Consider the following 57,106-nt stretch of genomic DNA (forward strand, 5'->3'; position numbering starts at 1 on the left):
CTCTTTCCGGCGGTCCCAACATTATCAGAAGTTTCGGGCCGGACTGACCGGCCATCTGTTTCCGATTTATCGGGAAGGCGCTCCTGCGAAATCGAGATTTCCAGAAGCAGGTAGATACTCACTGCTGCCGAGCGGGATGAACCCGGCTCCAGGCAACTGTTCGAATCTACCTCCCCGCATGGTCCGTGTCAACGGCTCCTGTGGGGCGAAGGAGACAGTAGCAGCTCACCAGGGTCGCCTGCACATCAGGCGGCTGTGGGCACCACGGCGCTGCGCTCGGCCGCCTCGACGTCTCCGGTGTCACCGGCACGCGCGGCTCGTCCGCCCAGGACGAAGACGTAGGCGAGGAAGGCCAGCTCGGCGACCACCCCTATGGTGATGCGGGCCCAAGTGGGCAGGCCAGAGGGGGTTACGAAGCCCTCGATGGCGCCCGAGACAAAGAGGACCAAGGCGAGGCCTATCGCCATGCCCACGGCGGCTCGGCCCTCCTCCGCCAGTGCGGTGCGTCTGGAACGCGGGCCCGGGTCTATCAGGGTCCAGCCCAGGCGCAGTCCTGTGCCGGCGGCGACGAAGACCGCGGTGAGCTCCAGGAGTCCGTGCGGGAGTACGAGGCCGAGGAAGGTGTCCAGGCGGCCGGCCGAGGACATCAGGCCGATGCCGACCCCGAGGTTGAGCATGTTCTGGAAGAGGATCCACAGGACCGGAAGGCCCAGGAAGACGCCGAGGACCAGGCACATGGCGGCGGCCTGCGCGTTGTTCGTCCACACCTGGGCGGCGAAGGAGGCCGCGGGGTGGCTGGAGTAGTAGGTCTCGTACTGGCCGCCGGGGCGGGTGAGCTCACGCAGTTCGCTGGGGGCCCCTATGGAGGACTGGACCTCGGGGTGGGTGCCGATCCACCAGCCCAGCAGGGCTGCGACGACCGTGGAGAGCAGGGCGGTGGGCACCCACCAGCGGCGGGAGCGGTAGACGGCGGCGGGGAAGCCGTAGGCGAGGAAGCGCGTGACGTCGCGCCAGGAGGCGCGGCGGGTTCCTGTGACGGCACTACGCGCGCGTGCCACGAGCTGGCTGAGTCGACCCGTGAGCTGGGGGTCAGGGGCACTGGACTGGATCAGGGAGAGGTGGGTGGCGGTGCGTTGGTAGAGGGCGACGAGTTCGTCCGCCTCAGCGCCGGTGAGGCGGCGTCGGCGCCCCAGCAGGGCGTCGAGGCGGTCCCACTCGGCTCGGTGGGCGGTGACGAAGACGTCGAGGTCCATCGGTCTGCCAGCTCCTCGGCTGATCGTCGGCTGCCGTCGTGAGAGTCAGCTTGTCGTACTGCGGCGCGATGCGCCCTCAGCTTGGCAGACTGGCCGTCCGAGAGGCAGTGCAGGGGAAGGGCGGCGGGCGTGAGTGAGCTGGTGACGGGCGAGGCGGTGGCGCTGGAACTGCGCCCTGCGAGGCTGCCCAGCAGGGCGTTGGCCGTGCTGATCGATCTGGCTCTGGCCATGGCTGTGTACCTCGCCGTGACCGTCGCTCTGGTGGCCGCTTCCGCCTCTCTGGACGACGCGGCTCAGGTCGCGATCTCGATCGCCGCGTTTCTGCTCGTGCTGGTGGGCGGGCCGATCGCGGTCGAGACGCTGAGCCACGGCCGGTCCTTGGGGAAGCTCGCCGTAGGGCTTCGTGTGGTGCGGGACGACGGTGGGCCGATCCGGTTCCGGCATGCCCTCGTGCGGGGTGCGATCGGGGTCGTCGAGATCGTGATGACGTTCGGGGTCGTCGCCTGTACCGCCTCGCTCGTCTCGGCGCGGGGGCGGCGGCTGGGTGACGTGTTCGCGGGGACGCTGGTCGTTCGGGAGCGGATTCCCGTCGCGCCCAGCGGTTTCGTACCGCCGCCTCCGCCCTGGCTGGCCGGGCGGTTCACGGAACTCGATCTGTCGGCGGTCCCCGACGGTCTGTGGCTTGCCATCCGTCAGTACCTGACGCGGATGCACCAGCTGGACCAACAGGTCGGCCTGGCCATGGCGGCCCGGCTGGCGTCCGAGCTGGCGGCGAGTACCGGGGCTCCGGCGCCGCAAGGGGTGCCGCCGGGCGCGTATCTCGCGGCGGTCGTGCAGGAGCGGCAGGCGCGGGAGGTCCGGAGGGCCTTCGGCGGCGGTACGCCGGGGCCAGCACAGGCGGCGCATGCATCGGCACCGTCACCTGTCGCGGGGTACGGACCTGTGGCCGGGGTGCCAGGGGGCTATCCGTATCCGGGCGGGCAACCCGCGGCCGCGCCTTCTCCCCAACCACCGGTCGCGTACGGCAGCGCAGCGACTCCCGGCGCGGGGGATCCCGGCGTTCCCCGGACAGCCGGTGACCCGTCCGAGGCCTCCCGGCCCGCCGTACCGCCGGAGGGCAGGCCGGCATCCGGGTTCGTACCGCCTGCGTGACTTCCTGCCATCCGTGGCCGACTAGGGCCGGAGTCGGTTCAGTCGAGCGGTGGATCGGGGAAGGCGGACGGCGGGGATTCAAGGTCCTCCAGCTCGATCCCGGGGGCCGCGAGGACCACGTCCCCCGCGATGTGCACGGTGTGCTGTTCACCGGTGTCCAGGGCTGTGACCTGGTATTCCTCCACGGTCAGGGGGCCGTTGTCAGTGGGGTGTGCTTCTCTTCTCAGCAAGGTCCAGGACTGGTCCACGGTGCGCGGGGCGAGGACGGGATCCGTGAAGGCCACGAGGCGTACGCGCGTTGCTGAGGAAGAGGGGGTGAGGCGCAGGAGACGGGTGGTGGCGACGACGAACGCGGGGGACGTGCCGGTGAAGGCGTGGGCGGCGACATTGCCTTCCGTGGCGTGGGTCCCGGTGGGGTCCGTGCGGACCCAGGTGACACCGTCGAGCGCGGCACCGCGCACCTGCCAGCTCGCGGCGTGGAGTTCGAGGCGGATGGGGCGGCCGAGGTCGTCGAGAGTGAGGTCGACCGAACCGCTGTGACCACCTTCGGGGTTGGTCAGTTGAGAGACGTAGCGCCAGCCGGACGGGCCGGGGGCGCACTGGAAGTGTTCTTCCGCGAGGGGGGTGTGATCGTGCGGATCCTGGAGCGAATAGCGGCCGCGAGGCATGGGGGTCCTGGGTTCTGACGGGCTGACCGAGGTACGAGGGCCACGAGACCAAAGGGGCAGGCCCCCGACACGGGGGTGCGGGGGCCTGCCTCTGAGGAACTACTGCTGGGCCGTGTACGGGAGCGCTGCCGTGATCAACGGCTGTGCCCTGCGGCTCAGTAGCGGTAGTGGTCCGACTTGTACGGGCCGTCGACCTCGACGCCGATGTAGGCGGCCTGCTCCGGGCGCAGCTGCGTCAGCTTCACGCCCAGGGAGTCCAGGTGGAGACGGGCGACCTTCTCGTCGAGGTGCTTGGGCAGCACGTAGACGTCGGTCGGGTACTCGGACGGCTTGGTGAACAGCTCGATCTGGGCCAGGGTCTGGTCCGCGAAGGAGTTGGACATCACGAACGACGGGTGGCCGGTGGCGTTGCCCAGGTTCAGCAGGCGGCCCTCGGACAGGACGATGATCACCTTGCCGTCGGGGAAAGTCCAGGTGTGGACCTGCGGCTTGACCTCGTCCTTGACGATGCCGGGGATCTTGGCGAGGCCGGCCATGTCGATCTCGTTGTCGAAGTGGCCGATGTTGCCGACGATCGCCTGGTGCTTCATCTTGGCCATGTCCGAGGCCATGATGATGTCCTTGTTGCCGGTCGTGGTGACGAAGATGTCGGCCTTGTCGATGACCTCGTCCAGCGTCGTGACCTGGTAGCCGTCCATCGCCGCCTGGAGCGCGCAGATCGGGTCGATCTCAGTGACGATGACCCGGGCGCCCTGGCCGCGCAGGGACTCCGCACAGCCCTTGCCCACGTCGCCGTAGCCGCAGACGACGGCGGTCTTGCCGCCGATGAGGACGTCGGTGGCGCGGTTGATGCCGTCGATCAGGGAGTGGCGGCAGCCGTACTTGTTGTCGAACTTCGACTTGGTGACGGCGTCGTTCACGTTGATCGCCGGGAACAGCAGGACGCCGTCGCGCTGCATCTCGTACAGGCGGTGGACGCCGGTCGTGGTCTCCTCGGTCACGCCGCGGATCTCCGAGGCGAGCTGGGTCCACTTCTGGGAGCCGTTGCTGATGGTGCGGTGGAGGAGCTCCAGGATGACCCGGTGCTCCTCGTTCTCGGCGGTGTCGACCGAGGGGACCTCGCCGGCCTTCTCGTACTCGACGCCCTTGTGGACGAGGAGGGTGGCGTCACCGCCGTCGTCCAGGATCATGTTCGGGCCGCCGGTGGGGGTGTTCGGCCAGGTCAGCGCCTGCTCCGTGCACCACCAGTACTCCTCCAGGGTCTCGCCCTTCCAGGCGAAGACCGGGACGCCCTGGGGGTTGTCCACGGTGCCGTTCGGGCCGACGGCGATGGCGGCGGCCGCGTGGTCCTGGGTGGAGAAGATGTTGCAGGATGCCCAGCGGACCTCGGCGCCGAGGGCGACCAGGGTCTCGATGAGGACGGCGGTCTGCACGGTCATGTGCAGGGAGCCGGTGACGCGGGCGCCGGCGAGCGGCTGCGCCTCGGCGTACTCCTTGCGGATCGCCATCAGGCCGGGCATCTCGTGCTCGGCGAGGGTGATCTCCTTGCGGCCGAAGGCGGCCAGGGAGAGGTCGGCGACCTTGAAGTCCTGTCGGTTTTCGACAGTCGTCATTCGAGCTGCTCCTCGGGGTTGGGGCGAGGTGGGTACGGCTGGTCTGCGCGGCGGCGGACACGGGGGTGCCCGAAGAGGACACAGGCATGCCCGGTGCGCGCAGCGCAGTCCGTCGGAGGCCCTCTCTCCCTCGGTCGGTCCGCGGTGGGACCGCCCGACCGCCATCAGCAGCGACGTCTGGCTCCGTCCCAAGCTACACCGGTCGGGCGGGGGACCCCAGTCCGCCTCCGAACACATCAGGCCGATCAGGGGCTGCGGCGAGGGAGGCCGTCGGTCGTTCAGGGCAGGGTGCCCCGGGGTGGTGGCAGCAGTCCTACGAGGAGGGGAACAGGCGGCAACGGCGCAGGCCATGCGGCACTTCTGCGCGTCGGGCGGTCCGGGCGGGCCTGGGGGGATGCGAGGAGATCAGCACACATCAGATCGATCTCGCGGGGCTGAAAATGTTCCGCTGACGACGCTGACGACGCTGACCACCGGGCACTCGGTGAGCCCCGTCACCGTACGGTCGCGGCCCCTCGGGCCCTCGGATCCTCAGTGGCCGGGGGTCGGGTGCTGGGCCGGGCCGCCGGGGGTCGCCTCGCGGTCGGCGCCCTTGGCGGCTTCCTTCTCGCTGTAGATGTCCGGTTCGAGGTAGATGACGCGGGCGATCGGGACGGCCTCGCGGATACGGGCCTCGGCGGCGTTGATCGCGGAGGCGACCTCGGCGGCCGTGTCGTCGTGCTGGACGGCGATCTTGGCGGCGATGAGCAGTTCCTCGGGGCCGAGGTGGAGCGTGCGCATGTGGATGATGCCGGTGACGGTGTCGCCGTCGACGATCGCGGTCTCGATCTTCTGGACCGCCTCGATGCCCGCGGACTCGCCGAGCAGCAGGGACTTGGTCTCGGCGGCGAGGACGAGGGCGATCAGGATGAGCAGGATGCCGATGCACAGGGTGCCGATGCCGTCCCAGACGCCGTCGCCGGTGAGCAGGGCGAGGCCTACGCCCCCGAGGGCCAGGACAAGACCGACGAGCGCGCCGAAGTCCTCCAGAAGAACGACCGGGAGTTCGGGAGCCTTGGCGCGGCGGACGAACTCCTTCCAGGAGAGGTCGCCGCGCAGCGGGTTGGACTCCTTGATGGCGGTGCGGAAGGAGAAGCCCTCGGCGATGATCGCGAAGACGAGGACGCCGACCGGCCAGTACCAGTGCTCGATCTCGTGCGGGTGCTTGATCTTCTCGTAGCCCTCGTAGATGGCGAACATGCCACCGACGGAGAAGAGCACGATGGAGACCAGGAAGGCGTAGATGTAGCGCTCGCGGCCGTAGCCGAAGGGGTGTTGCGGGGTGGCCTCGCGCTGGGCCTTCTTGCCGCCGAGGAGCAGCAGGAACTGGTTGCCGGAGTCGGCGAGCGAGTGCACGCCCTCGGCGAGCATCGAGGACGAGCCGCTGAACGCGAACGCCACGAACTTCGATGCCGCGATCGCGAGGTTGGCGCCGAGTGCCGCCACGATCGCCCTGGTTCCGCCTGACGCGCTCATCTGCTCGCGTTGTCCCTTCGCCTCAAGTACCGCTACGCCGTCCAGGCCTTTGCCCGTCCTTTGCCGGTGGGCCATTCTTGCAGCCTCGCCCGGCACGGACGTCTCAGGTGTCCACAGCCCCAGTCATACCGTCACACGATCACGGTGGCGCGGAAGACCGTGCCCGTGCCGGACACCTCGGCCTTCTCGCCCGCCGGGACGAAGACCGACCGACCAGGGCGCAGTTCGTGTTCCCCGGCTCGCACGGAACCTGCCGTGCAGAGCAGGATCTGCGGCGTCGAACGGGTGAGGTCGTGGGGGGCGGCGCCCTCGGGAAGGACGTACCGGGACAACCGGAACTCGTCGATGGGGGTCTCGTAGACCTCTTCGCCGTCGGGGGACGCCTCGGGGCGGAGCACACCCGGGTCGGCGGCCTCGAAGCGGACGATGCGCAGGAGTTCGGGGACGTCGACGTGCTTGGGCGTCAGGCCGCAGCGCAGGACGTTGTCGGAGTTGGCCATGATCTCGACGCCGAGGCCGTTCAGGTAGGCGTGCGGGATGCCCGCGCCGAGGAACAGGGCCTCGCCGGGCTGGAGCCGGACGTGGTTGAGGAGCATCGCGGCGATGACGCCCGGGTCGCCCGGGTAGTGGTGGGCGATGGCGGCGTAGGGGGCGTGGTCGCCGCCGAGGCGGGCGCAGGCGGCCGCGGCCTCGGTGACCGTGTGGGCCATCTCCTCGCGGTCCGCGGTGAGGATCGCGGTCAGAACCTCCCGCAGGGCCGCCTCCTCCGGGTGGGCGTGCAGGAGGTCGACGTACGGCTTGAGGGAGTCGACGCCCAGCGCCTCCAACAGCTCGGCCGCACGCGCGGGTTCGCGGAATCCGCACAGGCCGTCGAACTCGGTGAGGGCGCAGATCAGTTCGGGCTTGTGGTTGGCGTCCTTGTAGTTGCGGTGGCCCGCGTCCACGGGGATGCCCCGGCGCTCCTCGTCCTCGTAACCCTCTTTCGCCTGGGCCAGGTCGGGGTGCACCTGGAGGGAGAGCGGGGCGCCCGCGGCGAGGATCTTGAGGAGGAAGGGCAGGCGGGGGCCGAACTTGGCTACGGCCGCCTCGCCCAGCTCGCGCGCGGGGTCAGCGTCGATGACCTCGACGAGCGTGCCCCGGTCGGTGCGCGAGGGCGCGCCGGGGTGGGCGCCCATCCACATCTCCGCCTGGGGTTCACCGGTCGGCTCCAGGCCGAGGAGTTCAGGGATGGCGGTGGGGGAACCCCAGGCGTAGGGCCGGATGGTGTTGTCGAGGCGGTCCATCGAACTCTTTCTGTACGTACGGCGGTCAGGGCGTCCTGGGCAACATCAGGCCCCCGAGGCGAGCGCCAGGTAAACGGCGGCGAAATCCGTGACGGCGATCAGTTCCGCGAGGGTCTCGATCTCGCCGCCGGCCTCCGGCTCCAGCTCGCTGATGGGCGTGTCGTGGCTCAGGGCCAGGTCGCGGGCGGACGGCGCGGCGCTGAGGCCGCCGATCGGACGGTCCCGCAGCAGCACCACGCGCGCGTGGAGCGCGGGAGGTTCCTCGACGCGGTCGCGGAAGAAGTCGTCGGGGTCGGCGCTGGCGGCCAGCGGTCCGGCGAGCAGCGTGCTGTGCGCGGCGAGGGCCTCCGGCAGTTCGGAGACGAGGGCCGGGCGGCCGGCGAGTTCGGCGAGGGCGGCGGCGAAGCGTCGGCCCGCGGGGCCCGCGGAGGTGCCCTCGGTCCAGATGACCGGGAGGGAGTCGGCGAGTTCGGCGGCGAGGGTCTTGGCGGGGTTGCTGTAGGTCGCGATGGCGGGGCCGCAGCGCTCGGCGATGTGGTCGAGACGGTCGGCGATCTTCGCGAGGGCGTCGGGCGGGGCGGAGAGCAGGCCGGTGCGGTCGAGGATCGCGAGGAGCGGGGTGAGCAGGGCCCACAGGACGCCCGGGGCGGAGGCGGCGAGCGGGGTGTCCTGCTCGTACGGGGCGGTCGCCATGGGCACGAACAGACCGTGGGCGCCCTCGACCGCCTCGGTGAGGGGGGCGCGGGCGGGGGCCACGGCGACGACCGTGCAGCCGCGCCGGTAGGCCTGGTCGGCGAGGAGCGACAGGCCCGGCTCGGTGCCGTCGGGGGTGGCGATCAGGAGCAGGTCGACCGAGCCCGCCCAACCGGGGAGTTCCCAGCGCAGGGCGCCCGCGGCGGGGGCGACGCCGGTCGGGGCGAGGCGGGTGACCGGGCTGCCGGCGCCGGCGAGGGTGCCGAGGAGGTCGGCGACGTGGGTGGCGGCGGCGCCGGGGCCCGCGATGAGGACCGCGCGGGGGCGTCCGTCGGGCTTGAGGTCGTTCACCCCTGCCTCGGCGGCGTGCCGGGCGGCGGTGCGGACGCGGGCGCCTGCCTCGGCGGCACCGCGGAGCAGACCTCGGCGGTCGGCCTCCGAGAGGGCCTCGGGGGTGTCTAGCAGCGATTCGTCGAGCATGGGGCGGCAGCCTCCGATCGCCGGGTCTCCGGGACGCCGGGTGGTCGCTTCGCCGGGTCCTGGGGAGCCGGGGCCTGGGGTGCCCGGGCCTGGGGAGCCGGGGCGCTCGCGGGTCCGGGACGCCGGTGGTCGCTGTGTCGTTGTCGCTTACGGCGGTGGGTGCGCTGTGTGTCCTACGGCGGTGAGGGTGCCGTATCCCCTACGGCCGTGCGCGTGCCGTGTCTCCTGCGGTGACCCGCCCGCGCGGTGTGCTCACGCGGGGCGACGGGCCTCGTCGACGAGGAGGACGGGGATGCCGTCGCGGACCGGGTACGCGAGGCCGCAGTCCTGACCGGTGCAGATCAGCTCGGTGTCCTGCTCCTTGAGGGGGGCGTGGCAGGCCGGGCAGGCGAGGATCTCCAGGAGGCCGGCTTCGAGCGGCATGGGGGTTCCCTTCGGGGGCGGTACGGCTGCTTGTGCGGATGTGCCTGGTCAGGGTACCGCCGGGGGGAGGGGGGTGCCGGGGTTGGGGCGAGGTCGGTACGGGGAGGTGCCGGGGGGATTTTTTCGCCCCCGCCGCCCCTACCCGTCCCATCCCCAGGGGCTGCCGCCCCTTCGACCCCGCCTCCAGGGGCTCCGCCCCCGGACCCCCGCTCCTCAAACGCCGGAGGGGCTGGATTTCGCGAACGCCGGAAGGGCCAGATTGGCGCGAACGCCGGGAGGGCCGGATTTCGCGAGGGCCGGAGGGCCGGATTTCGCGAGCGCCGGAGGGGCTGGGATTCAGGCCCTGGCGATTTCAGGCTCTGATGATCGCCAGCACCTCGTCCCGCACCTTCGCCATGGTCGCCTCGTCCCTCGCCTCCGCGTTCAGGCGGAGCAGGGGTTCGGTGTTGGAGGGGCGGACGTTGAACCACCAGTCGGCGGTCGCGACGGTGAGGCCGTCGAGTTCGTCGAGCCGGACGCCCTCCTGGTTCTCGTAGGCCGCCCTGACGGCCGCGAGGCGGCCTGCCTGGTCGGCGACCGTGGAGTTGATCTCGCCCGAGCCGGTGTAGCGGTCGTACTGGGCCACCAGGGACGACAGGGGGCCCTCCTGGCCGCCGAGGGCCGCAAGGACGTGCAGGGCCGCCAGCATGCCGGTGTCGGCGTTCCAGAAGTCCTTGAAGTAGTAGTGGGCGGAGTGCTCGCCGCCGAAGATCGCGCCGGAGCGCGCCATCTCGGCCTTGATGAAGGAGTGGCCCACGCGGGTGCGTACCGGGGTGCCGCCGTGCTCCTCGACGACCTCGGGGACGGACCAGGACGTGATCAGGTTGTGGATGATCACGCCCTTGCCGCCGTTCCTGGCCAGTTCGCGCGCGGCGACCAGGGCGGTGATCGCGGACGGGGAGACGGGGTTTCCGCGCTCGTCGACGACGAAGCAGCGGTCGGCGTCGCCGTCGAAGGCGATGCCGAGGTCGGCGCCCTCCTCGCGGACCCGCCTCTGGAGGTCGACGATGTTGGCGGGGTCGAGGGGGTTGGCCTCGTGGTTGGGGAAGGTGCCGTCCAGCTCGAAGTACATCGGGACGACGTCCAGGGGCAGGCCCGCGAAGACGGTCGGGACGGTGTGGCCGCCCATGCCGTTGCCCGCGTCCACGGCGACCTTGAGCGGGCGGATGGCGGTCAGGTCGACGAGCGAGCGGAGGTGCGCCGCGTAGTCCTCCAGCGTGTCCCGCGCAGTGATGGTGCCCGTCGACGCGGTCACCTCGGGGGCGCCCTCCTCGCTCCAGCGCTCGACGAGTTCGCGGATCTCGGCGAGGCCGGTGTCCTGGCCGACCGGGGCCGCGCCCGCACGGCACATCTTGATGCCGTTGTACTGCGCCGGGTTGTGGGAGGCCGTGAACATGGCGCCCGGCAGGCCCAGCGCGCCGGAGGCGTAGTACAGCTGGTCGGTCGAGCACAGGCCGATCTCGGTGACGTCCACGCCGCGGGCGGCCGCTCCGCGCGCGAAGGCCCGCGACAGACCCGGGGAGGACGGCCGCATGTCGTGGCCGGTCACCAGGGCGGTCGCGCCGGTCACCTGGACGAAGGCGGCACCGAAGAGCTCGGCAAGCGTCTCGTCCCACTGGTCCGGGACGACACCGCGCACGTCGTACGCCTTAACGAGCTGTGACAGATCAGCGGCCACGGCCAACCTTCCTGGAAGTTGTGTCGGTCGGCACAAACTACCCGTAGCCACTGACAGCGGGCTGTGCGGGACCTCACTGGTACTCCCGACCGTGACCTCGGGCGACGCCTTCAGGACAGGGAGCGGATCAACGCGGCCACGATGTGGGTGAGTTGCGCGGCACGGTGATCCGGACGCGCGTGATCACGCGCGGAGCGAGGGTCAGTTGTCCGGCGAGCGCAGAATCCGCAGATGGCCGCGGCGCGCGACCTCCATCGGGTCGGCCCGGCGGGCCCCGCCGCCCGCCTCGGCGGCGCGCTCCTGCGGACGGGCCGCCTCACGCACGGCGTTGGCAAGCGCTTCCAGGTCGTCGCCACTGGGGCGAGCCGGGGCCGAGCCGTCGAGAAGCCGGACGACCTCCCAGCCGCGCGGGGCGGTGAGGCGCTCGGAGTGCTCGGCGCACAGGTCGTAGCAGTGGGGTTCGGCGTAGGTGGCGAGCGGGCCGAGGACCGCGGTCGAGTCGGCGTAGACGTACGTCAGCGTCGCGACGGCGGGACGGCCGCAAGCGGTGCGCGAACAGCGACGTACAGGGCTCACAGCGTTGGACGGTACCGCACTCTTGAGCGGGCCGCGACGACTCTCCCCCAGGTCACTCCACCGTGTCGTGCTGTGAAACGCCCCACAGGCCACTCCGCTCACACCGCCGTGACCTGCACGGACACCCGTTTTCGAGGAGCCGAACACACCTTGCTCCGGTCACAAGTTGGCACAAACCATGTCAATTGCCTTGAGATCGACGGTCTCGGAGAGATACGGAATCGAGCCCAACCTTGGCTTGAATGGTCAACTGCCGACAGGTCGTACGAGACGCCCGTACGTCGTTTCGGACCGTGCCCCGGAGTGGCCGGGTGCCGCGTGGGGGTCGGGCGCGGGAGTGCGGCGAGGATTACGCTTCACCAGTGATGGACAACCCCGTACCGCCCCGCGCCACCGGCCCCGGGCCCCGCCGCCGTGATCGCCACGGACGCGGCATGCGCGGTCCGATCGCCCCGCCTCAGGTGCCGCTCGCCGCCAGTCGTGCCGACGTGTTCGCGGACCTGGTGCAGGACTCCGTGGAGCGCCTGGAGCGGCGGTGGCCGCAGCTCGCCGAGATCGACTTCCTGGTCCTGGAGGTGCCCCGGCTGGACGGGCCCGGGCAGGCCTGGAACGACGAGGCGGTGCCGCTGGGCGGCACGATCCCCGCGCGCGAGGGACGCCCCGCGCGCGTGGTCGTCTACCGGCGGCCGGTGGAGATCCGCACCAAGGGGCGGGACGAGCGGGCGGCGCTGGTGCACGAGGTGGTCGTGGAGCAGGTGGCCGAGCTGCTGGGGCTCACTCCGGAGACGGTGGATCCGCGCTACGGCGAGGACTGAACCGCGCGCGGACCCCGCTACGGCGAGCACTGAACCGCGCGTGGATCCCCGCCACCGCGAGCACTGCACCGCGCGCGGGCCGCCACCGCCGCTCCTCCGCACCGCGCGCGGACCGCCTCCGCTACTTCTGGAGCACCGACAGGTCCTCGTCCGCCTCCGGTACGGCCACCATGCCCCGGTCGTCCGGGAGGGTCTGGATCGTGAAGCCGGGGACGCCGTCCTCCGTGGCCGCCAGGGTGCGGGCGCCGTAGACGGGGCCTCCCGAGACGTGCTCCACCGTGAGGGCGAAGGTGCCCTTGAGGCCGGTCGGGGTGGGCGCCTCGACGTTCTGCGTGGTGCCCGCCTTGATCGTGAACGTCTTCGAGACGGCCTCGCCGCCCTCGCTGCCCGCCGAGGCCGTGACCTTGACCGTGGCGGTCCGGGTGGGGGCGGTCAGGGAGAGGGTGCTGCCCTTGGCGCTGTTGTCGGCGACGGTCGCGCGCGTGCCGACCGGACGCGTGGCCGGGATGAACGCCGTCTCCTGGTTCGCGCCCTTGCCGCGGACGACCCGCAGCGCGGCGACCACCGGCACGGAGTCGTCGGTGGGGGTCAGGACCAGCGAACCGGCCTCCCCGCGCGTGACGTCACCGAGGTCGACGGCCGTCGTCATGCCGCCCTTCACGTGCAGCGTCTCGTTGCCCGCCGGGGTGATCAGGCCGGACGGCGAGGCGAGCCGCACCTTCAGGTCCGCGTCGGAGTCGCTGGGCGTGTAGGCGACCAGGCGCACGGCGGTGGCGTCCTTGGGGATGCCGGGCAGCACCAGGCTGCCGGACGGGTCCGTGGACGCGGCCAGCCAGTCGCCGCCGAGCTTGTCGTCCAGGGCCTGCACGGCCGCGCCGACGCGTCCGCTGCGGACGTTCACATGGACCGTGAGGTCCTCCTGCTTCTCCTCGGTGAGCGTGGACAGCAGGATCGGGTCGCTGGAGTGCGGCGCGACGGTGATGCCCTCGCCCAGGGAGGAGTCGAGGGCGCCGTCCTTGCCGTAGAGCTCGATGTCGACGACGGCGGCGGAGTCGTCGGGGTTGGTCAGGTGCACGTAGTCGGTGCGGTCGGCGGCCGTGCTGGCGCCCGGGAACCAGAACTCGGTGTCGGGAGCGGAGCAGTTGACGCCCTGGAGTCCGCGGCCGGCGCCCGCGGCGACCTCGGTGGTCTCCTGGACGGTCCAGCCGGGCGCGAACTTCCCCTCGGCGGTGCCGACCAGTGCGGGCGCGTCCCCGCCGGAGGTGTCTCCGGTGACGGGCGTGCCGGGCTCCTTGGGTGTGAGGACCGGCTTGGCGGCCTTCTTCTTGCCCTTGCTCTTGTCCTTGCCCTTGTTCTTGCTCTGACTCTGGTCCTGGCCGTCCGACTCCTCGGCGGCCGCCTTGAGTTCGGCCTTGCCGTCATCACCCGTGTTCTTGGTGACGGGCGTGAACGAGGTGTACGACGTCTCCGCTACCTCGGAGGTGCTGGGCTCCGGGCAGAGCAGGCTGGTGCGCTCCACGGGCAGCTCGGCGGCCGTCCCCGCGGTGGTGGCGGCCTGAGGTGAGCTGAGCGTGGCGAACCCGGTGACGGCGGCGAGCGCGGCGGTGCCGGCGAGGAGGGACAGGGTGGTGCGGTTCACTGCTGACTCCCGTCGGGGCGCTCACTGCCATGGGCACCCGGGTGCTGCTGTGCCGGGTCGTACGCCGGGTCGTAGCCCTGCTCGTACTGCTGCTGGTCGTACTGGCCGCCGTAGGTCTGGTCGTACGGCGCCTGCTGGGGCTGCCCGCCGTAGGCGTACGGGTCGTACTGGCCGCCCTGGTACGGGTCCGCCTGGTACGGCTGCTGGTCGTAGCCGCCCGCCGGGTACTGCTGGGCGGTGCCCTGGTACTGGTCGGCGGCGTACGGGTCGTACTCGGCGTTCGCGTAGCTCGGGGCGTCCCAGTCGCCGTAGGACTGCTGCTGCGGGACGGCGGCCGGGGCCTGCTGCGGGGGCGGCGGGAAGTCCTCGGTCCCGGGGCTCTCCTCGGCCTCGGCCTCGGCCTCGGCCTGGGCGCGCAGGCGGCGGGCGCGGCGGCCCTCGCCCGCGACGGCCTCGGCCGGGACCGGCGGCTCCTCGGGGAGGTCGTCGTCGACGTCACGGCGGCGGCCGGGGAGGGCCATCACCACGAGGACGACGGCGAGCGCGCCCTGGATCCACAGCCACAGGGTGTGGGTGAAGGGGGCGTCGTAGGTGACGTCCAGTCTGCCGCCGGAGGCGGGGAGTTCGAATCCCTGGGCCCAGCCGTCGACGGTGGTCGGGGTGAGCGGTTCGCCGTCCAGGGTGGCCGTCCAGCCCTCGGCGGCGGTGTCGGCGAGGCGCAGGATCCGGCCGTCGGCTCCGGACGGGATCGTGGTGTGGATGTCGACCGGGCCGGCCGCGACCGGCAGCGCGGTGCCCGATCCGGACTTGGCGGCGATGGTCGCGCGCGCGACCTCCTGGTCGACCCGCCACAGGCCGCTGCCGTCCTGCTGGCTGAGCCGGGTCAGACCCGGTGTGGCGTCCAGCACGCGTGTGACCTCGCGGGGGGCGCCCTTGTGGACGAGGACGTAGCGCACGGCGAAGCCGCCGAGCTGGTTCGCCTGGTCGGCGCCGGAGCCGGCGACGAGGTTGGCGACGACCTTGTCGAGGGTGCTGTTCTCGCCGTCGGCCGCGGCGAGTTCGCCGTCACCGAGACGGGCGCCGGAGCCACGCACCAGCATGTAGCCGACGTGGGCGGCGGAGTCGCTGTCGAGGACGAGGGTGCGGGCCTGGTCGCGAGTGCCGCTCTCCTCGGCGACGAACGCGGGCACCTGGGTGGGGTCGCGGCGCTCCAGGGGTCCGTCGGCGCCGCCGATCATCCAGCCGGCGGCGACCAGCAGGGGCCCCGCGGCGGAGGCGAAGGCGATGAGCGCGGCGACGGGCTGGCGCCAGCCGAAGCTCTGCTCGGCCACGCGCGAGCGTGCCCCGTCGGCGCCGAGCGCGGCGGCCGCCAGCAGGGCGAGGCCGTAGACGAGGGTGGCGGGTCCGGCCCAGGTCGAGTCGTTGGACAGGACGGCGAAGACGAGTCCGACCAGGGCCACCGCCCAGGCGGTCCAGATGCCGAACTGCCGCTCGGAGCGCAGCAGGGCGGCGAGCGCGGCCAGCACGATGCCGATGAGCATCAGCCCGTCGACGGTGCCCGGGCCGCCGGGGCTCGCGCCGAGCAGGTCGAGGGCGGAGGCGGCCGAGGAGCCGTACTCCAGGCCTGCCTGCTGGAAGAAGCCGAACGGGAGCAGCGTCAGCGACCAGGGCGCGAGGACCAGCAGGGGCACGCCGAACTGGGCGAGGAAGCGCAGTCCGTAGGCGGTGATGTCGGTGCGGCGCACGACCAGCAGGCCGAGGCCGAGGAGCAGGGCGATCGGCCAGATGATCGGGGTGAAGGCGGTGGTGACGGTGAGCAGCAGCGCGAACGCCCAGGTGGCGCGCCAACTGCCGCGCGTGCCCGCGCTCTTCGTGAGGCCGCCGGCGGCGACGCCCGCGCGCGCGAGGAGCGGCAGCAGGACGGCGAGGACGGAGGTGCCGACGCGGCCGCCGGCGAGGGCGCCGGTGGCGGCGGGCAGGAAGGCGTAGACGACGGCCGCCCACGCGCGCAGCAGGCGGGACTCGACGAGCGGGCGGGAGGCGAAGTACGCCGTGAAGCCGGCCAGCGGCACCGAGCAGACCAGCAGGACCGTCAGCGCGAGGCCGGTCGAGCCGAACAGCGCGGAGGACAGCGCTGCGATGATCGCCAGGTACGGCGGCGCGGACGGGGTGCCGCCGGCGCCGACCGCGTGCCAGGCGTCCGTGTAGCGCGACCAAAGCTCGCTCGCGTCGGCCGGGGCGGGCAGCAGGGCGCCGCCCGCGAGCGCGCCGCCGCCCAGGAGGTTGCGGCAGGCGACGAGGGCGACCAGCAGCAGTCCCAGGAAGAGCATCGGGCCGGGGTTGCGGGCGATGCGCTTGAGGCGGGCGAACTGCTCGATCTCCAGGAAGTCCGCGTCGTCGCCGCCGGGCCCGGATTCGATGCCGCCGCCGTGCCGGCCGGCGTTGGGGGCGTCGGCGTCGGAGCCGCCGAAGAAGTTGCCGGCGACCTGTTCCACGGTGGCCCGCACGGTCGCGCCGGGCGGCGGGAACAGCTGTCTGAGTTCGTCCTTGTCGACGACCGGCTTGCCGCGCCTGCCGCGTCCGGCGATGATCCGCTCGGGCCGCAGCAGGGTGCCGAGCAGACCCCGGATCTCGTCGACGGCCTGTCCGGGGACCTTGCCGACGAGGTAGGCGACGGTCCGCAGCAGGGTGCCGAGGACCAGGCGCACCAGCACCCAGGGCAGCATGGCCGTACGGGTGTTGACGAGCAGGGTGTAGACGGCGCCGGCCTTGTCGACCTTGTGCGGGGAGGCGCTGGTGCGGCCCGCGCAGTCGACGGTGCGGCGCTCGCGGGAGGCGGCCTCGGCGTGCCGGACGACGGCCTCGGGGGCGATGAGGACGCGGTGGCCGGCGGCCTGGGCGCGCCAGCACAGGTCGACGTCGTCACGCATGAGGGGCAGTTGCCGGTCGAAGCCGCCGAGCTGTTCGTAGACGTCGCGGCGGATCAGCATGCCGGCGGTGGACACCGACAGCACGGGCCGGACGTGGTCGTGCTGGCCCTGGTCCTGTTCACGGCGGTCCAGACCGGTCCAACGGCGGCCGGAGTGCGCGATGGAAACGCCGACCTCGAGAAGCTGCCGCTTGTCGTACCAGCCGCGGAGCTTGGGGCCCACGACGGCGACGTCGTCCCGGCCGAGTTCCAGTTCGTTGTCCACGACGCGCAACAGCTGGGCCAGGGCATCGGGTTCGGGGGCGCAGTCGTCGTGCAGCAGCCACAGCCACTGGACCGGTTCGCCGTGCGGCAGTTCCGGCATGTCGTAGGCGTCGTCGCGCCACGTGCGCGTGACCGGGTCCCAGCCGCTGGGCCGCTTCAGGTACGGCAGCTCGTCCGGGGTGAGCAGCGGAGCGGAGCGGTGCGCCTCCTCGACGGCCTGGCCGAAGCCGGTGCGCCGGGCGAGGTGCAGGACCCGGTCGGCGCCGAGGGCGTCGGTGACCAGCTGGGCGGAGTCGTCCGCGCTGCCGGTGTCGGCGGCCAGCGCGAACTGCACGGGGCGCTCCTGGCCGAGCAGCCCGGCGAGCGCGTCGGGCAGCCAGCGGGCGCCGTCGTGGGAGACGAGCACCGCGGTCACCACGTGGCGCGGGAACTCAGGAGTGGCAGCGTGGTCTTGGGCTGCCGTGTGGCTGTGCACGGACATCGAGGTACGGGCCCCGGTTCGCTGGACTGCGGTGGACGCCTGTGCTCTGGAGGGGGCGGTGAGGCGTCTCGGACGAGCGCCCACACTATCGGCTGGGCAAGACGGCGGCCCGCCCCCTGTGGATAACCCACGGGTGACGGGCCGTTCGGTTGCGTAAGAGAAGTCCCGCGCAGCCTGCCTCGCGTCAGACGGCGGCCTTCTTCAGCCGGCGGCGTTCGCGTTCGGACAGGCCGCCCCAGATGCCGAAGCGCTCGTCGTTGGCGAGGGCGTATTCGAGGCACTCGGAGCGGACCTCGCAGGAGAGGCAGACCTTCTTGGCCTCGCGGGTGGAGCCGCCCTTCTCCGGGAAGAAGGACTCGGGGTCGGTCTGGGCGCACAGCGCGCGCTCCTGCCAGCCGAGTTCCTCGTCCGCGTCGTCGACCAGCAGTTGCTGCACCGTCTCGGTCATGTGCGCCCCTCGTCTGTCTTTCGCGTCCCCGTGTGACGGCCGTTACCGATATCGGCTGAACGACACGAGTGAAATTACAAGTGTGCTGCTCCGGGCGAGTCAAGCCGAGATCTGCTATTGGGCCCCTTATTCACTCTGCGGAACCAAGGCCTTGCGGAAAGTGTTCAAATCGGCATAAACCTTGACAAGCAGCTGAGGCCCGGGAGGGCTGCCGAGCCCTGCCAGGCCTTGCGGGGCCTGTACGGGGAAGGACGCCCATCAGTTCGATCTCGTTCCGCACGCGCGCGTGAAGTCTCGGGGGAGATCACGGGCCGCGCGCCCGGTTGTGCGCCATGTGTCCCGGTAAGCGCATGAGCAAACCTTTCACCACGGAGATGGACCGGATGAGGTGAAACATGTCCCACATCCCGGTCGTCGAGTTGACAGTGGAGGTGTGAGCCGCTGTCCTTGTGGGCATGCTCGCGAACTTGGCACTCACCTCGACCCGCTCCGCCGGGTCCCTCGGTGCTGCCCCCGTTCGTCGTAGCTGTTGTTGCTGTTGCAGCTGTTGAGCCCAACGCGCTCCGGTTGCTCCTGAGTCCACCGTGACTCGGCTGCTAGTGCCCCGCCCGCACCAGGGCATTCCTGTCTCCCCGCGATCCGGGCGGGACGGTCCGCGACACCCAGCCAGCCCCCACTTCTTCCGCCGAGGAACCCCGCACTCCATGAACAGCGACAACGACCTCCAGATCGCCGGCGACCTCCTCGAAGTCCCGCATCTCCTCCAGGCCCCGCGCGAGCACCCGGCCACCGTCGCCGAGTTCGCCGGTCTGGCCCGCACCATCGCCGAGGACCGCTCCCAGTGGGCGCACCTGGTCCGGTACGACGCCACCAGCCGCTGGTACCACCGGCTGCGCACCGGCCCCGGATACGAGGTGTGGCTGCTGTCGTGGGTGCCCGGGCAGGGCAGCGGACTGCACGACCACGGCCCGTCCTCCGGTGTCCTCACCGTTCTGGAGGGTGTGCTGACCGAGCGGACCGAGCGGGGCACGCGCGCGCTGGGAGCGGGGGCGCAGCGGGTGTTCGCCCCGGGGTACGTGCACGAGGTCGTCAACGACGCCCTGGAACCGGCGGTGAGCCTGCACGTCTACTTCCCTGGCCTGACCGAGATGCCCATGTACACGGCCTGCACCGCGCGCGAGTCCTACGACGAGGTGGACGTCGTGACCGCGTGACGCGTTGTCGTACCCGCCTGCGAGACTGGCTCCCATGCGAATCGTGGTTCTGGCAGGCGGCATCGGCGGTGCCCGTTTCCTGCGTGGTCTGAAGCAGGCCGCGCCGGACGCGGACATCACGGTCATCGGCAACACCGGGGACGACATCCACCTCTTCGGGCTCAAGGTCTGCCCGGACCTCGACACCGTGATGTACACGCTCGGCGGCGGCATCAACGAGGAGCAGGGCTGGGGGCGGGCCGAGGAGACCTTCCACCTCAAGGAGGAGCTCGCGGCGTACGGCGTCGGGCCCGAGTGGTTCGGGCTCGGGGACCGGGACTTCGCCACCCACATCGTGCGCACGCAGATGATCGGCGCCGGCTATCCGCTGAGCGCGGTCACCGAGGCGCTGTGCGACCGGTGGAAGCCGGGGGTGCGGCTGATCCCGATGACCGACGACCGGGTCGAGACGCATGTGGCGGTCGAGGTGGACGGCGAGCGCAAGGCCGTGCACTTCCAGGAGTACTGGGTACGGCTGCGCGCGTCGGTGCCGGCCCACGCGGTCGTGCCGGTGGGCGCGGAGCAGGCCAAGCCGGCGCCGGGCGTCCTGGAGGCGATCGCGGAGGCGGACGTCGTGCTGTTCCCGCCGTCCAACCCCGTGGTGTCGGTCGGCACCATCCTCGCCGTCCCCGGCATCCGGGAGGCCATCGCCGAGGCCGGGGTGCCGGTCGTGGGCCTCTCCCCCATCGTCGGGGACGCGCCCGTGCGGGGCATGGCCGACAAGGTCCTCGCCGCGGTCGGCGTCGAGTCCACGGCCGCGGCGGTCGCCGAGCACTACGGCTCCGGCCTGCTGGACGGCTGGCTCGTCGACACCGTGGACGCGGGCGCGGTCGAGCGGATCGAGGCGGCCGGCATCCGCTGCCGGGCCGTACCGCTGATGATGACGGACCTCGACGCGACCGCGCGGATGGCCCGGGAGGCCCTGGACCTGGCGGAGGAGGTGCGCGGGGCGTGAGCGCGATGTCCGCCGGAGCCGGAGCCGAAGACCGAGGCCGGGCCGAAGCCCCAGAGCAGGCCGAAGCCCGGGGCCAGGCCGAAGCCCATGGCCAAGGCGAAGCCCATGGCGTGGCCGAAGCCCGAGGCCAGGACGACGGCTACCGGGTGTGGGCGGTTCCCGGCCTTCCCGAGGTGCAGCGTGGGGACGACCTGGCCAAGATGATCGCCGCCGCCGAGCCCGGGCTGGCCGACGGGGACGTCCTCCTCGTCACCTCGAAGATCGTGTCCAAGGCGGAGGGGCGGATCGTCGAGGCCGCCGACCGGGAGGCCGCGATCGACGCCGAGACCGTGCGGGTGGTGGCCCGGCGCGGGCCGCTCAGGATCGTGGAGAACCGGCAGGGCCTGGTGATGGCCGCCGCCGGGGTGGACGCCTCCAACACCCCCGCGGGGACCGTGCTGTTGCTGCCCGAGGACCCGGACGCGTCCGCGCGGGCGATCCGGGACGGCCTGCGCGCCGCCCTCGGAGTCGACGTCGGTGTCGTCGTCACGGACACCTTCGGGCGGCCCTGGCGCGCCGGGCTCACCGATGTCGCGATCGGGGCCGCGGGCGTGCGGGTGCTGGACGACCTGCGGGGCGGGACGGACGCGTACGGCAATCCGCTGAGCGCGACCGTGGTGGCGACGGCCGACGAACTGGCCGCCGCCGGTGACCTCGTCAAGGGCAAGGCCGCCGGGCTGCCCGTCGCCGTGGTGCGCGGACTGGCGCACGTGGTGGCCGGGGAGCCCGGGGAGGGCGCGCGGGCCATGGTGCGTCACGCGCGCGACGACATGTTCCGGCTCGGGACCTCCGAGGCGGTACGGGAGGCGGTGGCCCAGCGACGTACCGTACGGGCCTTCACCGACGAGCCCGTCGACCCCGGGGCCGTACGGCGGGCGGTGGCGCTCGCGGTCACCGCGCCCGCGCCGCACCACACCACGCCGTGGCGGTTCGTGCTGCTGGAGTCCTCCGAGTCCCGTACCCGTCTCCTCGATGCCATGCGGGACGCCTGGATCGCCGATCTGCGGCGGGACGGGAAGTCGGAGGAGTCCATCGCGAAGCGGGTGCGCAGGGGGGACGTCCTGCGGAACGCTCCCTATCTCGTCGTGCCCTGTCTGGTGATGGACGGCTCGCACACCTACGGCGACGGGCGGCGGGACGGGGCCGAGCGGGAGATGTTCGTCGTCGCCGCGGGCGCCGGGGTGCAGAACTTCCTCGTCGCGCTGGCCGGGGAGCGGCTCGGGTCGGCGTGGGTGTCGTCCACGATGTTCTGCCGGGACGTCGTGCGGGAGGTGCTGGGACTGCCCGAGGAATGGGATCCGATGGGGGCCGTGGCGGTGGGGCATCCGGCGGAGGAACCCCGGCCGCGGGCGGAGCGGGACGCGGGGAGTTTCATCGAGGTGCGGTGAGGTGCGTCTAGTCTCGTAGGGCTTCGCCAGTTCCCCCCTCTCGTACCTCAGGACATCACTCGTGGCAGGACGCTTCACTCCGCGGCCCACCCGTACGACCGTGCGCGGTGGCGAGGTCGTCGTGCCCGCCCCGCGGCGGGAGCCGGCCCCGGTCGAGGCCCCGCTGGTGCGGAACTGGGTGCCGGGGTGGCCGGTCGATCTCGGGCTGGTCCTCGGGGCGCTCAGGCGGGGGCCCGGGGACCCCACCTTCCGGGCGATGCCGGACGGGTCGGTGTGGCGGGCCAGTCGCACGCCGATCGGGCCGGGGACGCTGCGGGTCCGTGTGTACGGCGGTGAGGTGCGCGGCGAGGCGTGGGGGCCCGGGGCCGAGTGGCTGCTCTCGCAGCTGCCGGAGCTGCTCGGGGCCGCGGACGATCCTTCCGCGTTCGTGCCCCGGCACCGGATCGTGGCGCACACCTGGCATCGGCGGCCGGGACTGCGGCTGACGCGGACCGGGCTGGTGCTGGAGTCGTTGATCCCGTCCGTGCTGGAGCAGAAGGTCACGACGGACGAGGCGTACCGGGCGTGGCGGTTGCTGGTGCGCAAGTTCGGGGAGCCGGCGCCGGGGCCCGCGGCGGGCGGGCGACTGTGGGTGATGCCCGCGCCTCGGACCTGGGCGCTGATTCCCTCGTGGGAGTGGCATCGGGCCGGGGTCGACAACAAGCGGGCGTCGACGATCCTGCGGTGCGTGCGGGTCGCTGCGCGGCTGGAGGAGGCGATGACGATGGCGCCGGCCGCTGCGCAGGCTCGGTTGGAGGTGGTACCGGGGGTGGGGCCTTGGACGTCCGCGGAGGTGGTGCAGCGGAGTCATGGGGCGGCGGATGCGGTGACCGTGGGGGATCTGCATCTGCCGGGGATCGTGGGGTTTGCGCTTGCGGGGGATCGGGATGCGGACGATGCGGTGATGCTGTCGCTGTTGGAGCCGTATGCGGGGCAGCGGCATCGGGCTGCTCGGTTGATCTTGTTGAGTGGGCGTACGCCGGGGCGGCGGGCGCCTCGGATGACTCGGGGGGATATCGGGCGGTTGTGACGGTCGTGGGGGGCCGGCGGATTTTTTTCGCCCCCGCCGCCCCTACCCGTCCCATCCTCCAGGGGCTGCCGCCCCTTCGACCCCGGCTCCAGGGGCTCCGCCCCCGGACCCCCGCTCCTCAAACGCCGGAGGGGCTGAATTGGCGGGAACGCCGGAGGGGCCGGATCGGCGAGAACGCCGGAAGGGCCGGATTTCGCGAGCGCCGGAGGGGCTGGATTGTGCGGAACGGCGGATCTCGGGCTTGCGCTTACTGGTCCGACGAGAAGCGGACCGCTCCCGCCGGGATTCTCGCGTCGCACCAGATCCTCATGCCGTCCAGCAGTTCGTTGTCGGGGCCGATGATCGCGCCGTCTCCTATGACCGTGCCGGTGAGGACGGAGCGTTCGCCGACCCGTGCCCTCGTGCCGATCAGGGAGTCGGTGATGACCGCGCCCGGTTCGATCACCGCGCCCGGGAGGATCGTGGAGCCGGAGACCCGGGCGCCTTCCGCGACGTACGCGCCCTCGCCGACCACCGTGCCGCCCGTCAGCTTGGCGTCGGCGGCGACCCTGGCCGTGGGCAGGATCAGGCGGTCGCCGCAGCGGCCGGGGACCGCGGGGGACGGGGCGCGGCCGAGGACGAGGTCGGCCGAGCCGCGGACGAAGGCGGCGGGCGTGCCGAGGTCCAGCCAGTACGTCGAGTCGACCATGCCCTGGAGGTGGGCTCCTGCCGCGAGGAGTTCGGGGAAGGTCTCGCGTTCGACGGAGACCGGACGGCCCTGCGGGATCGTGTCGATGACCGAGCGGCGGAAGACGTACGCGCCCGCGTTGATCTGGTCGGTGACGATCTCCTCGGGGGTCTGCGGCTTCTCCAGGAAGGCGAGGACACGGCCCGTGTCGTCGGTGGGGACCAGGCCGTAGGCGCGCGGGTCCGTGACCTTGGTGAGGTGGAGGGAGACGTCGGCGCGGGTCTCCTCGTGGGTGCGGACCAGCGCCCCGATGTCCAGACCCGTGAGGATGTCGCCGTTGAAGACCAGGACCGGGTCGTCGGGGGCCGAGTGCAGCCGGGCGGCCACGTTGCGGATCGCGCCGCCCGTGCCGAGGGGCTCCTCCTCGGTGACGTACTCGAGGTGGAGGCCGAGGGACGAGCCGTCGCCGAAGTGCGGTTCGAAGACCTCCGCGAGATAGCTCGTGGCGAGGACGATGTGGTCGACCCCGGCCGCTCTCGCTCTCGCCAGCTGATGGGTGAGGAAGGGGACCCCGGCCGCCCGGACCATGGGCTTCGGCGTGTGGACCGTGAGGGGCCGCAGCCTCGTGCCCTTGCCGCCGACCAGGAGGATCGCTTCTGTCACCTGTTGTCTCCGCTTCCTGCCGGGACCGGCCCGAACTGTCTTTCGACCGGCAAGTGTATGCAGACCGTTGTGCGGTGCCTTCGACGGGTGTGCGGCGGTACGCGCCTGCTCCCGGCGATCGTCAGCGGCCCTGGTAACGCGCGGCTGTCGTGCGGGTGGATCCGAGCTTGCCGTAGAGCTTCCGGCCGGGGCACTCCGTGGCGAAGCCGTCCCGGTGACCGGAGATGACGTTCAGTCGTACCTTCTTGCCCTTCGGGTAGAGGTTGCCCCCGCCCGACTTCAGGTAGGTCTTGCCCTTCGGGTTCGCGCCGTACAGGCCGAGCTTCCACGCCGTCAGCCGTGCGACGGCCTTCACCGCGGCGGCGGGCGGCTTGGTCGTGCCGTAGCTGCCGAGGACGGCGATCCCCATGCTGTTGGTGTTGAAACCGAGGGTGTGGGCGCCGAGCACCGCCTTCGCCACGCCACCGGCCCGGCCCTCGTAGATGTTTCCGCACTTGTCGACGAGGAAGTTGTAGCCGATGTCGCGCCAGCCCATGCTCTTGACGTGGTACCGGTAGATACCGCGAATGAGCGAGGGTGCCTGTGCACAGCTGTATCCGTTGCCGGACGCAGTGTGGTGCACGAAGGCCGCCTTGACCTTCTTCGTGTAGACGAACGACCGCTCGCGCAGCTTCTCGTCGGCTCCCCAGCCACGCCGGGTGACGATCCGCGGGCGCGGTCCGATGTACGGCTTCGCCCGCTGCTGGGTCGTCAACTCCCCCGCGCGCAGGGAGAACAGCTCCCGCTCGGTGCGGGCCCGGCTCAGCTCGGGGATCTCGGTGGCGCCGGGGGCGGCCAGGCCTGCGTTGGCGGCGTCCGCGTCCGCGTCCAGCGTGGCCTGGTCGGCGGCCGGTTCGGCGTCGGGTCCGGCGCCCGGTTCGACGGTGGGGGCCGTGTCGTGGGGGACGACGGCGCGCGGGGCGGCGGCGGGTGCGGCTTCCCGGGTGCCGGGTGCCGGGGCGCTGCTGCCCGGGTCCACGAGTTCCAGGCGCAGGCCCGTCGGGAGGGGGGCGCTCGCCGTCGCCGTGCGGGAGCCGCGGGCCGTGTCCTCGGTCCTGCGGTCGGCCTCGGCTCGGACGCGCACCTCCACGCCGTCCGAGTCGCCCACCCACAGCGGTGCCGTCGCGCCGTGGACGCGGCCGGAGGTGCGTTCGGCGGTGCCGGGGTCGGCGGCGTCGTCGTTGTGGGTCTCCAGGTCCTGCCAGCCGGACCAGGTGTCGGCGCCGACGGCGCGGGTGCGGACCTGGACACTGCCGTGCAGAACGGTGTCCGGGTCGTTCCAGACGACGCCGACGAGGGAGAAGTGCCGTACGTCCCGGCGGGGCAGGCCCTGTTCGGCGGCCGCGGGGGCGAGGGTGCGGTCGCGGGAGGCGAGGGGCGCGAGGGGCAGCGACTGGGTGCTGCCGGGGGCCTGGGCGGCGTCCTGGGCCCGGCCCCCGCGGAGGGCGTCGGCGGCACCCCTGGCGTCGGCGGCACCCCTGGCTTCCGCGCCCGCCGCCGTGCTGGCGGATGCCGTGCCCGCGAACGCCGTGCTCGCGGATGCCGGGGACGCCGGTCTCGCCGCGGCGGCGGGCGAGGTGAGGGGCAGGGCGAGGGCGGCCGCACAGGTGACGCCGATCGAGGAAGCAAGAAGTCCACGCATGCTCCTGATCTTGGACATAGTCATATAAATCTGTCCATCCGGGAACTGACGGACCGTCGGGTGCTGTTGCGCCGAACCGGTGGCCCCGCGCGAGGGCGTCCGGCGGTGCGCCCGCGTACGCTTCTGCGGGTGAACGCCACTGATCGCACCCCTGCCGACCTGCTGCGTTCCGCGCTCGCCGCGGATCCCGGACGCCCCCTGGTGACCTTCTACGACGACGCCACGGGCGAACGCGTCGAATTGTCCGTGGCCACCTTCGCCAATTGGGTGGCCAAGACCTCGAACCTCCTCCAGGGCGACCTCGCCGCGGCGCCCGGCGACCGGGTGGTGCTGCTGCTGCCCGCGCACTGGCAGACGGCGGTCTGGCTGCTGGCGTGTGCGTCGGTGGGGGTGGTCGCGGACGTCGGCGGGGATCCCGCGGCGGCGGACGTCGTGGTGAGCGGACCGGATTCCCTGGAGGCGGCCCGGGCCTGTTCCGGGGAGCGGGTCGCGCTGGCGCTGCGGCCGTTGGGCGGGCGGTTCCCGCAGCCGCCGGAGGGGTTCGTCGACTACGCCGTGGAGGTACCGGGGCAGGGGGACCGGTTCGTGCCGTTCGCTCCGGTGGATCCGGATGAACCCGCGCTGGTCGTCGCCGGGCGTGAGTTCAGTGGGGCGGAGGTCGTGGAGCGGGCGCGGGCGGAGGGGACGGGGGATCGGGTGCTGTCGGGGTTGTCGTACGACACGTGGGACGGGGTGTGTGCGGGGTTGTTCGGGCCGCTCGCCAACGGGGGGTCCGTGGTGTTGTGCCGGCATCTGGAGCGGTTGGGTGAGGAAGGGCTTGCCAAGCGGGTCGAGGATGAGCGGGTGGGTGTGGTGCGCCGCTGAAAGAGGGTGGTTGCGACCGGTTGGCGGCAGACAGGTCGCGTGTGGCTGGTCGCGCAGTTCCCCGCGCCCCCTTAGTGGGTGCAGTCACCCGAGTGGAGCAGTACCGGGCCTCCCCCGAACCCCGGTCACGCCATGGTCGTAGGAACAGATCCCTACGCCATGAGGGGTGGGCCGACCCGTGACCGACAGTCCTCGTGCCCTAGGGCCCGGTCTCGGGGTGTCGGCTCACGGTGACGGGCTCGTACGGCGGCGTCGGCGGCGGTGGCTGCGCGGGGCCGGGGTCGGCGCCGGTGCGGTCGTCCTCGTCGCCGCCGGTGTCGGAGGGGTCCTCTACGCCAAGCTCGACGGGAACATCACGCCCGACGAGGCGGCCGCCGCCGAGCTCGCCCGGTACGAGAAGGAGCGGCCGACCTCGCTGGTGAAGGGTGCGCTGAACATCCTGCTGATCGGGTCGGACTCGCGGTCGGGGAACGGCAACGCGCGCTACGGGCGGGACTCGGGGACCGAACGCTCGGACACCACGATCCTGTTGCACCTGTCCGCCGGGCGGCACACCGCGACCGCGGTGTCACTGCCGCGGGACCTGATGGTGGACGTGCCCGCCTGCCGGCGGCCGGACGGCACCCGCAGCCGGCCGGCGTTCGACATGTTCAACCACGCCTTCCAGAAGGGCGGTTCGGCCTGCACGATCCGTACCGTCGAGAGACTCACGGACGTTCGGGTGGATCACCACATGGTCGTCGACTTCCATGGCTTCAAGGACATGGTCGACGCGGTGGACGGGGTGACGGTCTGCCTCTCCGAGCCGATCGACGACAAGGCCGCCAAGCTGCGGCTTCCGGCGGGACGGGTGACGCTGGACGGCGAGGAGGCGCTCGGTTACGTACGGGCCCGCAAGTCCCTCGGCGACGGCAGCGACACCGAGCGGATGGATCGCCAGCAGCGCTTTCTCGGGGCGCTGGTGCACAAGGTGCAGAGCAATGACGTACTGCTGAATCCGGTCAAGCTCTATCCCGTGCTGGACGCGGCGACCTCCTCGCTCACCACCGACCCGGACCTGGCGAGCCTGCGCGGGCTGTACGAACTCGTGCGCGGGCTGCGGGACATCCCCATGGGGCGGGTGCAATTCCTCACCGTGCCGAGGGAGCCGTACGTTCACGACGCAAATCGCGATCAACTCGACGAACCCGAAGCCCGGCGCCTTTTCGAACGGTTGCGCAAGGATGAGCCGGTGAAGGTGACGGAGAAAGCCCCGAAGGTTTCAGAAGATTCTCATGACGAAGAAGCCTATGAAGAATCTGAGAACGTCGGCGGGGTGCCCACCTTCCGCGGCAACACGGCCGCCCAGGACGCCTGCGGGTAAAGCATTTCCCAAGGGGGCGGAGCGGTGTCCAGGCAAATGGGCGGATTGCCCGGTTGTAGGCACGTGGAATTCATCACCGCCGTAACCTGTCGGCGAATCGGACGGCTAGGGTGAGCGCTCCGGTGCATCCGGCCGTCGGAGGATTCAGCAACCATGGACGCACAAGGCCGTGGGCAGGCGGGCGACATCGACCCCGCCGACCAGTGGGTACTCAACCCGCACACCGGTGAATACGAACTGCGACTGAACCCTTCCGCACCGCAGTCGGGTGTTCCCGGTCCCCGTAGATCCACCCCCGCGCCCAGCAGGACGGGCCCGCCCGCGGGGCGTACGACCGCTCCCCCGGCGCCGGGCCGTGACGTGCCCGCGCCGCGCAGGCGGCGGGGCGCCCCGCCCGAGGAGCCGCTGCCGGGACGGCGGGGACGCCGGCCGGTCAAGAAGAAGTCGAATGCGAAGAAGGCGCTGCTGTGGACCGGCGGCACGATGGCTTTCGTGCTGATCGCGGCCACGGGCGGCGGATATCTCTACATCCGCCATCTCAACAGCAACATCACCTCCGTCTCCGACGACGGCGCGAGCACCGGTGGCTTCCAGACCGACAAGGCGATCAACATCCTGCTGATCGGCACGGACAAGCGCACCGGGGCGGGCAACGAGAACTACGGCGACAAGAACAGCGTCGGACACGCGGACACCACGATCCTGCTGCACGTCTCCAAGGACCGTACGAACGCGACCGCGCTCAGCATTCCGCGCGACCTGATCGTGGACGTGCCGGACTGCCCGACCACGCAGGAGGACGGTTCCACCAAGGTCATCCCGGGCACGGACGCCGTCCGCTTCAACACCAGCCTCGGACAGGGCGGCCGTACGCCCAGCTGCACGGTGCGGACCGTGACGGAGCTCACCGGGATCCAGGCCGACAATTTCATGGTGGCCGACTTCAACGCGGTCAAGACGCTGACCACGGCGGTCGGCGGGGTCGAGATCTGCCTGGGCAAGGACATCGACGACAAGGACTCCAAGCTCAAGCTGTCCAAGGGCACGCACACCATCTCCGGTGAGGACGCCCTCGCGTTCGTGCGCACCCGGCACTCGGTCGGCTTCGGCGGTGACCTGAGCCGGATCGGGCTCCAGCAGCAGTTCCTGAGCGCGCTGATGCGCAAGCTGAAGTCGAACGACACGCTCACCAGCCCGACGAAGATGCTGAAGCTGGCGGAGGCGGGCACCAAGGCGCTGACCGTCGACTCGCAGCTCGACAGCATCTCCAAGCTGAAGGACCTCGGTCTGGAGCTCGGCAAGCTGAACGTGAAGAACCTGACCTTCACGACCGTGCCGGTGGTCGACAACCCGGCGGAGAAGGTGAAGGCGACGGTCGTCCTCAACGACGCGACCGCGCCCACCGTGTTCGACATGATCAAGAACGACGTGTCCTTCACGGAGGTCAAGAAGAAGGCCAGCGCGTCCAAGAGCGCCGAGGCGGCCGAGGAGGCGGCCCGGCTCAAGGGCACCAAGTCGGCCGCGTCCGCGGTGCGGGTGCGGATCCTCAACGGCGGTGCGCAGGCGGGCAGTGCGCAGGCCGAGCTGGAGTACCTCCAGAACGAGGAGGGCGTGCTGAAGTCGGAGAACGCCGGCAACGCGGGCACCTCGCAGGCGAAGACGACCCTGGAGTACGCGCCCGACCAGGCCGACCAGGCGCGCCGCCTCGCGGACATCCTGGGCCTGTCCGGGGCGCAGTTGAAGCCCGGCAAGAGCGTCACCAACTCCCAGGGCCTGCCCACCATGACCCTGACCCTGGGCAAGGACTTCAAGGGCGCGGGGGTGTCCTTCACGACGGCGACCAAGGCCCCCGAGGGGGTGCAGCAGTCCACGGCCGACAAGGTCGAATGCGCCAAGTGAGGTGACCTGAAGGGCCTGTTGTGCGTCTAACACGACGTACGGCAGGCCTTTTTGTTTCGTACGGCAGGTCATTTCGGCTCGTACAGCAGGTCTTTTCGTTCGTTCCGTGGGTGTGAGGGTGGGGAGACAGGGGATGGCGCACAGCAGTGTTCAGGGGGAGGGCGCCCGGACGGATGTCCGGCCCGGCCAGGGGACGGGTCCGGAGAGACCGGGGCGGCACGGGCGGCGGGGGGTCCGGCGCAAGCACCGGGTGCTGCGCTGGTCGGCGGTCACGCTCGCCGTGCTGATACTCGGCGCCAGCGGCGCCGGCTACCTCTACTACGAGCATCTCAACGGCAACATCCGCAAGGGCGAGCGCAGCAGCGGCGACTCCAAGGCGCGGAAGACCGAGGCGAACGCGGCCGGTCAGACCCCGCTGAACATCCTGCTGATCGGCTCGGACAGCCGTAACTCCGACGAGAACGTGAAGCTCGGCGGCAGCAGGGACGACCGGGGCGACGCGCCTCGCGGCGATGTGCAGATGCTCATCCACCTGTCCGCGGACCGCAAGAGCGCCGCGATGGTGAGCATCCCGCGCGACACCCGCGTCGACATCCCCCGGTGCCAGGACCCGGACACCGGGAAGAAGTTCCCCCCGACCAACACCATCATCACCAACTCGCTGGCCCGCGGCGGGGCCGGCTGCACGCTCGCCACCTGGCAGAACCTCACCGGGGTCTACATCGACCACTGGATGACCATCGACTTCGCGGGCGTGGTGCGGATGGCGGACGCCATCGGCGGGGTCAACGTCTGTGTCCGGCAGAACGTGTGGGACCGGCCGACGGCCGCGGTGCCCGGCGGTTCCGGACTGAAGATGAGGGCGGGCACCCACAAGGTCAAGGGCAAGGAGGCGCTCCAGTGGCTGCGCACCCGGCACGCCTGGGGCAGTGACCTGATGCGGGCCAGGGCCCAGCACATGTACCTGAACTCGATGATGCGGACGCTGACGAAGCAGAACGTCTTCACCGACACCCCGCGCCTGATGGACCTGGCCGAGGCGGCGACGAAGTCCCTGAAGGTGTCCGAGGAGATCGGCACCGTGAAGAAGCTCTACGACCTGGGCACCCAGCTCAAGTCGGTGCCGCCGGACCGCATCACCTCGGTGACGATGCCGAACCTGGCGGACCCCGAGGACGAGAACCACGTCGTCCCCGACGCCAAGAACGCCGACAAGCTCTGGGAGATGCTCCGCGACGACGTGCCCCTCGACGACAAGGGCAAGGCGTCCGACGCGAAGAGGACCGTCAAGGACCAGGCCGGCAAAGCCCCTTCGGCGCCGGACGACCGGATCGGGGTCGTCGTGCAGAACGCCACCGCCACCGCCACCCTCGGCCCGGTGAGCGGACGCGCGGGCGTGCTCGCCCAGGAACTCGTGGAGAAAGGTTTCACGCAGGCGTCCAAGGACGCGACGGCGGGCCTTTCCGAGGACCGGACGGTCGTGCGCTACCCGAGCGCCGATCTGGAGGGCGACGCCCAGCGCATCGCCAAGTCCCTGGGGATTCCCCTGAGTTCGGTGAAGAAGTCCACCGACGTCTCCGGGGTCACCCTCGTCGTGGGCGCCGACTGGCGCACCGGCACCGCCTATCCGAAGCAGTCCACGCCCAAGGCCGGAGACCTGCCCGCCAACTCGGACGCCATCAACGGCTCGGACACCAAGCAGTGCATGCCCGTGTACGGGGTCTACCAGTGGTAGTCGAACAGCCCGGCCCGTCCGTACGTACTCCTTGGGCAGGAACCACTCGCACACCAGGACGCCGGACCCCCTGCCGAGGAAATGGGGTGGATTGACCGCTTGTGGGGCCGAGGAATCCCTCGCTGCTTGGCTCGACGCCCGAACGGGCGGCTAGTGTGAGCGATCCAGTGATCCCCGGCCATGAGACCTGTCCTGGGATCGAGCACTGTGTCGACCGAACCGTGCGCCTTCCGGGGGGAGGTGTCGCGTGGCCCTGACGGAGGATTCGGACCAACGTGGACGCGCAAGGCCATGGGCGGGCGAACGACGTCGATCCCGCAGACCAGTGGGTGCTCAATCCGGCCACCGGCGAATACGAACTGCGGCTGGCTCCCGCGGCACCGCAGTCGCCCGTGCCCGGACCCCGTAGAGCAGCCCCCGTGCGAAACGGCGCTCCCGGCGGCCGTACGACCGCAGGAAACGGCGTCCCCGGCAGCCGTACGACCGCGCCCGTGGCCCCCGGCCGCGACGTCCCGCCGCCGCGCAGACGGCGGGACGCCCCCGAGGAGCCGCTGCCGGGGCGGCGCGGACGCCGGCCGGTCAAGAAGAAGTCGAACGCGAAGAAGGCGCTGCTGTGGACCGGCGGCACCATGGCGTTCGTCCTGGTCGCCGGTGCCACCACGGGCTGGTTCTATCTGAAGCACCTCGAAGGCAACGTCGGCACGACGGACGTCGGCGACGCGGCCGCGAGCAGCTTCAGCAAGGACGAGGCCTTCAACATCCTCGTCATCGGCACCGACAAGCGCACCGGCGAGGGCAACGAGGGCTACGGCGACAAGGGCAGCGTCGGCCACGCCGACACCAACATCCTGCTGCACGTCGCCAAGGACCGTTCGAACGCGACCGCGCTCAGCATCCCGCGTGACCTGATCGTCGACATCCCGGACTGCCAGACCAAGCAGGAGGACGGGTCCGACGCGGTCGTCGCGGGACAGGACGGCGTCCGCTTCAACCGGAGCCTCGGCGAGCGCGGCCGGGACGCGGGCTGCACGATGCGTACCGTCGAGGCGGCCACCGGCATCAAGCCCGACCACTTCGTGATGGCCGACTTCAACGCGGTGAAGACCCTCACGTCGGCCGTGGACGGGGTCGACGTCTGCGTGGAGAAGGCCGTCGACGACAAGCAGTCGAAGCTGAAACTGCCGGCCGGCGAGTCGAAGGTGGAGGGCGAGCGGGCCCTCGCCTTCGTGCGCACCCGGCACGCCTTCGGCAACTCCGGCGACCTGGACCGGATCAAGGTGCAGCAGCAGTTCCTCGGCTCGCTGATGCGGAAGATGACCTCCGGCGACACCCTCACCAGCCCGCGCAAGCTGCTGAAGCTGGCGGAGGCCGCGACGGAGGCGCTCACCGTGGACAAGGCGATCGGCAACGTCGGCACGCTCAAGGACATCGCCCTGGAGCTGAAGAAGGTGCCGACGAAGAACATCAGCTTCATGACGGTCCCGGTGAAGGACAACCCCGCCGAGACAGTCAAGGCGACGGTCGTCGTCGACGAGTCGCAGGCCCCCGCGATCTTCGAGGCCATCAAGAACGACGTCTCGTTCACCGAGGTCAAGACGGAGCAGAAGAAGGAGAAGGCGGAGATCGCCGCCCGGCTCAAGGGCACGAAGTCGGCCGCCTCCGACGTCCGGGTCAGCATCCTCAACGGCGGCGCGCCGGCCGGAAGCGCCCAGCAGCAGCTCGCCTACCTCCAGACCGAGGCGGGCGTGACCAAGTCCGACAACGCGGGCAACGCCGAGGCGCCGCTCGCGAAGACGACCCTGGAGTACGACCCGGACCAGGCCGACCAGGCCCGCCGGCTCGCGGACATCATGGGCCTGTCCGGCGCGGCGCTGAAGCCCGGCAAGAGCGTCACCAACGCCCAGGGTCTGCCGGCCATGACCCTCACCCTGGGCAAGGACTTCAAGGGCGCCGGGGTGAAGCTGAACGCGGCCACGACCGCCCCGGCGAACGTGGCGGGCAGGTCCACCGCCGACAAGGTGCAGTGCGCGAGCTGAGGGTTCCCGGGTCCGGCACAGGTCCGCGGGCGCCCAGAGCCCGCACAGGTCTGACGGTTCCCAGGTCCCGCACAGGTTCGTAGGGCAACCTCACGGGCCCGTCGTATGTCTAAGGACGTGCGGCGGGCCCGCGGTGTGATGTGCGGGTCCGGTGGGGTGGGTGGGAGGACAGGAACGTTGACAACGCAATACAGCGTGCAGGAATCGGCGCCGGCGACCGAGGCGGAGGGCTGGGCGGGCAGCCGTCGGGCGCCGCGCAAGCACCGGCTGCTCAGATGGTCCGCGACCACGCTCTCGGTGCTGATACTCGCCGTGGCCGGGACCGGCTACGTGTACTACCGGCACCTCAACTCCCAGATCCAGCACGACGATCTGAACCTCGGGGACAACAAGGTCGCCGGACCGACGCCGAACGCCGCCGGCCAGACCCCGCTGAACATCCTGGTCATCGGCTCCGACGCGCGGGACAACGAGGAGAACCAGAAACTCGGCGGCGCCCGGGAGACCTTCGGCTCCACTCCCCTCGCCGATGTGCAGATGCTGCTGCACGTGTCCGCCGACCGCAGCAACATGTCGGTCGTCAGCATGCCCCGCGACACCCTCGTGAAGATCCCCAAGTGCACGGACCCCGACGACGGCAAGGTGTACGCGGCGAGCGAGGGCCGGGTGATGACCAACCAGAGCCTCGGCCACGGCGGGCCCGGCTGCACGGTGGCCACCTGGCAGGAGCTCACCGGCATCCACATCGACCACTTCATGATGGTCGACTTCTCCGGTGTGGTGTCCATGGCCGACGCCATCGGCGGTGTCCCGGTCTGCGTGGACGCCAACATCCTGTCCCGGGACAGCCAGGGCCACGGCTCCGGACTGAAGCTGCGGAAGGGCACCCACCCCGTCAAGGGCGTGCAGGCCCTCCAGTGGCTGCGCACCCGCTACGGCTTCGAGGACGGCAGCGACCTCGCCCGCGCCAAGGCCCAGCACATGTACATGAACTCGATGGTCCGCCAGCTGCGCGAGAACGCGACCCTGAGCAGCCCCAACAAGCTGCGCAAGCTCGCCGACAAGGCCACCGAGGCGATCACCGTCGACCCGGACCTCGCCGGCGTCAAGCAGCTCTACGACCTCAGCAACGAGCTGCGCAAGGTGGAGCCCGCGCGGATCACCATGACGACCATGCCGAACCGGTACGTCGGTGCGCGCGTGGAGCCCACCGAGGACGCCGAGCAGCTGTTCCGGCTGGTGCGCGAGGACATCGCGCTGGACGGCAAGGACGCGAAGAAGGCGACCGCGGAGAAGTCCGAGGAGACCTCGGCCGACCCGGCCGCCGCGAAGGACGAGATCGGGATCCTCGTCCAGAACGGCACCCGCACCAGCACCCTGGCCGCGGCGAGCGGACGCGCGAGCACGGTGGCCGGGCTGCTGACCGGGAAGGGCTACACCAAGGCGTCCTCCGACCGGTCCGCCTCCCTCAGCGAGGCGCGGACACTGGTGCGCTACCCGAGCGCCGAGCTGGAGGGCGACGCCCGGGCGGTCGCCAAGTCCCTGGGAATCCCGATGAGTTCGGTGAAGAAGTCCACCGACGTCTCCGGGGTCACGCTCGTCGTCGGCGCGGACTGGCGCGAGGGGACGACGTACAAGGCACCCGAGCAGGACGACACCACCCCGAAGACGGCGGAGGCCCTCAACGGGGCGGACGAGTCGGCCTGCATGCACGTGAACCCCGGGTTCACCTGGTGAGGTGCCCCCGGGGTCAGCAGGTGAGGTGAACCCCGGGGGCAGCAGGTGAGGTTCAGACCTCGTTCAGCACGGCGGGTCGTCGGGAGGCGATGACCCGCCGGGCGAGCGACCGCGGGCTCGTCAGGAAGCCGTACCCCCAGCACATGTGCATGGTGGCGAGGGCCACGGGGATCTGGAGCCGCGCCTTCAGCGGCAGCCCCCTGCCCGCGGGCAGCGAGCCGAGGACGATCGCCGCGAGGTAGCCGCCCGGGATCACGAAACCGAGCGGGGTCAGCGCGGCGCCCACCACGATCCCGGCCGCGATCGCGCACACCGCGGTCGGCGGGGCGAGGTAGCGCAGGTTGATGGAGCCCTCGTGGTAGCGGGCGACGACGTGCCGCCAGCGGCCGTAGTCCTTGTACTGCTTGGCGAGGGCCTTCACCGACGGCCTCGGGCGGTACGACACCCTGAGCTCGGGCGAGAACCAGATCAGCCCGCCCGCCTCGCGGATCCGGAAGTTGAGCTCCCAGTCCTGCGCGCGGATGAACTCCTCGTTGTAGCCGCCCTGTTGCTCCAGCGCCTCGCGCCGGAACACCCCGAGGTACACGGTCTCGGCGGCCTGTGCCTCGCCGCCCGTGTGGAAGGCCGCGTTGCCGACGCCGATCTTCGAGGTCATCGCGGCGGCGACCGCGCGCTCCCAGTCGTTCTCGCCCTCGGCGTGCATGATGCCGCCGACGTTCTGCGCGCCGGTCTCCTCCAGGAGCCGTACCGCGGTCGCGATGTAGTTCGGCGAGAGCATGCCGTGCCCGTCGACGCGGACCACGATCGGGTGCCGGGAGGCCTTGATCGCGGCGTTGAGGGCGGCCGGCGTGCGGCCGGTCGGGTTCGGGACGGTGTGCACGCGCGGGTCGTCCGCCACGAGCTGGGCCGCGATCTCGTCCGTGCGGTCCGTGGACGGACCCAGGGCGATCACGACCTCCATCTCGCCGGCGTACTCCTGCGCGAGGATCGCTTGGACGGCTCCGCGCAGATGCCGCTCCTCGTTGAGGACGGGCATGATCACAGAAACGGCGGGGAGTCGCACGTCGGGCTTGGCGTTCATAGGGGGCTCACGTTACCGCGAACGGGGGACACCGATGCGCCCCGCCCGGGGCGGTGCCCCTCGTCGCAGATCGTATCGGCCTACGGTGCTCACGATCCCTCGTTCGGCTGCCCTCGCGGAGGTGTTCCCGCATGCCCACCACGCCGCCCCGCCCCTCCGCCGCCCGCCCTCGCCCCCCGCAGCGCCGCCCCGCGCGGCCCCCGGTACGCCGCAAGCGACCGCGCTGGGCCCTGCGGGCGGCGACCACGCTCTCCGTCGTCGTGCTCGCCTCCGCCGGCATCGGGCACGCGGTGATGACCAGTCTCGACGCGGACATCGCACGCGTGGACCCCTTCAAGGACATGAAGAACCGGCCCCGCGCCGGACACGGCATGAACGTGCTCCTGGTCGGCACCGACGGCCGCGACAAGATCACCGAGGAGGAGCGGCAGAAGTACCGGCTGGGCGGCGCGCCCTGCCACTGCACCGACACCATCATGATCGTGCACATCTCGGAGGACCGGGAGCGGGCGAGCGTGGTGAGCCTGCCGCGCGACTCGTACGCGATGACGCCCTCGCACGTCGACGCCACCACCGGGGAACGCCACCAGGGGCATCCCATCAAGATCAACGCGGCGTACGCGGAGGGCGGGCCCCAGCTCACGGTCCGGACCGTGGAGTCCATGACCCACGTGAAGATCGACCACTACCTGGAGGTCGACTTCACCAGCTTCATGAAGACGGTGGACGTCCTCGGCGGCGTCGAGATCTGCAACGCCGACCCGCTGAAGGACGCCTACACCGGCCTCGACCTGGCACCCGGCCGGCACCGGCTGATGGGCGGCGAGGCACTCCAGTACGTCCGCTCCCGGCACGCCGACGGCTCCTCCGACCTCGGCCGGATGAAACGCCAGCAACGCTTCCTCGCGGCGCTGATCGACCGGGCGACGTCCTCCGGGATCCTGCTGAACCCGATGAGGTTCCGTGACGTGACCCGGGCCGTCCTCGGCTCCGTGCGCGCCGACAAGGGCTTCGGCACGGACGAACTGCTCGACCTGGGCCGGGCGATGCGGAACTTCTCCCCGTCCTCCTCGGAGTTCACGACCGTGCCGATCGGCCAGATGGGATACCTCGTCAAGGGCGTCGGCTCGACGCTGAAGTGGGACCCCGCGAAGTCGGCGCAGCTCTTCAAGGCCCTGCGCGAGGACCAGCCGCTCGCCGCGCACAAGCCGCGCAGCAAGGCGCTGCTGGTCCCGGTCTCCCCGCAGCAGATCCGCGTCCAGGTCGAGAACGGCACGGCGAGGACGGGACTCGGCCAGCGGGTCGACGCGGCGCTGGCGGCCACGGGTTTCCGCACGACGGGCACCCCGACGAACTCGGCCACCCCCACCACGAAGCGCACCCTGATCACCTACGACCCCCGCTGGGACCGCTCGGCCCGCTCCCTGGCCGCGGCCCTGCCCGGCAGCGAACTGCGGGCGGTGCCCGGGCAGGGGGCCGTGCTGAAGGTGGTCGCGGGGACGGACTTCGAGCGCGTACGGAAGGTTCGGGCCGAGGACGAGTTGCAGGGGGAGTTCGGGGTGGTCACGGGGGATGAGGTGGGGTGTGTTTAGGGGAGGCACCGGCCGGGGGCGTTGGTAACGGAATGCGGGTGACCCGGTGTGCCCTGAGGGTGGTCCGGGGTGCATCAAGGGTGATCCGGGACCGGGGGTTGATCCGGGGACCCGAGGTTGATCCGGGGACCCGAGGTTGATCCGGGGACCCGAGGTTGGTCAGGCGGCGCAGGATGGGCTGGTGTCCGCCGACTTCCGTATCGCCGACTACGACCCCGACTGGCCCCGCCGGGCCGCCGCCGCGATCGACGCCCTGCGCGGGGCGGCTCCCGGGCTGTTCGTGGAGATCGAGCACATCGGGTCCACGGCCGTTCCGGGGCTGGCCGCCAAGCCCGTCATCGATCTGATGGCCGCCGTCCGTGACCTCTCGCACACCCGGCCCCACGAGGACGCGCTGGCGGGTCTCGGCTTCCACCCCCACGTCAACGGGATGACCGACCGGCTGCTGTACGTCCGCGCCCCCGACGGCATCCGCAGTCACGTCCTGCACGTGGTGTCACGGGAAAGCTGGCCGCACCGCAACCAACGGCTGCTCCGCGACTACCTGCGCGCCCGCCCGGAGGAGGCCGACCGGTACGCGGCCCTCAAGCGGGCGATCGTCGCCTCCAGGACGGCACCAGGCGGGTACGCGGCGGCGAAGACGCCCCTCGTGCAGGAACTCACGGACCGGGCCCGGGCAGAGCGAGGGCTGCCACCGGAGCCTGTGTGGGAGAAGGGCTGAGCGTGGGCGTTCCCGGGGCGGGCCGTCCGGGAGCGGGGGTCGCCGCCGGGGCCCGTATCGGAGAGGAGCTGAGCCCGGGAGCTCCCAGGCGACTGGGGGTTCCCGCCCCGGCCGCATGGGAGAGGGGCTGAGCGCAGGGGCGGCTCCCAGGTCGAGCGGGGGGCTGCCACCGGGCCGGTGCGGGAGAAGGGGCTGACCGCGGGCGTTCCCGGGGCGGGCCGTCCGGGAGCGGCGGTCGCCACCAGGGCCCGTATCGGAGTGAGGCCGAGCGCGGGAGCTCCCAGGTCGAGCCGGAGGCTGCCCCCGGGCCCGTGCGGGAGAAGGGCTGAGCGCGGGCGTTGCCGGGGCGGGCCGTCCGGGAGCGGGGGTGGCCGCCGGAGTCCGTGTGGCGGCCCGGGGCCGGTCGTGTGCTCAGTCGTCGAAGCCCTCCGCCGCCCGCTTCTCGCGCAGTTCCTTGATCGCGCGGCGCCTCGCGAGGCGGTGCGTGCGGCGGATCTGGGCCTCCTGGTAGCGGCGCTCGTCGCGCTCCGTCTCCGGGAGGACCGGAGGGACCCGGCGGGGCCTGCCGTCGGCGTCCACGGCCGCGAAGACCAGGTAGGCCGAGCCGACCTGGGTGGCCGGGGTCGACTCGTTCCAGCGCTCGGCGAGGACCCGCACTCCGACCTCCATCGAGGTCCGGCCGGTCCAGTTGACCTGGGCCTTCACATGGACGAGGTCGCCGACCCGGACCGGCTCCAGGAACGCCATCTCGTCCATGGAGGCGGTGACCGCGGGTCCGCCGCTGTGCCGGCCGGCCACCGCGCCCGCCGCGTCGTCCACCAGTTTCATGATCACGCCGCCGTGCACCGTACCGAGGAGGTTGGTGTCGGCCTGGGTCATGATGTGGCTCAGCGTGGTGCGAGAAGCCGAGGTGGGCTTGCCCGGGATCTCCGGAGGCTCCGGGGACTCCGGAGACTCCGGTCCGACGGCGGCGGTGGCCTGGTCTGTCATGGCCCCACCCTATGCCGTGATGACAATTCGGGAATTTGTGTCAGCTTGGCAACAGCGGTGACCTGATTTTCCGACGGCCCTTGTATAGGGCCCGGCGGGTACCGGCACACTGGGGCCCATGAACGATTGGCCCGAGGGATGGTCCGGCGACAACCGCGGCGACCGGTACGGACGCGGCAGCGCGAGCGCACAGCCCGAGAGCGCCCGCGTGATGCGCCAGGTGCGCCGCGGCCAGGCGCCGCCGTACAACGCCGGCGTGCCCCAACAACAGGGGTACGTCAACGGCCAGGGCCACGGTGACTACGACGGGTACGACAGCGGCTACAACACCGGCCAGGTGTACGGCAGCCCCGGCGGCGCCGGCCACGGCGGTCCCGGTGACCCGGTGGGCGGCCGGGGTCCGCGTCCCGCGCCGAACTGGCGCAAGCGGATCAAGTGGACCGCGATCGTGGTGATCACCGGGCTGGTCGTGACGACCGTCGGCACCTACTTCTGGGCCGACTCCAAGCTCAACCGCGAGGTCGACCTGTCCAAGGTCATCGACCGGCCGGAACAGGGCGACGGCACCAACTACCTGATCGTCGGCTCCGACAGCCGCGCCGGGCTCTCCTCCGCGCAGAAGAAGCAGCTGCACACCGGCTCCGCCGAGGGCAAGCGCACCGACTCGATGATGATCCTGCACACCGGCAGCAACGGCGACACGCTGATCTCGCTGCCGCGTGACTCGGACGTGGAGATCCCGACCTTCGTCGGCTCCGAGTCCGGCAAGACGTACAAGGGCACCGGCCGGCACGTGAAGCTGAACGCCGCGTACGCCGAGGACGGCCCCGAACTGCTGGTGCGCACGGTGGAGTTCAACACCGGGCTGCGCATCGACCACTACGTCGAGATCGGCTTCGCCGGCTTCGCGAGCATCGTGGACGCGGTCGGCGGTGTCGAGATCGACATCGACAAGGGGTTCAAGGACAAGTACTCCGGCGCCGACTTCAAGGCGGGCAAGCAGACGCTGAACGGCGACCAGGCGCTCGCCTTCGTCCGCACCCGGCACGCCTTCGCCGCGTCCGACCTCCAGCGGACCAAGAACCAGCAGAAGTTCCTCGCGGCCCTCGCCCACCAGGTGGCCACCCCGGGCACGGTCCTCAACCCGTTCAAGCTCTACCCGACGCTCGGCGCGGGCCTGGACTCGCTCATCGTCGACAAGGACATGGGCCTGTACGACCTGGGCTCGATGTTCTTCGCGATGAAGGGCGTCAACGGCGGCGACGGCACCTCGCTGAACATGCCGATCTCCGGGTCCACCGGCGGCAACCTCGTCTGGGACAAGGCGAAGGTGAAGCAGCTGGTCCAGGAGCTGAACAACGACGAGAAGGTCACGGTCACGGGCAACTGACCGCGACAGACACAGCGAAGGGCCGGTCAGGCGGACCGGCCCTTCGCCGTGTCCGCCCTTCGCCGCGTCCGTCCTTCGCCGCGTCCGTCCTTCGCCGTGTCCGCCCTACGCCCGCCGGGCCGAGCCCAGCGGCGCGGTGTGCGGCAGCACCAACCGGCCCTCCCCGTCGGCGAGTTCGGCCGCGAGACGGTCGTACTCGCGCCTGATCCGTACGACGGTCCCGGGGCTCTGCGAGGTGACGACCAGCCCGATGGTGCCGATGCCCGCGGCGGCCCCGCTCCACCACTCCTCGGCGGTGGGACGGTGCTCCCACACCACCTCCGCGCACCGCGCGTCGACGAGGCCGGCCTCCGCGAGCAGCGCCGCGAACCCCTCCGCCGTACGGCCGAAGTCCTCGTCCGGGGCGAGGCGGGGCAGGTGGTCCGGCGGCACCGCCCCCGCGGCCTCGCAGGCCCGCCCGAGCAGCTCCATCCCGCTCTGGCGGCCGCCGGCCCAGATGGTCAGGGCCGCGCTGCCACCCGGACGCAAAACTCTCCGCAGCTCCGCCAGCGCGGTGCGGGGGCGGCCGACGTGGTTGAGCACGAAGTTGCCGACGACGGCGTCGAACTCGGCATCCGGGTAAGGGAGTTCGGGCAGTACGCCGATCCGTGCGTCGACTCCGGCGGTGCGGGCCGCCGCGACCATCCCCGCGTCGGCGTCCACCGCGCTCACCCGTGCCCCGCGCGCCACCGCGGCCAGCGCCGCCGTACCGGTGCCGGTGCCGACGTCCAGCACACGTGTGCCCGCCCCGATCCCGGCCGCGTCCAGCAGGGCGGGAACCGGGTGCGCGCACAGCCGCGCGAAGCTGCCCGCGTACGCCTCCGACCGCCCCGACCACATCGTCCGCTCGGCCGCGTCGAAGGCCTCTGTCGCACTCGTCATGGCGCCAGCCTGCCGCAGACGGGGTCGGAGGCACCCGACGGGGGGGCACCTCCGACCCTGGGCGACCGACGTCACATCGTCATGCCCGCCATGGCCCGACAGGTCTCCACGCAGCGGCGACACGCCTGCGCGCACCGCATCAGCTGGGGATCGTCCGGCATGGACATACACGCCTCGGCGCACGTCTCGCACGCCTTGGCACACATCGCGCACATCTCCGCCGACATGGACGAGCGGCGCATCATCATGTCCGCGCACATGCGGGTCATGTCGGCGCAGTCCATGAGCGCGCGCATGATCTGCATCTGGGCCTGGCCACCCCTCTGCATGCAGGCGCTCATGGTCTCCTCGCAGACGCTGTGGCACTCCATGCACGCCGCCACGCAGTCCTGCATCTCCTTGCTCATCGCGGACATGCTCTCGGCCTGGGTCATGGCTCCTCCTGGGGACGCGGGAGCCCGGGGCGGGCCCCGTGTCCTTCCGTCCTACGCCCCTGCCACGCCGGACGCCATCGGGCGGACGTCATCAATCCGCCCCGAAATGCCCCACCCCACGACATGACAAAAGCCCCCGGAACACCTCCGGGGGCTCAGTCGTCACCGCAACGGGCGGGCGGCTACGGCAGGTTGCGGGCCATGACGATCCGCTGGACCTGGTTGGTGCCCTCGTAGATCTGTGTGATTTTGGCGTCGCGCATCATCCGCTCCACCGGGTAGTCCCGCGTGTACCCGTACCCGCCGAGCAGCTGGACCGCGTCCGTGGTGACCTCCATGGCCACGTCGGAGGCGAAGCACTTCGCCGCCGCGCCCTGGAAGGTGAGGTTCTTGTCGCCGCGCTCCGAGGCGGCCGCGGCCTGGTAGGTCAGGGCGCGGGCCGCCTCGATCTTCATGGCCATGTCGGCGAGCATGAACTGGATGCCCTGGAAGTCGGCGATGGCCTTGCCGAACTGCTTGCGCTCCTGGACGTAGCCCTTGGCGTAGTCGAGGGCGCCCTGGGCGACGCCGAGGGCCTGGGCCGCGATGGTGATGCGGGTGTGGTCCAGGGTCTTCATGGCGGTGGCGAAGCCGGTGCCCTCCTCGCCGATCATGCGGTCGGCGGGGATGCGGACGTTGTCCAGGTAGACCTCACGGGTGGGCGAGCCCTTGATGCCGAGCTTCTTCTCCGGGGCGCCGAAGGAGACGCCCTCGTCGGACTTCTCGACCACGAAGGCCGAGATGCCCTTGGAGCGCTTGGTGGGGTCGGTGACGGCCATCACCGTGTAGTACTCGGACTCGCCGGCGTTGGTGATCCAGCGCTTGACGCCGTTGAGGATCCAGTGGTCGCCGTCGCGGACGGCCTTGGTCTTCATGCCGGCCGCGTCGGAGCCGGCGTCGGGCTCGGAGAGGGCGTAGGAGAACATCGCCTCGCCCTTGGCGAGCGGGGCCATGTACTTCTTCTTGAGCTCCTCCGAGCCGGAGAGGATCACCGGGAGCGAGCCCAGCTTGTTCACCGCGGGGATCAGGGAGGAGCTGACGCAGACGCGGGCGACCTCCTCGATCACGATGACGGTGGCCAGGGCGTCGGCGCCGGCGCCGCCGTACTCCTCGGGGACGTGCACGGCGTGCAGGTCGTTCGCGACCAGTGCCTCGAGGGCCTCGCGCGGGAAGCGGGCCTCCTCGTCGACCGCGGCGGCGTGGGGCGCGATCTTCGCCTCCGCCAGCGAGCGGATGGCGTCCCGGAGCATGTCGTGCTCCTCGGACGGGCGGTACAGGTCGAAGTCAGCCGATCCGGCCAAGGTCTCTCACGCTCCAAGGACGCTGCGATGCCTGTGCTAATTACCGTTAAGTAACTCAAATTTTAGGGGCCCGCCCACGGGAGTGATACGTGAGCTTGGCGACAGGGTGGACGGGCAGGGGGAAAAATGCCCGGTACAGGGCCCGACTATGCTCGGGCACCGCACGACCGCAGCCCTCCCTGGAGACCCCATGAGCCTCAAGATCACCGTGATCGGCACCGGCTACCTCGGCGCGACGCACGCCGCGGCCATGGCCGAACTCGGGTTCGAGGTGTTGGGGCTCGACGTGGTGCCCGAGAAGATCGAGATGCTCCAGCGGGGCGAGGTCCCGATGTTCGAGCCCGGTCTGGAGGACCTGCTGCGCAAGCATGTCGCCGGGATCGAGGGCTCCACGGGGCGGCTCCGCTTCACCATGTCCTGGGAGGAGGTCGGCGCCTTCGGTGACGTGCACTTCGTCTGTGTGAACACGCCTCAGCGGCACGGCGAATACGCCTGTGACATGTCGTACGTCGACTCCGCGATCGCCTCCCTCGCCCCGCACCTGACCCGCCCGGCCCTGGTGGTCGGCAAGTCGACGGTGCCGGTCGGTTCGGCCGACCGGCTGGCCCGCTATCTGGCCGACCACTCCCCCGCGGGCGCGGACGCCGAGCTGGCCTGGAACCCGGAGTTCCTGCGGGAGGGCTTCGCGGTGAACGACACGCTGCACCCGGACCGGATCGTGGTCGGCGTGCGCAGCGAGCGCGCGGAGAAGCTGCTGCGCGAGGTGTACGCCACGCCGCTGGCCGAGAACACGCCGTTCGTGGTGACGGACTTCCCGACCGCCGAGCTGGTGAAGACGTCGGCGAACTCCTTCCTGGCGACGAAGATCTCCTTCATCAACGCGATGGCGGAGATGTGCGAGGCCTCCGGCGGCGATGTCGCCAAGCTGGCCGAGGCGATCGGGTACGACGACCGGATCGGGAAGAAGTTCCTGCGGGCCGGCATCGGCTTCGGCGGCGGCTGTCTGCCCAAGGACATCCGTGCCTTCATGGCCCGTGCCGGTGAGCTCGGGGCCGACCAGGCGCTGACCTTCCTGCGTGAGATCGACTCGATCAACATGCGCCAGCGCGGGCAGATGGTGGAGCTGGCCCGGCAGATACTGGGCGGCGGGCCGTTCCTCGGCAAGCGGGTCGCGGTGCTCGGCGCCACCTTCAAGCCGGACTCGGACGACGTGCGCGACTCCCCCGCGCTGAACGTGGCCGGCCAGATCCACCTCCAGGGCGGCCAGGTCACGGTCTACGACCCGAAGGGCATGGCCAACGCCCGCCGCCTCTTCCCGACCCTCGGCTACGCCGACACGGCCGTGGACGCGGTCCGCGGCGCCGACGTCGTCCTGCACCTCACGGAGTGGCGGGAGTTCCGCGAACTGGACCCGGCGGCCCTGGGCGAGGTCGCGGCATCGAAGACCGTCCTGGACGGCCGCAACGCCCTGGACCCGGCCCTGTGGCGCAAGGCGGGCTGGACGTACCGAGCGATGGGGCGGCCTACGGCCTGAGCGGGGGCGGGGGCGATGCGGCTGCCGCTACGGCTGCGGCTACGGCTGCCGCTACGGCTGCCGCTACGGCTACGGACTGCCACTACCGCTACCGCTACCTCTACCGCTACGGCAGTCTCCGTACTGGTCTCGTCGGCCCCCGGGGCGATGGTCGGATGCCGTGGCGCCGGAAGGTCGTGGGCACCGGAACGCCTGCCGCTGCGATGCCGTGAATCAACAGCCCAGGGTGCGCCGGGAATTGGGCCGAGTGCGGCCAGGACCGGGGCCTGGAGGCCTTGCGGTGGGGTTCCCGCAGCTCATGGCCGACCGGCTCCCGGTGGGTCCCCACCCGGCCGTCCACGCCCTCGGTGCACCCGCCCTGACCTGGCGTTTTCCTGGAATTCCCCTAGGCTGACGAGGTCTGTCGGACGGCATCGCGGGAGAGCCCATGGGCGAGGAAGCCATCGAGTACGACGCCAGTCGCATCGAGGTCCTGGAGGGGCGGCACGCCATCCGGAAACGGCCGGGGATGTATGTCGGCTCGACCGGCGAACGCGGTCTGCGGCAGACGGTGTTCGAGGTGGCCGACCGGGCGGTGAACGAGGTCCTGACCGGTTCGGCCACCCGCGTCGGCATCACCTTCCTGTCCGACGGCGGAGTGCGGGTCGACGACGACGGACCGGGCGTCCCCGTCGAGGCGGCCGGGCACACCGGCGGTCCCGGTCTGGAGACCCTGCTGACGCGCCCCTTCACCGGCCCGGACACCAGCGGGCGGCACGGCCTGACGTCCGGGCTCGTCGGCGTGGGCCCCTGCGTCACCAACGCCCTGTCGAGTCGTCTGACGGCCGAGGTGCGGCGGGACGGGACGCGCTGGGTCCAGGAGTACGCCCACGGGGCCGCGCTCGCCCCGCCCGTCGCCGTGGGCCCGGCGAGCGGCAGCGGAACCACGGTCACCTTCCGGCCCGACGCCGGCATCTTCGAGACGACGGAGTTCGTCTTCGGCGTCTTCGTGGAGCGCTTCAGGGAACTGGCCTTCCTCTACCGGGATCTGGACGTCTCGCTGACCGACGAACGCCCTCCGGGGGAGCCGCGCTCAGTGCGGTTCCGATTCCCGGGCGGGGTAAGGGAGTTCGTCGCCTTCCTGGACGCGGAGGCGGGGAGGGCCGGGACCGCCGGGACGGCTGTCCATCCGGACGTCATCGCCTTCGAGCGGGACGCTCCGGAGGCGGCGGTGGACGTGGCCCTGCGCTGGTCCGACTTCCGTGGGGAGCGGGTCCGGGGCTTCGCCAACGGGGTGCCCACCCCTGAGGGCAGCACCCATCTGCTGGGCTTCCGGGACGGGCTGGCCGCGGCGGTCAACGCGTACGCGCTTGAGCGGCGGTTGCTGACGGCGGCCGACCCCGATCCGAGCGCGGACCGGATCTGCCAGGGCCTGACGGCGGTCGTGTCGGTCAAGCTGGACCGGCCCGAGTTCCTCGGTGCCACGCGCGGCACGCTGGGCAATCCGGCAGCGCGCCCGTGCGTCGCGGAGACCGTGCGGGATCGTCTCGGCACCTGGTTCGCGGAACAGCCGGAGCGGGCCGGTGCCCTCGTCTGCCGGTTCCTGTGAGGGGTCCCGGAGGGGAGGTCACACACGAGGCGTCTCAGCCCCGTCCGCCTGCGCTGTTGGGACGAGCGCCGATCCCCTTCCGCGTGACTCGGCAGCGGCCTTGCTCACCTTCCGGGAGGGGAACCGGTACTCGTTGACGACATGAAGTCAGATCTCCGGACGCCCGCGTCCACCACCCTTCCGCCGGCTGCCCCACGTTGGCGTCGGCTGTGCCGGGCCGCCGCCGTTGTTCTCGGTGCAACGCTCACTGCCGCCCCGTACGCCGGCGCATCGTCGGCCGCCCCCCGGCCCGCGGCTCAGGGCGCGACGTTCGCAGCGACGCAGCAGGCCAAGGCTCCCGCCGCTGCTACGTACGGGCGAGCGGTGATCAACGTGACCAGCGCAGAGCAGTTCGACTCACTGCTCCAGACCGAACCGAAGGTCATCGTCGATTTCAAGGCGGTCTGGTGCGGCCCCTGCAAACTCATCAGGCCCAGATTCGAGGGCTTCTCGACAGAGTGGGACTACAGCACCATCAGGTTCGCGGTCATCGACGTCGACGAGGTACCCGACGTATCCGAGAAGGCCGGCATCAGGGCCATGCCCACCTTCCAGACCTACTTCAACGGAGAGAAGAAGGGCGAACTCCTCGGAGCCGACCCGAACAAGCTCCGGAGAATGCTGGACGAACTGGCCGCGGCCTAGCGCCCACGACGGCATATGCCGTCGTCCGCGGAATCATCAACACGAGTTCGATTTGCATTCGAGTACGGTGGGGATTTGACCGTTCTCACAGGCCATACCCCCGTAAAGGAGAGGTAGGCAACGGTCGGTTAACCGACGCGTAGTCAAGCGGAATCCGCTCTCCACTCCACTGTTCGTCACCCGCCGGATTCTTCCGGCGGATTGACCTGAGCATGTCAGGAGTGGAGTCATGCCCTTGTTCCGCAGGGCGGTTTGGCCTCGTGATCATCGCGACGAACTGGTCGCCGGGGCACTCGTCGGCGCGGTGGTGATCGTGCTGGGGTACGCGTCGGGCATCGGCGCCCCCGGAGCGGCCGAGGCCGCGGTACCCCCGGCCGTTGCGCCCGCGACGACCGCGCCGACGACCGCGCCCACCTCTCCCGAGGCGGGGCAGGCCCCCGGCGGATCCGGTGGAATGCCGGCCTACGGCGGGGGTTACGCGGACGTCGGGTACGGCGGCGGCGGAGACGGCGGGCTCGTGACCGGTACCGGCCCTGGCGACCAGGGCGGCGGCCACACCGGAGGGCACGAGAGCTCGCCCCCCGCGTCCGGCCCGACGCCCACCACCCCTGCCCCTGCGCCCACCCCCACGCCCACCCCCACCCCGGCGGACACCTGCGAGGACGGCCAGGTCACCGTCGTACAGCCGCTGCTCGTCGGCCTCACCGAGCCCGTGTTCGGCCTCCTGGACGGAGCCGGCCCCTCAGCCTCGCCCTCGGCCTCCCCCTCACCCACGCCCTCCCCCTGCGTCGGCCTCCCGCCCGTCTCCAGCCTCCTCGGCGGCGTCCTCACCCCCTCCCCGCGGCCGGAGGCGACCCCGTGAGGCGCCTGCTCCTCCTCGCCGCCCTGCTCCTGTGCACCCTGCTCGGCACGGCCCAACCCGCCTCCGCGCACACTGAGTTGGTGAGTTCCTCCCCCAAGGACGGAGCCACGCCCGCGAAGGCCCCCACCCACCTCACCCTCACCTTCGACGAGGCCGTCGACGTCGCCGACGTCAGGGTGCTGACCGTGGACGGGGACCGGCTGCCGGTGTCCCGGACGGCGCACCGGAACGTCGTGCGGGTCGCGCTCGGCAGCCCCGCGGACGGGAGCTTCGCGCTCGTGTGGTCGGTCGTGGACGAGGAGGACGGACACGCCTCCTCCGGCCGGATCGCCTTCTCCGTCGCCGCGAAAGCCGCCCCGGCCGACAGCGCGAAGGCCTCCGCTCCGACCGGCAGCGCGGAGTCCTCCGCCTCCGCCGACAGCGCGAAGGCCTCCGCCCCCGCGCCCTCCCCCTCGGTGCGCAAGGGCCTCGTGGCCGTCCGCTGGGCCGGGTACCTCGCGCTGGCGCTGTTCGTCGGCGGGCTCGCCTTCGTCGCGCTGCTGTGGCCGGGCGGGGCGTACGAACCGCGGGCCCGGGCGCTGCTGGGGTTCGCCTGGACGGTCGGCCTGCTGGCGACGGTCGCGGCGGTCGGGCTCCAGGGCGCGTACGCCTCCCTCGGCGCTCTGCGCGACGCGCTCGACCCGGCGACCTACGCCGACGTCCTGGGCACCCGGCCGGGCATCGTGCTCGCCGCGCGCGGGCTGATGTGGGTGCTCGCGGCCGTGGTGCTCGCCGCGCTGCTCCAGGGTGCCGCGCGCTCGCCGGGCTGGCGGGTGGGCGCACTCGCGGTGACGTTCGGACTTCTGCGCACCACCGGTATGACGGGCCACAACTCCGAGGGCAGCGAGCCCACTTGGGGTGCTGTCGCCGACTTCCTGCACCTGCTCGGGGCCGCCCTGTGGATCGGCGGGCTCGCCATGCTCGCGCTGGCGGTGCTGCCGCGCAGGCGACCCGGGGAGCTGGCCGAGGTGGTGCCCGGCTACGCACGGCTCGCGGCGTTGAGCGTCACCGGCATCGTGGGCGCCGGGCTGGTGCTCGCCTGGCAGGTGGTGGGGTCGTACGACGCCCTGCTGCACACGTCGTACGGACATCTGCTGCTAGTCAAGACGGCCGTCCTCGGGGGCGTCCTGGTGGCCGCGTACGCGAGCCGCCAGTGGGTGCGCACCCGTCTCGATCTCGCCGTGCTGCTGCGCGGTGACGCCGCCACCGTGCGGTCCTTCGGTTACTCGGTCGCGGCGGAGACGGGGCTGGTCCTCGTCGTGCTCGCCGTGACGAGTCTGCTGGTCACGGCCGACCCCGGCCGCTGAACTCCCCCAAAGTCAGAAGGAGTTGTAGTGAAGAGAAGTGACGACACCGGTGAGCGCAGGCCGCCCGCCGGGAAGGCGGGGAACCGGTCCCTGCTGTTCGCCGGCCTCGGCGCGGCCCTCGCCGCCGTGCTCAGTCTCGGGCTGCTGAGCGCGGCCACGGGTTCCACCACGGCCTCGCAGCAGGCGGCGGGCGCGGCTCAGGCGCCCGCGGCCGCGGCGGCCGACATGAAGGCCGCCGCCGCCCCCGACCACCAGGTCGACATCACGGGGTACAAGTTCGGCGACGGCAAGCAGCTGGTCGTGGAGGTCGGGCAGACCGTCCGGTGGACCAACCACGACAGCGCGCCGCACACGGTGACCACGACCAAGGCCCCGGTGGCCTTCGACTCGGGGACGCTCAAGCAGGGCCAGTCGTGGTCGTACACCTTCACCAAGGTGGGGACGTACGAGTACTACTGCGCGGTGCACCCGGACATGGTGTCCTCCGTGAAGGTCGTGGCGGCCTCCGGCGGTGGCGGTACGACACCCACACCGACCGCGACGCCCACGACGGCCCCCACGGGCACGCCCACGGCCTCCCCCACGCCGACCCACACCGGCATGCCGACCGCGACCCCCACGGCCACTCCCACCGCCACGCCCACGGGCGGCAGCGGTGACGGCTCCGGCGAGCAGTGCGCCAGCATCCGCAACGAGCTCCTGCCGATCATCCAGCACCTCTACGCGGCCCACCTGAACGAGTCACCGGGGCAGCAGGTGCAGGACGCGCTCGCGCTCGACTCGTATCTCAAGATGCACACCGTGTGGATCGAGTCCATCCTCAAGCCCGCCGTCGCCGACGGGGGTTCGGTGGCCGACGACACCCTCACCGTGCTGCTCCAGCACATCTACTCGGCACACCTGGAGGAGTCGCTCGGGCAGCAGGTCACGGACCTGCTCGACGTCGACAGCTACGTGAAGATGCACACCGTCTGGGCCGGGCACATGCTCACGCCCACCACGGACTTCCTCACCGCCAGCTGCTGACGCATGGGTGAGCGCCGCTCCGGCCGAGGCTCAGTCGGCCGGAGCGGCGCTCGCGCCCATTCTCCACACCCCCGCCACATTTCGGGAACCGCTTTCCAAGGAGTTCGGGGATGACAACCGTCACTCTGCCCACTGTTCCACCACCGCGCCGCCTTTCCGTGCCCCCCGGCCGCTCGCTCGCCGAACTCACCGCCTGGTACGGCCCGTTGCCCGTACGGCGACGGCGGGTGCCGCTCGCCGCGGCGGCCCTGGACCTGCCCGCGGAGGCCGGACAGCCCGCTTTCCGCTTCGAGTTCGACGACCGCGAGCTGCGGGCCGTCCTCACCTCCGAGCGGGTCGAGGACCTGCCCGGCGACCGCCTCCAGCTCACCGCCGACCTCGCCATCGACGGCACGGCCTTCCCCGTCCTCCTGCGGCTGCGGGTGGTCGACCGTGCCGGGGACCGGCTGCTCGTCGTGGGCACGGCCCGGCTGCCGTACCGGTTGCTGCGCCGGGCCACCGGGTTCCGGCTGCCGTGGCGTCTTCCGGCCACGCGGCTCAGGCTGCTCGTCGCGGCGGAGTTCTCGTGAGGGCGCTGCTGCGGGCCGCGGCCGCGCTCGCCCTCCTCACGGTCTGGCTGCTCCCGGCGGGCCGGGCGTCGGCCGCGTCCTACTCCGTCGCCATGAAGGGCTACGCCTTCTCGCCCGCCTCCTTGAGCGTCCCCGCGGGCTCCACGGTCACGTGGACCAACTACGACACCGCCCCGCACGACGTGAAGACCACCTCCGGCCCGCTCTCGATCCACTCCCCCATGCTGAACAAGGGCGAGAGCTGGAGTTTCACGTTCGCCACGGCTGGTTCCTACGGCTATGTGTGCACGGTCCATCCGGACATGACGGCCGGGATCACGGTGCGGGCGGCGGCCCCGGCGCCGACCCACTCGGCGGAGCATGTGCACACCACGGTGCCCCGGGCCTCGTCGCGTCCGGCCCATTCGTCGGCGACCCACTCGGCACCGGCGATGACGATGCCGTCGCCGACTCCGACCCCCACGGCGTCCGAGGCCGCCGTATCGCAGTCGGCGCAGCCGTCACCGCAGTCGACGCCCGCGCCCGCGACCACGACGACGGCCTCGACGGTCCGCCCGCTGGACCCCCTCCTGCTGCTGGCGGGCCTGGTGGCCGGAGTCGCCGTCCTGTGCCTCCTGCTGGTGGGCTCACGGACAGCCCGAGCACGGGAGGAGGAAGCCTGAGGCGAGCGCGCGCTCACACGTCTCGCGCTCACGCCTTCGCCCGGTACCGCCGCATCTTCGCCCGGGCCCCGCACACCTGCATCGAGCACCACCGCCCCCGCCCCGCCGGACTGCGGTCGTAGTACGCCCAGTGGCAGTCCACGGCCTCGCAGGCCTTCAGCCGGGTCCACGTGCCCGCGACCAGCGACTCGGCGACGGCGGCGGCGACGCGGGAGAGCAGGGGCCCGGTGTCGGCGGGGGCGAGGGCGGCCGAGCCGTCGGACGGGGACACCGTCACCAGCAGCGGGGCCGCCGCCAGCAGCTCGCCCAGCGGCGTCACCGAGCGGTGCGCCGGATGCCCCGCGTGGGCCAGCAGGGCGACCCGCAGCGACTCCCGCAGCTCGCGGGCCCCGGCCGCCTCGCCCTCGGCGATCCCGAACCGCTCCCGCCCCTCCGCCGTGTCCAGCGCATCCGCGCCCGACTCCAGGTCGAGCGTGTTGACCAGGGACTGGACCAGGGTCAGTCCGCCGGGCGCGGGCGATCGCTCACTCATGGCTGCACGCTACCTACCTCGGGAATCCCCTTGCGACGTTACCTCCTATACGGGAGCATGCGGTAACCGTTACTGGTTACCCGTCTCTACAGGTAACCGTCGCTTCAAGGAGGAAGCCATGGCCGTCGCCGAACTCGGAGCCGTCGTACTGGACTGTCCCGACCCCCGCGCACTCGCCGGTTTCTACGCCGGTGTCCTCGGCGGCACCGTCGAGGGCGAGGGCGACTGGGTGGACCTCAAGGCCCCGGGCGGACAGACGCTGTCCTTCCAGGCCGCCCCCGGATTCGTACCGCCCAAGTGGCCCGCACCCGACGCCTCGCAGCAGTTCCACCTGGACCTGAGCGTCCCGGACCTGGACGCGGCCGAGAAGGAGGTGCTGGCACTCGGGGCCACGCCGCTGGACACCGAGGACCGCTCCCGGAGCTTCCGGGTGTACGCCGACCCGGCTGGGCACCCGTTCTGCCTCTGCGCCTGCTGAGACGACCGCCGACCAGGAGGAGCCCTCGTGACCGTCGCCCGCTTCCGTTCCGTCGTGCTCGACTGCCCCGACCCGCGTGCGCTGGCCCGCTTCTACGCGGGCATCGTGGGCGGCACTCCGGAGGACGACGACCCCGACTGGGTCGTCCTGCGGGTCCCCGCCGGGCCACGCCTCGCCTTCCAGAGCGCCCCGGGGTTCACCCCGCCGGAGTGGCCGCGCGCCGACCGCAACTCGCAGCAGTTCCACCTCGACCTCGACGCCGGCAGCACCTGGGAGGAGATCGAGGCGGCCGAGGCCAAGGTGCTGAAGTTGGGCGCGCGGCTGCTGCACGCCGAGTCCGGCGAGAGCAAGGAGGACTTCCGGGTGTACGCGGACCCGGCGGGGCATCCGTTCTGCCTGTGCCGGATCGACGCTTCGTAGGGCGGCGGCCGGTCAGCCGTCCAGGTCGGCGATCTTCGCCGTGGACGGTTCCCGGCGCTGCTGTGCCGCCCGCGCGGTGAAGTCGGACTCGCGCAGTACCCGCTGGACGTTCCCCCAGGTCAGCAGGGCGAGGTCGGCCTCCGCCCAGCCGCGGCGCAGCAGTTCGGCGACGAGGTGCGGGTAGCAGGAGGCGTCGCCGAGCTCCTGGGGGTGCGCGGTCCCGGCGTCGTAGGTGCCGGACAGGCCCACGCACTCGACGCCGGCGACCTCGCGGACATGGTCGAGGTGGTCGGCGACGTCCCGGACCGTGGGCCCGGTCTGCTCGGCGGTCAGCGGCACCATGCACAGCCCCTTGGCGGCGCCCAGCTCGCTGAGCAGGTCGTCGGGGAGGTTGGCGGGGTGCGGGCGCAGGGCGCGGGCGGCGGAGCGGGTGAACAGCACGGGCGCCTTGGAGACCGCGAGGACCCGCCGGATGGTGTCCCCGGAGGCCCCGGAGAGATCGGCGAGGACACCGAGCCGGTTCATCTCGCGCAGCACCTCCTCGCCGAACCGGGTCAGTCCCGCCTCGCTCGCCCAGGACACCCCGGACAGGGTGAGGGCGCGCAGGCCTAGGGCGTGCAGGGAGCGCAGGATGCCGAGCGAGTCGCCAAGGGCGGCGGCACCGGCGGGGCCGAGCAGGACGGCGACGCGGCCGCAGTGGTGGGCGTCGGTGGTCTGTCCCGCCGTACGGGCCAGGCGCAGGCCCTCGGGATGGTTCCGTACGACCGTCTTGACCAGGTCGAGCTGTTCCAGCGTGGCCCCCACCGCACGGTCCCCGTCGAGGCCCTCGGGCAGGTGCAGCGACCACAGCAGGGCGCCCACGTGTCCCTCCCTGAGCCGGGGCACATCGGTGTCCACGGCGCTCTCGCCGAGTTCCAGGTCGAACCAGGGCAGGTGCCGCAGCGCCCAGGGCAGTCCGCTGTAGCCGTCGGCGACGGGGTGCGCGGCGAGGAGGGCGCGGGCACGGTCCAGGGGCTCGGCGTCCGGGTCGGAGACGGGGGTGTGCAGCTCCGGCACGGCCCCGAAGAGCTGGGCCAGCTCTCCCACCTCGGCCGGGGGGTGCAGTTCGTCCTGGAGGTCTGCCATGACGGGCTCCGTACGTCGTGATCTTCCTGATCGCCGTACGGTCACCGTCGCACGGGGTGCGGGGCGCTTCCTGGTGGACGGGGCGTTCGGGGGTACGGCCCGGATCTGCGCGGGACCACGTCCGCGGCACCCCGCGCAGGACGAGGTCGGAGGCGGTCGGGCGCCCCGAGGGAGGGCCCGTGAGCCGAGAGGTGAGGGGGTGCGGGACCGCAACCTGAAGTACGTGGGCGGGGCCGACGGACACACCGTCCACCCCGCCCTGGACGCTCAGCCGTCGAGTGCGGCGAGGGTCGCGTTCGACGGGCCCCGCGTGGCCTGAAGATCACGGGCCACGTCCTCCGCCGCGCCCAGCACCCGGACCGCGTTCTGCCAGGTCAGCTTGGCGAGGTCGGGGCGGGACCAGCCGCGGTCGAGGAGTTCCGCGACGAGGTTCGGGTAGCCGGAGACGTCGTCGAGGCCGTCCGGGGTGAAGGCGGTGCCGTCGTAGTCGCCGCCGATGCCGATGTGGTCGACGCCCGCCACCTCGCGCATGTGGTCGAGGTGGTCGGCCACCGTCGCGACCGTGGCGACGGGGCGCGGGGTGCGCTCCTCGAAGGCGCGGTGCACCTTCATCGCCTCCGGGGTGGTGTCGAGGTGGTGGAAGCCGTGCTCGCGCATGTTCTCGTCGGCGGCGGCCGTCCAGTCGACGGCGGCCTGGAGCACGAACTTCGGCACGAAGGTCACCATCGCCATGCCGCCGTTGGCGGGGAGGCGTTCCAGGACGTCGTCGGGGACGTTGCGCGGGTGGTCGCACACCGCTCGCGCGGAGGAGTGCGAGAAGATCACCGGCGCGCTCGTGGCGTCCAGCGCGTCCCGCATGGTCGTCGCCGCCACGTGCGAGAGGTCCACGAGCATGCCCTCGCGGTTCATCTCCCGCACGACCTCGCGGCCGAACGCCGACAGGCCCCCGACGCCGGGCTCGTCGGTCGCCGAGTCCGCCCAGTCCACGTTGTCGTTGTGGGTGAGGGTCATGTAGCGCACGCCGAGCGCGTACAACGCGCGTAGCGTCGCCAGGGAGTTGGCGATGGAATGGCCGCCCTCGGCGCCCATGAGGGAGGCGATACGGCCTTCCCGGCGGGCCGCCTCCATGTCCGCGGCGGTGAGCGCGGGCCGCAGGGTGTCGGCGTACCGCGCCTGGAGCTGCCGTACGCAGTCGATCTGTTCCAGGGTCGCCGGCACCGCGTCGGGCAGGTCCGAGCGGACGTACACCGACCAGTACTGCGCGCCGACCCCGCCGGCCCGCAGCCGGGCGATGTCCGTGTGCAGGTGGGCCGACTGGTCGGTGGCGATGTCCCGGGCGTCGAGGTCGTAGCGGACCTGTTCGCGCAGGGCCCAGGGCAGGTCGTTGTGGCCGTCGACGACCGGGAACTCGCTCAGGAGTTCCCGGGCCGCCGCCAGCTGTGCCGCGGCCGTCACTTGCCGAAGCCGAAGCCGTTGGAGCCCTCGACCTTGGCCCTGAGGCGCTTGCCCTTCTCGGTGGCCTGGTCGTTCAGTTCCTGCTGGAACTCCCGCATCCGGCCGAGGAGTTCATCGTCGTGGGCGGCGAGGATACGGGTCGCGAGCAGACCGGCGTTGCGGGCGCCGGCGACGGAGACGGTCGCGACCGGGACGCCGGCCGGCATCTGCACGATCGACAGCAGCGAGTCCATGCCGTCGAGGTACTTCAGCGGCACCGGGACGCCGATGACGGGGAGCGGGGTGACGGAGGCGAGCATGCCCGGCAGATGGGCGGCTCCTCCGGCACCCGCGATGATCACCTTCAGGCCCCGCTCGGCCGCCTGCTCGCCGTACGCGATCATCTCGCGCGGCATCCGGTGCGCGGAGACGACGTCGACCTCGTACTCGACCTCGAACTCGTCGAGCGCCTGGGCGGCGGCCTCCATGACGGGCCAGTCGGAGTCCGACCCCATGACGATGCCTACAACGGGGCTCATTCTGTGATCGTGCCTCTCAGGTAGCCGGCAGCGTGACGTGCGCGTTCGAGAACGTCGTCCAGGTCGTCGCCGTAGGTGTTGACGTGGCCCACCTTGCGGCCGGGCTTCACGTCCTTGCCGTACATGTGGATCTTCAGCTTGGGGTCGCGGGCCATGCAGTGCAGGTACGCGGAGTACATGTCGGGGAAGTCGCCGCCGAGGACGTTGACCATGACGGTCCACTTCTCGCGGGGGCGCGGGTCGCCGAGCGGGAGGTCCAGGACGGCCCGGACGTGGTTGGCGAACTGGCTGGTGATCGCGCCGTCCATCGACCAGTGGCCGGAGTTGTGCGGGCGCATCGCGAGTTCGTTGACGAGGATGCGGCCGTCGCGGGTCTGGAACAGCTCGACGGCGAGGTGGCCGACGACGCCCAGTTCCTTGGCGATCGACAGGGCCATCTCCTCGGCCTTCAGCGCGAGGGCCTCGTCCAGGTCGGGCGCGGGGGCGATCACCGTGTCGCAGACGCCGTCGACCTGCTGGGACTCGACGACCGGGTAGGCG

The 57,106-nt window shown here is 71.6% G+C and carries 49 protein-coding genes (1 of these 49 cut by a window edge); 25 read left to right on the forward strand and 24 right to left on the reverse strand.

Annotated elements, in window-relative coordinates; all coding sequences use genetic code 11:
* Nucleotides 1–245: 245 nt before the first annotated feature.
* Entirely contained in the window at nt 246–1,253 is a 1,008-nt protein-coding gene (locus tag AQJ54_RS36710) for a stage II sporulation protein M (protein WP_062245113.1), read from the reverse strand.
* Between the two features lie 129 nt (nt 1,254–1,382).
* Here AQJ54_RS36710 and AQJ54_RS36715 point away from each other — a divergent pair, with 129 nt between their 5' ends.
* On the forward strand, nt 1,383–2,405 hold the full coding sequence (locus tag AQJ54_RS36715; protein WP_062245116.1) for an RDD family protein: 1,023 nt from the start codon (nt 1,383–1,385) through the stop codon (nt 2,403–2,405).
* A 38-nt stretch (nt 2,406–2,443) separates the two neighbouring features.
* On the opposite strand, the gene AQJ54_RS36720 is transcribed toward AQJ54_RS36715, so the two are convergent.
* The 8 genes from AQJ54_RS36720 to AQJ54_RS36750 form a co-directional block, all read right to left on the reverse strand.
* Nucleotides 2,444–3,073: a hypothetical protein gene (locus AQJ54_RS36720; protein ID WP_062245118.1), complete on the reverse strand. Its 630-nt coding sequence runs from the start codon at nt 3,071–3,073 to the stop codon at nt 2,444–2,446.
* A gap of 155 nt (nt 3,074–3,228) precedes the next feature.
* The gene (ahcY, locus tag AQJ54_RS36725; RefSeq protein WP_062029808.1) at nt 3,229–4,686 is read right to left on the reverse strand and encodes an adenosylhomocysteinase; all 1,458 of its coding nucleotides are present in this window, start codon (nt 4,684–4,686) and stop codon (nt 3,229–3,231) included.
* A gap of 531 nt (nt 4,687–5,217) precedes the next feature.
* A complete protein-coding gene (locus tag AQJ54_RS36730) occupies nt 5,218–6,201 on the reverse strand; it encodes a cation diffusion facilitator family transporter (protein WP_062245120.1) in 984 nt (327 codons plus the stop codon).
* 131 nt (nt 6,202–6,332) lie between these two features.
* On the reverse strand, nt 6,333–7,484 hold the full coding sequence (manA, locus tag AQJ54_RS36735) for a mannose-6-phosphate isomerase, class I (RefSeq protein ID WP_062245122.1): 1,152 nt from the start codon (nt 7,482–7,484) through the stop codon (nt 6,333–6,335).
* A 45-nt stretch (nt 7,485–7,529) separates the two neighbouring features.
* A complete protein-coding gene (locus AQJ54_RS36740; protein ID WP_062029813.1) occupies nt 7,530–8,657 on the reverse strand; it encodes an SIS domain-containing protein in 1,128 nt (375 codons plus the stop codon).
* A gap of 252 nt (nt 8,658–8,909) precedes the next feature.
* Nucleotides 8,910–9,080, reverse strand: a complete 171-nt coding sequence (locus AQJ54_RS44215; RefSeq protein ID WP_007382472.1) for a Trm112 family protein — start codon at nt 9,078–9,080, stop codon at nt 8,910–8,912.
* Nucleotides 9,081–9,432: 352 nt separating this feature from the next.
* Nucleotides 9,433–10,797 (reverse strand): phosphomannomutase/phosphoglucomutase, encoded by a 1,365-nt coding sequence (locus AQJ54_RS36745; protein ID WP_062245124.1) that lies wholly within the window; start codon nt 10,795–10,797, stop codon nt 9,433–9,435.
* A 201-nt stretch (nt 10,798–10,998) separates the two neighbouring features.
* On the reverse strand, nt 10,999–11,373 hold the full coding sequence (locus tag AQJ54_RS36750) for a DUF3499 domain-containing protein (protein WP_020137945.1): 375 nt from the start codon (nt 11,371–11,373) through the stop codon (nt 10,999–11,001).
* A gap of 365 nt (nt 11,374–11,738) precedes the next feature.
* On the opposite strand from AQJ54_RS36750, the gene AQJ54_RS36755 reads away from it, so the two are divergent.
* Nucleotides 11,739–12,188 carry a metallopeptidase family protein gene (locus tag AQJ54_RS36755; RefSeq protein ID WP_078616737.1) on the forward strand — a complete coding sequence of 150 codons (450 nt, stop codon included), beginning with the start codon at nt 11,739–11,741 and terminating at the stop codon, nt 12,186–12,188.
* Between the two features lie 121 nt (nt 12,189–12,309).
* Here the strand turns inward: AQJ54_RS36755 and AQJ54_RS36760 are convergent, their stop codons facing one another.
* From AQJ54_RS36760 to AQJ54_RS36770, 3 genes are all read right to left on the reverse strand, one after another.
* Nucleotides 12,310–13,827: a DUF5719 family protein gene (locus AQJ54_RS36760; RefSeq protein ID WP_062245127.1), complete on the reverse strand. Its 1,518-nt coding sequence runs from the start codon at nt 13,825–13,827 to the stop codon at nt 12,310–12,312.
* On the reverse strand, nt 13,824–17,501 hold the full coding sequence (locus AQJ54_RS36765) for a glycosyltransferase (protein WP_107121214.1): 3,678 nt from the start codon (nt 17,499–17,501) through the stop codon (nt 13,824–13,826). The genes AQJ54_RS36760 and AQJ54_RS36765 overlap by 4 nt, the downstream gene beginning before the upstream one ends.
* A 184-nt stretch (nt 17,502–17,685) precedes the next feature.
* A complete protein-coding gene (locus tag AQJ54_RS36770) occupies nt 17,686–17,949 on the reverse strand; it encodes a WhiB family transcriptional regulator (protein ID WP_020137941.1) in 264 nt (87 codons plus the stop codon).
* Between the two features lie 704 nt (nt 17,950–18,653).
* On the opposite strand from AQJ54_RS36770, the gene AQJ54_RS36775 reads away from it, so the two are divergent.
* The 4 genes from AQJ54_RS36775 (at nt 18,654) to AQJ54_RS36790 (ending at nt 22,653) form a co-directional block, all read left to right on the forward strand.
* Nucleotides 18,654–19,163: a cysteine dioxygenase gene (locus AQJ54_RS36775; protein WP_062245133.1), complete on the forward strand. Its 510-nt coding sequence runs from the start codon at nt 18,654–18,656 to the stop codon at nt 19,161–19,163.
* 34 nt (nt 19,164–19,197) lie between these two features.
* Nucleotides 19,198–20,157: a 2-phospho-L-lactate transferase gene (gene cofD / locus AQJ54_RS36780; RefSeq protein ID WP_062029823.1), complete on the forward strand. Its 960-nt coding sequence runs from the start codon at nt 19,198–19,200 to the stop codon at nt 20,155–20,157.
* A gap of 5 nt (nt 20,158–20,162) precedes the next feature.
* Nucleotides 20,163–21,584: a coenzyme F420-0:L-glutamate ligase gene (locus AQJ54_RS36785; protein ID WP_428843818.1), complete on the forward strand. Its 1,422-nt coding sequence runs from the start codon at nt 20,163–20,165 to the stop codon at nt 21,582–21,584.
* 61 nt (nt 21,585–21,645) lie between these two features.
* Complete coding sequence (locus tag AQJ54_RS36790; protein ID WP_062245139.1) at nt 21,646–22,653, forward strand: DNA-3-methyladenine glycosylase family protein; 1,008 nt, start codon at nt 21,646–21,648, stop codon at nt 22,651–22,653.
* 247 nt (nt 22,654–22,900) lie between these two features.
* Here AQJ54_RS36790 and manB read toward each other — a convergent pair whose 3' ends face one another.
* The gene (manB, locus tag AQJ54_RS36795) at nt 22,901–23,983 is read right to left on the reverse strand and encodes a mannose-1-phosphate guanylyltransferase (RefSeq protein WP_062029827.1); all 1,083 of its coding nucleotides are present in this window, start codon (nt 23,981–23,983) and stop codon (nt 22,901–22,903) included.
* Nucleotides 23,984–24,104: 121 nt separating this feature from the next.
* Nucleotides 24,105–25,664 (reverse strand): peptidoglycan recognition protein family protein, encoded by a 1,560-nt coding sequence (locus AQJ54_RS36800; RefSeq protein WP_169808263.1) that lies wholly within the window; start codon nt 25,662–25,664, stop codon nt 24,105–24,107.
* A 129-nt stretch (nt 25,665–25,793) separates the two neighbouring features.
* On the opposite strand from AQJ54_RS36800, the gene AQJ54_RS36805 reads away from it, so the two are divergent.
* The 6 genes from AQJ54_RS36805 to AQJ54_RS36830 all read left to right on the forward strand — a co-directional run bounded on the left by AQJ54_RS36805 (nt 25,794) and on the right by AQJ54_RS36830 (nt 35,298).
* Nucleotides 25,794–26,528 (forward strand): TIGR03089 family protein, encoded by a 735-nt coding sequence (locus AQJ54_RS36805; RefSeq protein ID WP_062245144.1) that lies wholly within the window; start codon nt 25,794–25,796, stop codon nt 26,526–26,528.
* A 178-nt stretch (nt 26,529–26,706) separates the two neighbouring features.
* Nucleotides 26,707–27,891 carry an LCP family protein gene (locus AQJ54_RS36810; RefSeq protein WP_062245146.1) on the forward strand — a complete coding sequence of 395 codons (1,185 nt, stop codon included), beginning with the start codon at nt 26,707–26,709 and terminating at the stop codon, nt 27,889–27,891.
* Between the two features lie 153 nt (nt 27,892–28,044).
* The gene (locus AQJ54_RS36815) at nt 28,045–29,790 is read left to right on the forward strand and encodes an LCP family glycopolymer transferase (RefSeq protein WP_063803009.1); all 1,746 of its coding nucleotides are present in this window, start codon (nt 28,045–28,047) and stop codon (nt 29,788–29,790) included.
* A gap of 133 nt (nt 29,791–29,923) precedes the next feature.
* Entirely contained in the window at nt 29,924–31,525 is a 1,602-nt protein-coding gene (locus tag AQJ54_RS36820) for an LCP family protein (RefSeq protein ID WP_062245149.1), read from the forward strand.
* Between the two features lie 275 nt (nt 31,526–31,800).
* Nucleotides 31,801–33,561 carry an LCP family protein gene (locus tag AQJ54_RS36825; RefSeq protein WP_079070181.1) on the forward strand — a complete coding sequence of 587 codons (1,761 nt, stop codon included), beginning with the start codon at nt 31,801–31,803 and terminating at the stop codon, nt 33,559–33,561.
* Between the two features lie 138 nt (nt 33,562–33,699).
* Nucleotides 33,700–35,298: an LCP family protein gene (locus AQJ54_RS36830; protein WP_207917411.1), complete on the forward strand. Its 1,599-nt coding sequence runs from the start codon at nt 33,700–33,702 to the stop codon at nt 35,296–35,298.
* A gap of 52 nt (nt 35,299–35,350) precedes the next feature.
* On the opposite strand, the gene AQJ54_RS36835 is transcribed toward AQJ54_RS36830, so the two are convergent.
* Nucleotides 35,351–36,379 (reverse strand): glycosyltransferase family 2 protein, encoded by a 1,029-nt coding sequence (locus tag AQJ54_RS36835; RefSeq protein ID WP_062029840.1) that lies wholly within the window; start codon nt 36,377–36,379, stop codon nt 35,351–35,353.
* 131 nt (nt 36,380–36,510) lie between these two features.
* On the opposite strand from AQJ54_RS36835, the gene AQJ54_RS36840 reads away from it, so the two are divergent.
* Nucleotides 36,511–37,971 carry an LCP family protein gene (locus AQJ54_RS36840; RefSeq protein ID WP_062029842.1) on the forward strand — a complete coding sequence of 487 codons (1,461 nt, stop codon included), beginning with the start codon at nt 36,511–36,513 and terminating at the stop codon, nt 37,969–37,971.
* Between the two features lie 181 nt (nt 37,972–38,152).
* Nucleotides 38,153–38,692 (forward strand): GrpB family protein, encoded by a 540-nt coding sequence (locus tag AQJ54_RS36845; protein ID WP_248845516.1) that lies wholly within the window; start codon nt 38,153–38,155, stop codon nt 38,690–38,692.
* A 411-nt stretch (nt 38,693–39,103) separates the two neighbouring features.
* Here the strand turns inward: AQJ54_RS36845 and AQJ54_RS36850 are convergent, their stop codons facing one another.
* Nucleotides 39,104–39,682 carry an acyl-CoA thioesterase gene (locus AQJ54_RS36850; protein WP_062029851.1) on the reverse strand — a complete coding sequence of 193 codons (579 nt, stop codon included), beginning with the start codon at nt 39,680–39,682 and terminating at the stop codon, nt 39,104–39,106.
* A 118-nt stretch (nt 39,683–39,800) separates the two neighbouring features.
* On the opposite strand from AQJ54_RS36850, the gene AQJ54_RS36855 reads away from it, so the two are divergent.
* Nucleotides 39,801–41,072, forward strand: a complete 1,272-nt coding sequence (locus tag AQJ54_RS36855) for an LCP family protein (protein WP_062245154.1) — start codon at nt 39,801–39,803, stop codon at nt 41,070–41,072.
* Nucleotides 41,073–41,177: 105 nt separating this feature from the next.
* On the opposite strand, the gene AQJ54_RS36860 is transcribed toward AQJ54_RS36855, so the two are convergent.
* From AQJ54_RS36860 to AQJ54_RS36870, 3 genes are all read right to left on the reverse strand, one after another.
* Entirely contained in the window at nt 41,178–41,993 is an 816-nt protein-coding gene (locus tag AQJ54_RS36860) for a class I SAM-dependent methyltransferase (RefSeq protein ID WP_062245158.1), read from the reverse strand.
* Between the two features lie 71 nt (nt 41,994–42,064).
* Nucleotides 42,065–42,427 (reverse strand): four-helix bundle copper-binding protein, encoded by a 363-nt coding sequence (locus AQJ54_RS36865; RefSeq protein ID WP_062245163.1) that lies wholly within the window; start codon nt 42,425–42,427, stop codon nt 42,065–42,067.
* Nucleotides 42,428–42,609: 182 nt separating this feature from the next.
* Nucleotides 42,610–43,767, reverse strand: coding sequence for an acyl-CoA dehydrogenase (locus AQJ54_RS36870; protein WP_020137920.1), 1,158 nt, complete (start codon nt 43,765–43,767; stop codon nt 42,610–42,612).
* 190 nt (nt 43,768–43,957) lie between these two features.
* Between AQJ54_RS36870 and AQJ54_RS36875 the strand changes: the two genes are divergently transcribed.
* From AQJ54_RS36875 to AQJ54_RS36910, 8 genes are all read left to right on the forward strand, one after another.
* Nucleotides 43,958–45,301 carry a UDP-glucose dehydrogenase family protein gene (locus AQJ54_RS36875; RefSeq protein ID WP_062245165.1) on the forward strand — a complete coding sequence of 448 codons (1,344 nt, stop codon included), beginning with the start codon at nt 43,958–43,960 and terminating at the stop codon, nt 45,299–45,301.
* 427 nt (nt 45,302–45,728) lie between these two features.
* A complete protein-coding gene (locus AQJ54_RS36880) occupies nt 45,729–46,889 on the forward strand; it encodes an ATP-binding protein (RefSeq protein WP_062245168.1) in 1,161 nt (386 codons plus the stop codon).
* A gap of 363 nt (nt 46,890–47,252) precedes the next feature.
* Nucleotides 47,253–47,573 carry a thioredoxin domain-containing protein gene (locus AQJ54_RS45850; RefSeq protein WP_062245171.1) on the forward strand — a complete coding sequence of 107 codons (321 nt, stop codon included), beginning with the start codon at nt 47,253–47,255 and terminating at the stop codon, nt 47,571–47,573.
* 229 nt (nt 47,574–47,802) lie between these two features.
* Nucleotides 47,803–48,435 carry a hypothetical protein gene (locus tag AQJ54_RS36890; protein ID WP_062245174.1) on the forward strand — a complete coding sequence of 211 codons (633 nt, stop codon included), beginning with the start codon at nt 47,803–47,805 and terminating at the stop codon, nt 48,433–48,435.
* Nucleotides 48,432–49,781, forward strand: a complete 1,350-nt coding sequence (locus tag AQJ54_RS36895; protein WP_079070183.1) for a copper resistance CopC/CopD family protein — start codon at nt 48,432–48,434, stop codon at nt 49,779–49,781. Before AQJ54_RS36890 ends, AQJ54_RS36895 begins: the two co-directional genes overlap by 4 nt.
* Nucleotides 49,782–49,808: 27 nt before the next feature.
* Nucleotides 49,809–50,807 (forward strand): cupredoxin domain-containing protein, encoded by a 999-nt coding sequence (locus AQJ54_RS36900; RefSeq protein ID WP_062245176.1) that lies wholly within the window; start codon nt 49,809–49,811, stop codon nt 50,805–50,807.
* Between the two features lie 110 nt (nt 50,808–50,917).
* Nucleotides 50,918–51,376 carry a hypothetical protein gene (locus AQJ54_RS36905; protein WP_062245179.1) on the forward strand — a complete coding sequence of 153 codons (459 nt, stop codon included), beginning with the start codon at nt 50,918–50,920 and terminating at the stop codon, nt 51,374–51,376.
* Nucleotides 51,373–52,038 (forward strand): cupredoxin domain-containing protein, encoded by a 666-nt coding sequence (locus AQJ54_RS36910; protein WP_062245182.1) that lies wholly within the window; start codon nt 51,373–51,375, stop codon nt 52,036–52,038. Before AQJ54_RS36905 ends, AQJ54_RS36910 begins: the two co-directional genes overlap by 4 nt.
* Nucleotides 52,039–52,066: 28 nt before the next feature.
* Here the strand turns inward: AQJ54_RS36910 and AQJ54_RS36915 are convergent, their stop codons facing one another.
* A complete protein-coding gene (locus AQJ54_RS36915; protein WP_062029871.1) occupies nt 52,067–52,570 on the reverse strand; it encodes a CGNR zinc finger domain-containing protein in 504 nt (167 codons plus the stop codon).
* A gap of 118 nt (nt 52,571–52,688) precedes the next feature.
* Between AQJ54_RS36915 and AQJ54_RS36920 the strand changes: the two genes are divergently transcribed.
* Together AQJ54_RS36920 and AQJ54_RS36925 are read left to right on the forward strand one after the other, a co-directional pair.
* On the forward strand, nt 52,689–53,048 hold the full coding sequence (locus tag AQJ54_RS36920) for a VOC family protein (protein ID WP_062029873.1): 360 nt from the start codon (nt 52,689–52,691) through the stop codon (nt 53,046–53,048).
* A 27-nt stretch (nt 53,049–53,075) separates the two neighbouring features.
* On the forward strand, nt 53,076–53,468 hold the full coding sequence (locus AQJ54_RS36925) for a VOC family protein (protein WP_062029875.1): 393 nt from the start codon (nt 53,076–53,078) through the stop codon (nt 53,466–53,468).
* Between the two features lie 12 nt (nt 53,469–53,480).
* On the opposite strand, the gene AQJ54_RS36930 is transcribed toward AQJ54_RS36925, so the two are convergent.
* The 4 genes from AQJ54_RS36930 to AQJ54_RS36945 form a co-directional block, all read right to left on the reverse strand.
* Nucleotides 53,481–54,593 (reverse strand): dipeptidase, encoded by a 1,113-nt coding sequence (locus AQJ54_RS36930; RefSeq protein ID WP_062245185.1) that lies wholly within the window; start codon nt 54,591–54,593, stop codon nt 53,481–53,483.
* 267 nt (nt 54,594–54,860) lie between these two features.
* On the reverse strand, nt 54,861–56,048 hold the full coding sequence (locus AQJ54_RS36935) for a dipeptidase (protein WP_062245189.1): 1,188 nt from the start codon (nt 56,046–56,048) through the stop codon (nt 54,861–54,863).
* On the reverse strand, nt 56,045–56,542 hold the full coding sequence (purE, locus tag AQJ54_RS36940; protein WP_062245192.1) for a 5-(carboxyamino)imidazole ribonucleotide mutase: 498 nt from the start codon (nt 56,540–56,542) through the stop codon (nt 56,045–56,047). Before purE ends, AQJ54_RS36935 begins: the two co-directional genes overlap by 4 nt.
* Nucleotides 56,543–56,562: 20 nt before the next feature.
* A protein-coding gene (locus tag AQJ54_RS36945) for a 5-(carboxyamino)imidazole ribonucleotide synthase (protein WP_062245193.1) crosses the window boundary here: on the reverse strand, nt 56,563–57,106 show its 3' portion. Its footprint extends 617 nt past the window's final position; 544 of the gene's 1,161 nt are visible here — the last part of the coding sequence; its start codon lies off the right edge, out of view; the stop codon is at nt 56,563–56,565.

It is taken from the genome of Streptomyces griseorubiginosus (assembly GCF_001514195.1).
GTDB classification, from domain to species: Bacteria; Actinomycetota; Actinomycetes; order Streptomycetales; family Streptomycetaceae; genus Streptomyces; species Streptomyces griseorubiginosus.

What these genes read in the sequence shown, in the direction of transcription:
- AQJ54_RS36920 (WP_062029873.1), top strand. Translation starts at nt 52,689, where the DNA reads ATGGCCGTCGCCGAACTCGGAGCCGTCGTACTGGACTGTCCCGACCCC.
- AQJ54_RS36850 (WP_062029851.1), bottom strand. Translation starts at nt 39,682, where the DNA reads ATGACAGACCAGGCCACCGCCGCCGTCGGACCGGAGTCTCCGGAGTCC.
- AQJ54_RS36855 (WP_062245154.1), top strand. Translation starts at nt 39,801, where the DNA reads ATGAACGATTGGCCCGAGGGATGGTCCGGCGACAACCGCGGCGACCGG.
- AQJ54_RS36890 (WP_062245174.1), top strand. Translation starts at nt 47,803, where the DNA reads ATGCCCTTGTTCCGCAGGGCGGTTTGGCCTCGTGATCATCGCGACGAA.
- AQJ54_RS36905 (WP_062245179.1), top strand. Translation starts at nt 50,918, where the DNA reads ATGACAACCGTCACTCTGCCCACTGTTCCACCACCGCGCCGCCTTTCC.
- AQJ54_RS36930 (WP_062245185.1), bottom strand. Translation starts at nt 54,593, where the DNA reads ATGGCAGACCTCCAGGACGAACTGCACCCCCCGGCCGAGGTGGGAGAG.
- manA (WP_062245122.1), bottom strand. Translation starts at nt 7,484, where the DNA reads ATGGACCGCCTCGACAACACCATCCGGCCCTACGCCTGGGGTTCCCCC.
- AQJ54_RS36710 (WP_062245113.1), bottom strand. Translation starts at nt 1,253, where the DNA reads ATGGACCTCGACGTCTTCGTCACCGCCCACCGAGCCGAGTGGGACCGC.
- AQJ54_RS36860 (WP_062245158.1), bottom strand. Translation starts at nt 41,993, where the DNA reads ATGACGAGTGCGACAGAGGCCTTCGACGCGGCCGAGCGGACGATGTGG.
- AQJ54_RS44215 (WP_007382472.1), bottom strand. Translation starts at nt 9,080, where the DNA reads ATGCCGCTCGAAGCCGGCCTCCTGGAGATCCTCGCCTGCCCGGCCTGC.
- AQJ54_RS36875 (WP_062245165.1), top strand. Translation starts at nt 43,958, where the DNA reads ATGAGCCTCAAGATCACCGTGATCGGCACCGGCTACCTCGGCGCGACG.
- AQJ54_RS36730 (WP_062245120.1), bottom strand. Translation starts at nt 6,201, where the DNA reads ATGAGCGCGTCAGGCGGAACCAGGGCGATCGTGGCGGCACTCGGCGCC.
- AQJ54_RS36755 (WP_078616737.1), top strand. Translation starts at nt 11,739, where the DNA reads ATGGACAACCCCGTACCGCCCCGCGCCACCGGCCCCGGGCCCCGCCGC.
- AQJ54_RS36840 (WP_062029842.1), top strand. Translation starts at nt 36,511, where the DNA reads ATGCCCACCACGCCGCCCCGCCCCTCCGCCGCCCGCCCTCGCCCCCCG.
- AQJ54_RS36740 (WP_062029813.1), bottom strand. Translation starts at nt 8,657, where the DNA reads ATGCTCGACGAATCGCTGCTAGACACCCCCGAGGCCCTCTCGGAGGCC.
- AQJ54_RS36820 (WP_062245149.1), top strand. Translation starts at nt 29,924, where the DNA reads ATGGCGCACAGCAGTGTTCAGGGGGAGGGCGCCCGGACGGATGTCCGG.
- AQJ54_RS36835 (WP_062029840.1), bottom strand. Translation starts at nt 36,379, where the DNA reads ATGAACGCCAAGCCCGACGTGCGACTCCCCGCCGTTTCTGTGATCATG.
- AQJ54_RS36915 (WP_062029871.1), bottom strand. Translation starts at nt 52,570, where the DNA reads ATGAGTGAGCGATCGCCCGCGCCCGGCGGACTGACCCTGGTCCAGTCC.
- AQJ54_RS36800 (WP_169808263.1), bottom strand. Translation starts at nt 25,664, where the DNA reads ATGCGTGGACTTCTTGCTTCCTCGATCGGCGTCACCTGTGCGGCCGCC.
- AQJ54_RS36770 (WP_020137941.1), bottom strand. Translation starts at nt 17,949, where the DNA reads ATGACCGAGACGGTGCAGCAACTGCTGGTCGACGACGCGGACGAGGAA.
- cofD (WP_062029823.1), top strand. Translation starts at nt 19,198, where the DNA reads ATGCGAATCGTGGTTCTGGCAGGCGGCATCGGCGGTGCCCGTTTCCTG.
- purE (WP_062245192.1), bottom strand. Translation starts at nt 56,542, where the DNA reads ATGGGGTCGGACTCCGACTGGCCCGTCATGGAGGCCGCCGCCCAGGCG.
- AQJ54_RS36830 (WP_207917411.1), top strand. Translation starts at nt 33,700, where the DNA reads ATGTGCGGGTCCGGTGGGGTGGGTGGGAGGACAGGAACGTTGACAACG.
- AQJ54_RS36720 (WP_062245118.1), bottom strand. Translation starts at nt 3,073, where the DNA reads ATGCCTCGCGGCCGCTATTCGCTCCAGGATCCGCACGATCACACCCCC.
- ahcY (WP_062029808.1), bottom strand. Translation starts at nt 4,686, where the DNA reads ATGACGACTGTCGAAAACCGACAGGACTTCAAGGTCGCCGACCTCTCC.
- AQJ54_RS36880 (WP_062245168.1), top strand. Translation starts at nt 45,729, where the DNA reads ATGGGCGAGGAAGCCATCGAGTACGACGCCAGTCGCATCGAGGTCCTG.
- AQJ54_RS36765 (WP_107121214.1), bottom strand. Translation starts at nt 17,501, where the DNA reads ATGTCCGTGCACAGCCACACGGCAGCCCAAGACCACGCTGCCACTCCT.
- AQJ54_RS36785 (WP_428843818.1), top strand. Translation starts at nt 20,163, where the DNA reads ATGTCCGCCGGAGCCGGAGCCGAAGACCGAGGCCGGGCCGAAGCCCCA.
- AQJ54_RS36815 (WP_063803009.1), top strand. Translation starts at nt 28,045, where the DNA reads ATGGACGCACAAGGCCGTGGGCAGGCGGGCGACATCGACCCCGCCGAC.
- AQJ54_RS36775 (WP_062245133.1), top strand. Translation starts at nt 18,654, where the DNA reads ATGAACAGCGACAACGACCTCCAGATCGCCGGCGACCTCCTCGAAGTC.
- AQJ54_RS36865 (WP_062245163.1), bottom strand. Translation starts at nt 42,427, where the DNA reads ATGACCCAGGCCGAGAGCATGTCCGCGATGAGCAAGGAGATGCAGGAC.